This window comes from Pseudomonas sp. BIOMIG1BAC (assembly GCF_001705995.2).
Classification (GTDB): domain Bacteria; phylum Pseudomonadota; class Gammaproteobacteria; order Pseudomonadales; family Pseudomonadaceae; genus Aquipseudomonas; species Aquipseudomonas sessilinigenes.
Genome location: NZ_CP049045.1, coordinates 4,639,045 through 4,696,715 on the forward strand (window position 1 = coordinate 4,639,045; position 57,671 = coordinate 4,696,715).

At 59.5% G+C, this 57,671-nt stretch carries 50 protein-coding genes and 1 pseudogene (2 of these 51 only partly in view); 13 read left to right on the forward strand and 38 right to left on the reverse strand.

Going from position 1 to position 57,671, the window contains the following annotated elements:
* A protein-coding gene (locus ATY02_RS21550; protein WP_020300800.1) for an NAD(P)/FAD-dependent oxidoreductase crosses the window boundary here: on the forward strand, window positions 1-300 show its end. 936 nt of this gene lie to the left of the window's left edge; 300 of the gene's 1,236 nt are visible here — the last part of the coding sequence; its start codon lies off the left edge, out of view; it ends in the stop codon at window positions 298-300.
* 85 nt (window positions 301-385) lie between these two features.
* Window positions 386-1,219 (forward strand): oxidoreductase, encoded by an 834-nt coding sequence (locus tag ATY02_RS21555; RefSeq protein ID WP_020300801.1) that lies wholly within the window; start codon window positions 386-388, stop codon window positions 1,217-1,219.
* A 43-nt stretch (window positions 1,220-1,262) separates the two neighbouring features.
* On the opposite strand, the gene ATY02_RS21560 is transcribed toward ATY02_RS21555, so the two are convergent.
* The 5 genes from ATY02_RS21560 to ATY02_RS21580 all read right to left on the reverse strand — a co-directional run bounded on the left by ATY02_RS21560 (window position 1,263) and on the right by ATY02_RS21580 (window position 6,286).
* Window positions 1,263-1,613 (reverse strand): nuclear transport factor 2 family protein, encoded by a 351-nt coding sequence (locus ATY02_RS21560; RefSeq protein ID WP_020300802.1) that lies wholly within the window; start codon window positions 1,611-1,613, stop codon window positions 1,263-1,265.
* A 23-nt stretch (window positions 1,614-1,636) separates the two neighbouring features.
* Window positions 1,637-2,938 (reverse strand): MFS transporter, encoded by a 1,302-nt coding sequence (locus ATY02_RS21565; protein ID WP_020300803.1) that lies wholly within the window; start codon window positions 2,936-2,938, stop codon window positions 1,637-1,639.
* A 32-nt stretch (window positions 2,939-2,970) separates the two neighbouring features.
* Complete coding sequence (locus ATY02_RS21570) at window positions 2,971-3,759, reverse strand: SDR family NAD(P)-dependent oxidoreductase (protein WP_020300804.1); 789 nt, start codon at window positions 3,757-3,759, stop codon at window positions 2,971-2,973.
* Between the two features lie 166 nt (window positions 3,760-3,925).
* On the reverse strand, window positions 3,926-4,957 hold the full coding sequence (locus ATY02_RS21575; protein ID WP_020300805.1) for a hypothetical protein: 1,032 nt from the start codon (window positions 4,955-4,957) through the stop codon (window positions 3,926-3,928).
* Between the two features lie 51 nt (window positions 4,958-5,008).
* On the reverse strand, window positions 5,009-6,286 hold the full coding sequence (locus ATY02_RS21580; RefSeq protein WP_020300806.1) for a cytochrome P450: 1,278 nt from the start codon (window positions 6,284-6,286) through the stop codon (window positions 5,009-5,011).
* 182 nt (window positions 6,287-6,468) lie between these two features.
* Here ATY02_RS21580 and ATY02_RS21585 point away from each other — a divergent pair, with 182 nt between their 5' ends.
* The gene (locus ATY02_RS21585; RefSeq protein WP_020300807.1) at window positions 6,469-7,134 is read left to right on the forward strand and encodes a TetR/AcrR family transcriptional regulator; all 666 of its coding nucleotides are present in this window, start codon (window positions 6,469-6,471) and stop codon (window positions 7,132-7,134) included.
* A 100-nt stretch (window positions 7,135-7,234) separates the two neighbouring features.
* Here the strand turns inward: ATY02_RS21585 and ATY02_RS21590 are convergent, their stop codons facing one another.
* The 8 genes from ATY02_RS21590 to ATY02_RS21625 form a co-directional block, all read right to left on the reverse strand.
* Window positions 7,235-8,839, reverse strand: a complete 1,605-nt coding sequence (locus ATY02_RS21590; protein ID WP_020300808.1) for a phytoene desaturase family protein — start codon at window positions 8,837-8,839, stop codon at window positions 7,235-7,237.
* 97 nt (window positions 8,840-8,936) lie between these two features.
* Window positions 8,937-9,758, reverse strand: a complete 822-nt coding sequence (locus tag ATY02_RS21595; protein ID WP_032904481.1) for an SDR family NAD(P)-dependent oxidoreductase — start codon at window positions 9,756-9,758, stop codon at window positions 8,937-8,939.
* Window positions 9,759-9,788: 30 nt separating this feature from the next.
* On the reverse strand, window positions 9,789-10,607 hold the full coding sequence (locus ATY02_RS21600; protein WP_020300810.1) for an enoyl-CoA hydratase/isomerase family protein: 819 nt from the start codon (window positions 10,605-10,607) through the stop codon (window positions 9,789-9,791).
* Window positions 10,604-11,575, reverse strand: a complete 972-nt coding sequence (locus ATY02_RS21605) for a hypothetical protein (RefSeq protein WP_020300811.1) — start codon at window positions 11,573-11,575, stop codon at window positions 10,604-10,606. The genes ATY02_RS21600 and ATY02_RS21605 overlap by 4 nt, the downstream gene beginning before the upstream one ends.
* A gap of 46 nt (window positions 11,576-11,621) precedes the next feature.
* Window positions 11,622-14,153: an efflux RND transporter permease subunit gene (locus ATY02_RS21610; protein ID WP_020300812.1), complete on the reverse strand. Its 2,532-nt coding sequence runs from the start codon at window positions 14,151-14,153 to the stop codon at window positions 11,622-11,624.
* Between the two features lie 35 nt (window positions 14,154-14,188).
* The gene (locus tag ATY02_RS21615; RefSeq protein WP_020300813.1) at window positions 14,189-15,319 is read right to left on the reverse strand and encodes a WD40/YVTN/BNR-like repeat-containing protein; all 1,131 of its coding nucleotides are present in this window, start codon (window positions 15,317-15,319) and stop codon (window positions 14,189-14,191) included.
* A gap of 95 nt (window positions 15,320-15,414) precedes the next feature.
* On the reverse strand, window positions 15,415-16,782 hold the full coding sequence (locus ATY02_RS21620) for a DUF1329 domain-containing protein (RefSeq protein WP_020300814.1): 1,368 nt from the start codon (window positions 16,780-16,782) through the stop codon (window positions 15,415-15,417).
* 30 nt (window positions 16,783-16,812) lie between these two features.
* Window positions 16,813-18,474: a DUF1302 domain-containing protein gene (locus tag ATY02_RS21625; RefSeq protein WP_020300815.1), complete on the reverse strand. Its 1,662-nt coding sequence runs from the start codon at window positions 18,472-18,474 to the stop codon at window positions 16,813-16,815.
* Between the two features lie 419 nt (window positions 18,475-18,893).
* Here ATY02_RS21625 and ATY02_RS21630 point away from each other — a divergent pair, with 419 nt between their 5' ends.
* Both ATY02_RS21630 and ATY02_RS21635 read left to right on the forward strand, forming a co-directional pair.
* Entirely contained in the window at window positions 18,894-19,739 is an 846-nt protein-coding gene (locus ATY02_RS21630) for an SDR family oxidoreductase (RefSeq protein ID WP_020300816.1), read from the forward strand.
* A gap of 64 nt (window positions 19,740-19,803) precedes the next feature.
* A complete protein-coding gene (locus tag ATY02_RS21635; RefSeq protein ID WP_020300817.1) occupies window positions 19,804-20,688 on the forward strand; it encodes a DMT family transporter in 885 nt (294 codons plus the stop codon).
* On the opposite strand, the gene ATY02_RS21640 is transcribed toward ATY02_RS21635, so the two are convergent.
* The 9 genes and pseudogenes from ATY02_RS21640 to ATY02_RS21675 all read right to left on the reverse strand — a co-directional run bounded on the left by ATY02_RS21640 (window position 20,685) and on the right by ATY02_RS21675 (window position 30,435).
* Entirely contained in the window at window positions 20,685-21,470 is a 786-nt protein-coding gene (locus tag ATY02_RS21640) for a tyrosine-protein phosphatase (RefSeq protein ID WP_020300818.1), read from the reverse strand. The genes ATY02_RS21635 and ATY02_RS21640 overlap by 4 nt on opposite strands.
* Window positions 21,471-21,472: 2 nt before the next feature.
* Window positions 21,473-22,660 (reverse strand): phosphotransferase, encoded by a 1,188-nt coding sequence (locus ATY02_RS21645; protein WP_082643858.1) that lies wholly within the window; start codon window positions 22,658-22,660, stop codon window positions 21,473-21,475.
* Window positions 22,657-23,694 carry an amidohydrolase family protein gene (locus tag ATY02_RS21650; RefSeq protein ID WP_020300820.1) on the reverse strand — a complete coding sequence of 346 codons (1,038 nt, stop codon included), beginning with the start codon at window positions 23,692-23,694 and terminating at the stop codon, window positions 22,657-22,659. The genes ATY02_RS21645 and ATY02_RS21650 overlap by 4 nt, the downstream gene beginning before the upstream one ends.
* Before the next feature lie 209 nt (window positions 23,695-23,903).
* Window positions 23,904-25,265: a DUF1329 domain-containing protein gene (locus ATY02_RS21655; RefSeq protein WP_020300821.1), complete on the reverse strand. Its 1,362-nt coding sequence runs from the start codon at window positions 25,263-25,265 to the stop codon at window positions 23,904-23,906.
* Window positions 25,266-25,292: 27 nt separating this feature from the next.
* Entirely contained in the window at window positions 25,293-26,960 is a 1,668-nt protein-coding gene (locus ATY02_RS21660; protein WP_020300822.1) for a DUF1302 domain-containing protein, read from the reverse strand.
* A gap of 64 nt (window positions 26,961-27,024) precedes the next feature.
* Window positions 27,025-28,515, reverse strand: coding sequence for an aldehyde dehydrogenase family protein (locus tag ATY02_RS21665; protein ID WP_020300823.1), 1,491 nt, complete (start codon window positions 28,513-28,515; stop codon window positions 27,025-27,027).
* Window positions 28,512-29,237, reverse strand: coding sequence for a GMC family oxidoreductase (locus ATY02_RS36185; RefSeq protein ID WP_318533078.1), 726 nt, complete (start codon window positions 29,235-29,237; stop codon window positions 28,512-28,514). Before ATY02_RS36185 ends, ATY02_RS21665 begins: the two co-directional genes overlap by 4 nt.
* Window positions 29,238-29,252: 15 nt before the next feature.
* Window positions 29,253-30,131 (reverse strand): annotated as a pseudogene (locus ATY02_RS36190) (GMC family oxidoreductase); the annotation flags it as partial.
* A 52-nt stretch (window positions 30,132-30,183) separates the two neighbouring features.
* Complete coding sequence (locus tag ATY02_RS21675; RefSeq protein ID WP_154220403.1) at window positions 30,184-30,435, reverse strand: ferredoxin; 252 nt, start codon at window positions 30,433-30,435, stop codon at window positions 30,184-30,186.
* Window positions 30,436-30,789: 354 nt separating this feature from the next.
* Between ATY02_RS21675 and ATY02_RS21680 the strand changes: the two genes are divergently transcribed.
* Complete coding sequence (locus tag ATY02_RS21680; RefSeq protein WP_228022214.1) at window positions 30,790-31,353, forward strand: TetR/AcrR family transcriptional regulator; 564 nt, start codon at window positions 30,790-30,792, stop codon at window positions 31,351-31,353.
* Window positions 31,354-31,358: 5 nt separating this feature from the next.
* Here the strand turns inward: ATY02_RS21680 and ATY02_RS21685 are convergent, their stop codons facing one another.
* Window positions 31,359-32,270 (reverse strand): LysR family transcriptional regulator, encoded by a 912-nt coding sequence (locus ATY02_RS21685; RefSeq protein ID WP_020300825.1) that lies wholly within the window; start codon window positions 32,268-32,270, stop codon window positions 31,359-31,361.
* A 142-nt stretch (window positions 32,271-32,412) separates the two neighbouring features.
* On the opposite strand from ATY02_RS21685, the gene ATY02_RS21690 reads away from it, so the two are divergent.
* On the forward strand, window positions 32,413-33,318 hold the full coding sequence (locus ATY02_RS21690) for a helix-turn-helix domain-containing protein (protein ID WP_020300826.1): 906 nt from the start codon (window positions 32,413-32,415) through the stop codon (window positions 33,316-33,318).
* A 39-nt stretch (window positions 33,319-33,357) separates the two neighbouring features.
* Here the strand turns inward: ATY02_RS21690 and ATY02_RS21695 are convergent, their stop codons facing one another.
* The 8 genes from ATY02_RS21695 to ATY02_RS21730 form a co-directional block, all read right to left on the reverse strand.
* Entirely contained in the window at window positions 33,358-34,284 is a 927-nt protein-coding gene (locus ATY02_RS21695) for a quinone oxidoreductase family protein (protein WP_020300827.1), read from the reverse strand.
* A 94-nt stretch (window positions 34,285-34,378) separates the two neighbouring features.
* Window positions 34,379-35,626 (reverse strand): MFS transporter, encoded by a 1,248-nt coding sequence (locus ATY02_RS21700; protein WP_020300828.1) that lies wholly within the window; start codon window positions 35,624-35,626, stop codon window positions 34,379-34,381.
* Between the two features lie 11 nt (window positions 35,627-35,637).
* Complete coding sequence (locus ATY02_RS21705; protein ID WP_020300829.1) at window positions 35,638-36,459, reverse strand: SDR family NAD(P)-dependent oxidoreductase; 822 nt, start codon at window positions 36,457-36,459, stop codon at window positions 35,638-35,640.
* Between the two features lie 59 nt (window positions 36,460-36,518).
* The gene (locus ATY02_RS21710; RefSeq protein WP_020300830.1) at window positions 36,519-37,883 is read right to left on the reverse strand and encodes a phosphotransferase family protein; all 1,365 of its coding nucleotides are present in this window, start codon (window positions 37,881-37,883) and stop codon (window positions 36,519-36,521) included.
* Between the two features lie 38 nt (window positions 37,884-37,921).
* Window positions 37,922-38,371: a nuclear transport factor 2 family protein gene (locus ATY02_RS21715; protein WP_020300831.1), complete on the reverse strand. Its 450-nt coding sequence runs from the start codon at window positions 38,369-38,371 to the stop codon at window positions 37,922-37,924.
* 33 nt (window positions 38,372-38,404) lie between these two features.
* Window positions 38,405-39,223 (reverse strand): SDR family NAD(P)-dependent oxidoreductase, encoded by an 819-nt coding sequence (locus tag ATY02_RS21720; RefSeq protein ID WP_020300832.1) that lies wholly within the window; start codon window positions 39,221-39,223, stop codon window positions 38,405-38,407.
* Between the two features lie 64 nt (window positions 39,224-39,287).
* A complete protein-coding gene (locus tag ATY02_RS21725) occupies window positions 39,288-40,640 on the reverse strand; it encodes a DUF1329 domain-containing protein (protein ID WP_020300833.1) in 1,353 nt (450 codons plus the stop codon).
* Window positions 40,641-40,705: 65 nt separating this feature from the next.
* Window positions 40,706-42,376, reverse strand: coding sequence for a DUF1302 domain-containing protein (locus tag ATY02_RS21730; protein ID WP_032904486.1), 1,671 nt, complete (start codon window positions 42,374-42,376; stop codon window positions 40,706-40,708).
* A gap of 231 nt (window positions 42,377-42,607) precedes the next feature.
* Here ATY02_RS21730 and ATY02_RS21735 point away from each other — a divergent pair, with 231 nt between their 5' ends.
* From ATY02_RS21735 to folE, 5 genes are all read left to right on the forward strand, one after another.
* Entirely contained in the window at window positions 42,608-43,057 is a 450-nt protein-coding gene (locus ATY02_RS21735; RefSeq protein WP_076961360.1) for a hypothetical protein, read from the forward strand.
* Window positions 43,058-43,253: 196 nt separating this feature from the next.
* Entirely contained in the window at window positions 43,254-46,817 is a 3,564-nt protein-coding gene (locus ATY02_RS21740) for an indolepyruvate ferredoxin oxidoreductase family protein (protein WP_020300835.1), read from the forward strand.
* Window positions 46,818-46,887: 70 nt separating this feature from the next.
* Window positions 46,888-48,069, forward strand: coding sequence for an acetyl-CoA C-acetyltransferase (locus ATY02_RS21745; protein ID WP_020300836.1), 1,182 nt, complete (start codon window positions 46,888-46,890; stop codon window positions 48,067-48,069).
* On the forward strand, window positions 48,066-48,695 hold the full coding sequence (locus ATY02_RS21750) for a TetR/AcrR family transcriptional regulator (RefSeq protein WP_020300837.1): 630 nt from the start codon (window positions 48,066-48,068) through the stop codon (window positions 48,693-48,695). The genes ATY02_RS21745 and ATY02_RS21750 overlap by 4 nt, the downstream gene beginning before the upstream one ends.
* A gap of 36 nt (window positions 48,696-48,731) precedes the next feature.
* Window positions 48,732-49,289 (forward strand): GTP cyclohydrolase I FolE, encoded by a 558-nt coding sequence (gene folE / locus ATY02_RS21755; protein WP_020300838.1) that lies wholly within the window; start codon window positions 48,732-48,734, stop codon window positions 49,287-49,289.
* A 28-nt stretch (window positions 49,290-49,317) separates the two neighbouring features.
* On the opposite strand, the gene ATY02_RS21760 is transcribed toward folE, so the two are convergent.
* From ATY02_RS21760 to ATY02_RS21780, 5 genes are read right to left on the reverse strand one after another with little or no spacing between them, the layout of a single operon-like run.
* The gene (locus tag ATY02_RS21760; RefSeq protein WP_020300839.1) at window positions 49,318-50,073 is read right to left on the reverse strand and encodes an SDR family NAD(P)-dependent oxidoreductase; all 756 of its coding nucleotides are present in this window, start codon (window positions 50,071-50,073) and stop codon (window positions 49,318-49,320) included.
* A gap of 17 nt (window positions 50,074-50,090) precedes the next feature.
* Window positions 50,091-51,143, reverse strand: coding sequence for a phosphotransferase family protein (locus ATY02_RS21765; protein WP_020300840.1), 1,053 nt, complete (start codon window positions 51,141-51,143; stop codon window positions 50,091-50,093).
* Window positions 51,140-52,435, reverse strand: a complete 1,296-nt coding sequence (locus ATY02_RS21770) for an acyl-CoA dehydrogenase family protein (RefSeq protein WP_020300841.1) — start codon at window positions 52,433-52,435, stop codon at window positions 51,140-51,142. The genes ATY02_RS21765 and ATY02_RS21770 overlap by 4 nt, the downstream gene beginning before the upstream one ends.
* A gap of 24 nt (window positions 52,436-52,459) precedes the next feature.
* A complete protein-coding gene (locus tag ATY02_RS21775) occupies window positions 52,460-53,197 on the reverse strand; it encodes an SDR family NAD(P)-dependent oxidoreductase (protein ID WP_020300842.1) in 738 nt (245 codons plus the stop codon).
* A gap of 50 nt (window positions 53,198-53,247) precedes the next feature.
* Entirely contained in the window at window positions 53,248-55,485 is a 2,238-nt protein-coding gene (locus tag ATY02_RS21780; RefSeq protein ID WP_020300843.1) for a CoA transferase, read from the reverse strand.
* 192 nt (window positions 55,486-55,677) lie between these two features.
* Here ATY02_RS21780 and ATY02_RS21785 point away from each other — a divergent pair, with 192 nt between their 5' ends.
* A complete protein-coding gene (locus tag ATY02_RS21785; protein ID WP_020300844.1) occupies window positions 55,678-56,085 on the forward strand; it encodes a VOC family protein in 408 nt (135 codons plus the stop codon).
* On the opposite strand, the gene ATY02_RS21790 is transcribed toward ATY02_RS21785, so the two are convergent.
* Together ATY02_RS21790 and ATY02_RS21795 are read right to left on the reverse strand one after the other, a co-directional pair.
* Window positions 56,082-56,861 carry an SDR family oxidoreductase gene (locus tag ATY02_RS21790; RefSeq protein WP_020300845.1) on the reverse strand — a complete coding sequence of 260 codons (780 nt, stop codon included), beginning with the start codon at window positions 56,859-56,861 and terminating at the stop codon, window positions 56,082-56,084. The genes ATY02_RS21785 and ATY02_RS21790 overlap by 4 nt on opposite strands.
* Before the next feature lie 24 nt (window positions 56,862-56,885).
* Window positions 56,886-57,671: the 3' portion of an aromatic ring-hydroxylating dioxygenase subunit alpha gene (locus ATY02_RS21795; protein WP_020300846.1), read on the reverse strand. 246 nt of this gene lie beyond the right edge of the window; only the last 786 of its 1,032 coding nucleotides appear in the window; its start codon lies beyond the right edge, outside the window — the gene reads right to left on this strand; its stop codon occupies window positions 56,886-56,888.

Genomic DNA, 57,671 nt, shown 5'->3' on the forward strand with positions numbered 1-57,671 from the left:
AAACCGGCACCTTATAGCGCCCTGCCCTGGTTCTGGACCGATCAAGGCAACTTGAAACTGCAGATCGCCGGACTCTCGCATGGCTATGACAGTACCGTCGTGCTCGGTTCAGTCGAAGAACATCAAGCGTCTGTGCTGTGTTTCCGCAATGACCGTCTGGTGGCCGTGGAGTCCTGCAATCGCATGGGCGATCACATGGCGGCGCGCAAGATTCTTGCTCGCGCGCCCAAGCTGACGGCAGTTGAGGCCGCCACTGACGGGTTCGATCTGAAAGCTTGGGAAGCGGCCAACCGCGACTGAACGTCGTACTGATCTTTCACACCCGCTGCCGCGCCCGCCTTAAAGCTGACGCGGCATTTTTTTGCACAACGACTGGAGCGATGCAATGAACAAAGTCTGGTTTATTACCGGTGCGGCCCGAGGCTTGGGTGCTGCCATTGCCAAAGCCGCATTGGCTGATGGTGACAGCGTGGTGGTCAGCGCCCGGCGTATCGAACCGCTGGAAATTGTCTTTGCCGAGTACGGCGAACGCGTGCTGGCAGTGGCCCTGGATGTGACCGACGAAGCCCAGGCACTGGCTGCCGTAGAAACTGCCGTGGCGCGTTTTGGCCGAATCGATGTGCTGGTCAACAACGCCGGTTATGGACAACTGGCGCCGTTTGAAGACAATTTCGCCAGCGACGCCGACCAGCAGTTCGCGACCAATGTGTTCGGTGTGTTCAACGTCTGCCGCGCCGTGCTGCCTGTCATGCGTCAGCAACGCAGTGGCCGGGTGTTCAACGTGTCTTCAATGGGTGGCATGGTCGGGATGGGTGGTGCGGCGCTGTACTGCGCGTCTAAATTTGCTGTGGAAGGTTTTTCCGAATCCCTGGCCCAGGAAGTGGCGCAGTTCGGGATCAAGGTCACGCTGGTGGAGCCCGGGGTTTTCCGTACCGACTTTCTCGACCCCAGCTCCGCGGTCTTCGGTACACGCGGGTTGGAGGATTACGCTGCATTCACCGCCAAGGTCAAAGGCGCTTCGGCCGCCTACAACCATCAGCAAACCGGCAACCCGGCTAAACTGGGCGATGCGCTGGTGCTCCTGGCCAACAGCGAACATCCACCGTTGCGTTACCTGGCGGGTTCAGACGCTTATCAGCAGGTCAGCGACAAGCTCAACAGGATGCTCGCGGAAATCGAGCAATGGCAGCAGCTGTCCCATTCCACCGATGGCGTCTAGGCGACGACGCGCACAGCCTTTCTGACAAGGCTGTGCGCAACGATTACTGGTTGATGAAGTAACGTACGGACAACTTTCCTTCTTCAAACCGATACAACTCGATCGTCTCGATACCGCCTTCCTGCTCGCGAAAGGCGTTCAGGTGATGGCACGCCGCTTCATTGCCATTGACGATGCACTGGCGCACTTCAACGCGAATCTTCGGTTGCTGCTGCGCCCACATGCCTTCCAGTACCTGCCAGGCATCGGCCTGGGGCTTGCCGACGTATTCGATACTCAAGCCGTTGGCCGAGACGCTGCGGTAGTGAGCGAAAAAGCCGTCTTTGTCGCCCCGGTTCCAGCAGTCGATCTGCCCGTGCAGAAAGTGCTCGATGGTGTGTTTGTCCATGCTCATTTCACGTTCATCCTCAAGTGGGTTCAGGCATGTGGTCGTAGCTGGAGGTTTTGCTGACGGGCGAGGAATTTTGGCTCCATTCTCAACCACAGCAGAATGGTCGGGCCGACAATGGCGCAGCAGAAACAGCACACCAGCACAGCGGAATAGCTGCCGTACAGGTCATAGAGATGGCCGAACAGCATGGGTACCAGACCGGAGACAATGGTGATCAGGCACAGGTGCAGACCAAATATCCGCGCGTAGTCTTTCAAGCCGAAATAGCGCGCCATCAGGAATGCCGCCAGATCGAACTCAGCTCCGGCACTGGCGCCGATGCACAGGGTCGCCAGCACCAGCAACGGTGTGTTTTGCGCCCCGCCAAAGAGAAAGATCGCGCAGCCCAATGCGGGTAGCGCCAGGCTCACGGCGGCCACTACTGAAGGTGAATAGCGGTCCAGCAGATAACCCACCAACAAGCGCCCGCCGATGATGGAAATACCAAAGGTACTGAAGATCTGACTGGCTTGCTGCGCACTCAGGCCCTTGCTTTGCAGCATCGGCACCATGTTGGTGACCATGCCGACGGTCAACGACACCGACAATATCAATGCAACGTTAAAGCCCCAGTACATCCCTGAGCGCACTGCTTGTTTGAAGGACATGCCGGACAGCTCCGGAAGTTCCTTCTGCGTTGTCGCGTCAGGACTGGCGAGCAGCGCCGGCATGCGCAGCCACATCAATGACAAGGGCAACGTAAACAACAAAGGCATCGCCCCCAGCGCAATAAACCCGGCTTGCCAACCGTAGGCGGCAATCAGCCGCGACAACAGCGGTGGCAGAATCATCGCCATCAGCCCGGTGCCACACAGAATCACGGCCAGCGCCAAACCACGGTTACGCTCGAACCAGAGGTTGACCAGTTGCGTCCAGGTGATCGCAATGGTTCCGGCACAAATGATCGGCATGCTGAAAAACGCCAGGTACAACCAGCCGATCGAACCCTCAATCCGCGTGATCGCAAAGTAACCGACGATCTGCAGCACGATCGAAACAATCGCTACCCGGCGCAGCCCGAACCGACGGTACAGCCAGCCGACCAGTTGCGTGGAAATCGCCACACCGGCGAACAGAAAGGTGATGGAGGCCTGCAAGTCGCCCCGGCTCCAGCCGAACGCCTGTTCCAGCGGAATCACCAGGGTGCCGAAGGCGTACAGCAACGCAGCGGTAATACTGGTGCAGATGCCAAACAGGCCCACGACAACCACGCGCCAGCCGCGCTTGAACTCGGAAAAATCATTGCCGGCGTGGGCCGTGGTGTTGCTACTGCGTGTATCCGATGTCATGACCTGACTCCCATCGCGGACGTGCGGGTTGATTAATGGCCCTTGAGGATTTCTTCGACCTTGGGCAGCGCGATCATGGTGGCGCCGCCATCCACCAGCAGCGAAGTGCCAGTGATATAGGAAGCCTCGTTGGAGGTCAGAAACAGCACGGCGTTGGCAATGTCGGCGGACTCGCCCAGACGCCCTACCGGGAAATGTGCAGCGAGTTTATGCGGCAGTTCATTGCCCAGGGTTTCGAGCATGTGATCAGTGCCGATCAGTCCGGGCTCGACGACGTTGACCAGAATATTCATGGCACCGAATTCCACCGCCAGGCCGCGGGCGAAGGCATTCATGAAGGCTTTGCTGGAACCATAGGCAATCAGGCGAGGGGTGTATTTGCGGTTGGCTTCGCCGGACGAGATGAAAATCAGCCGGCCTTTGTCGGCTGCTTTCGACAGATAAGGTGCGCAGTCCTTGGCCAACCAGAACAACGATTGAATATTGCTGCGAACGATGTGATCAAACGTATCATCGGCCATTTCGGCGATCAGCCCGTGACTGGTATCGGCAGCGCAATGCACCACGATGTCCAGGCCACCAAAGTGCTCTACACCATCTTGCACCATTGACTTGATCGCCTCGCGGTCGGCGATGTCGCCACCGACCAGGCAGGCTTGCGCGCCCAGGGCCTTGATCTGTGCGATCGTTTCTTCACCGTATCGAGCGGTGCGTGCCGACACCACCACCTTGGCGCCTTCTCGGGCATAGGCCAGGGCAATGGCGCGACCCATGCCTCGACCTGCACCGGTGACCAGCACGACTTTGTCGCGGAATTTCATCGTGATTCCTCATTGTTGTTATTGGTGGAGGCTACTGATACAACGCGTACGCTCCCCTGTAGGAGCTGCCGAAGGCTGCGATCTTTTGATCTTGCCTTCAAAAGTCAAAGTCAAAAGATCGCAGCCTTCGGCAGCTCCTACAGGGGTAAAGGTTTCGGTCAACTGTTTACAGGTCTTTGCCTGGCACATTGCGGGCCGAGCCATTACGCCGGTCCGATTCACCCCAGCCCAGCCAGTGTGAAGGCTCACGGGTATCGCCAACCCGACGCCAACGGCCTTCCTGCTGCGCAGTGATCGGGAAGCCACCGACGAAGTCGATCATCTCGCCCTTCTCATCAGGCAAAAACTCCCACTCTTCCTTGCCTTCCAGCACGATTTTCGCGGATTTGAGGAAGTAGCTTCCGTCCTTGTGTTCGGTGTTTCCTTCGATATCGGTGGTGACCCGAACCTCGCCTTTTTCATTGTTGAAAATGGCGTAGCCCAAGTGGTCGTGACCGACCATGAAAGAGCCGGTATCCCAGGTGCCATCTTTATAAACGGTGACGAAGGACCACCAGATCACATGCTTGTTGTTGTTCACCACCAAGTCTTTCTTGAAGTGAATGGCGCCGCCTTCGGCCATGTAGAACTGGTCCAGCGCCATGGCGCCTTTCACCGGACGCCCCTCGCAGACACCGGCGATATCCCACAACTGCGAAACATAAAAGGTGCCCCATTCCACGCCTGGCAGGTACCACTGCAAACCTGGGCCAAGCAGTCGGCCTTCGAGGTGAAACAGGCCTTCTTCCTTCCAGGTCAGGCGTTCGCTGCTGGCGGTGATCTCCCAAGAGTTGCCGGGTTCGCCCGGGTGGCTGGCCCAACGTGCGACATCGCCTTCCAGGCTGTGTACCGGCAGTGGTGTCAGCGCCTGGCGGGCCATTTTTTCGTGGTCCATGCGCAGGTTGACGTTATCGACGTGATTGTTCAGGTAGAAGAACTTGGTTGGGTTGGGGGTGCCATTGGGCGCCATCAGCGACCGTACGAATGAGTAAATGTTGCCTTGCTCATCGCGCACAGAACCGAACGGCGAACTTTTGCTCAGGTGCAGGCCGAAGAAGCCGCGTTCGGCTGACATCGAAGCGCCGGTGACCTTGTGCGGCCCAACCAGTTGTTGAAAGCCGAAATCACCGCGTTCTGGAATGGTTTTAAACGTTCTCATGATGCCCTCTGTTGTTTTTGTTGAGGCAGGGAAACGGGATTACAGCGTGATTCAGTCCCAGATCACCGGGAGCGTGGACACGCCTCGCAATTGCGCTCCGCCGATCTGCGGGACGGGTTGGCTCGGGTCGAGTCGCAAGTTGGGAAAGAGGTCGAGGATGGCGTTGACAGCGCAGCTGATTTCCACTTTGGCGACGAACTGACCGATACACATGTGCGGGCCGAAGCCAAAACCAAAGGAGGGTTTTGGCTTGCGATCAATGTCGAATACCTCAGGGTTTTCAAACGCATCTTCGTCGCGGTTGGCGGACACCACCATGCACTGGACGAACGAACCCTTGGGGATTTTCACGCCGTGAAATTCCACTTCCCGGGCGGTTTCGCGCACCTTGAAAGTGGCCACGGGTTCAAAGCGCGTGGTTTCGTCCATCAGCTTGCCGATCAATGAGCGGTCGGCCTTGACGCGTTCCAGCAAGCCGGGCGTGGTCAAGAGCAAAGTCATTACCGAGCCAAACATGCGCGTGGTGGTTTCGCCCGCGGCTGGCAAAAGCGAGCGAGTGAAGGTGATCACCTCGTGGTCATCCAGCGTGCGCCCTTCGTACTCCGCGCGCAGCAAACGCCCGACCACATCATCGCCCTGGCTGCCCTCGGCACGACGTTGCACCACCACCTCGGCAAGCGCGTCGTACAGACCTTTGACAGCGATGCCGGCCTGACGTCGCGCTTCAACCATTTTGCTCGGGTCAATCTGGTTGCCGCCGACAATGGCCAAGGCCCACGCGGCGTATTGCTTGTACTTGGAGGGCTCATCCGAGGGGAAGCCCATCAAAGCGTACATGACGCGAATCGGCAGCTCGAGGCCGAACTTCATCAAGTCGGCCTTCTTTGCCGGCAACATCGGCTGGATGTACTCCTCGCGAATCACTTGATCGATCTGCGGGCGCCACTTGTTCACGGTCTCCGGCATAAAGGCCGGTTGCAGCAAGGCGCGCACCTTACGGTGCTCGTCACCGTCCATGGCAAGAATGATCAAACCATCGAAAAACGCGCCAAGACCTTCGGCAATAAAACCGCTGGTATAGGTCGCACCATCGCGCAGGACAGTCATTACATCCTGGTATTTGAACAAGGCGAAGGTCGGGCGAGTGCCCTGCTGGGTGCCGGCATTCGTCGGCACGCCAAACTGGGTGATGAAGTCGCCTTCATAGATGGGCGATTTCAGCCGTTGCTCGCGGCACACCGCGTGAATATCCAGGTCGGTGCCCCGATACATTTCCGACACAGCGGAGTATGCGGTTGCCAGGTCCAGTGCTGCGCTTTCGTTGCTCATCAGGAGCTCCTGTCTTGTTTTTATTCTTCTTGCACACCAAGATTGTCCGGCTGCCGACCCATGGTATGTGGTTGTGTCTGCGCCGGTAGTCCGCTTCGTTTGACTTGGGGTCAAACGAAGGCCCCCGGGGAAATGCTTCAAGGTGTGAATAACCTGGCCAAAACTGGCATGAGGAGGACGAGGTGGCGGTAAAGGCAGGAGAAGGTGGCGAACAGGGCAAACGCAATACGATGAATCGCCTGCTCGCGGCAGCGCGCGTGGAGTTCGCCAGAAAAGGCCTGGCCGGTGCGCGCGTGGAAGAAATTGCCCGGGAAGCCGGCGTTACCAAACAGCTGGTCTACCACTACTACAACTCCAAGGAAGGCCTGTTTGTAGCGGTACTGGATGAGTCTTCGGACAACATCATGTCCGAGCTGGTCAACCTCAATGTCGAAGAGCTTTCACCGCCAGTGGCGATGCGCGCCGTGCTCAACCATTTTTTTGACCAGTACCGTCTGGACCCCTTCCTCGGCAGCCTGGCGCTGGAAGGCATTCGCTACCATGACACCCACGAAACACCTCGCAACCATTTTCTGGAAATGGCACCGAAGCTGATCGCCAAGCTCGACGCGATTTTGTTGCGGGGTGCGGCCAGTGGTGATTTTCGCGCAGACATCAACCCGCGCCTGTTGTTGGCCAGCGCTTCGCTGGTGACTACTGGCTGGTTCACCAACCGCTATTCGATGTCGGCACTTGCCGGGCTGGATACGGACTCGGAGCAAGGCATGGCCACCTGGCGTCAGTACTCGGCGGATTTTGTGCTGGCGAGTATTTCGCTGGGCGCAGAAAAAAACGTCGACGGCGTTTAAGCACCGTTCACACACTCTCGCCCAATGAGCTTTCCCTGTGGAAGCAGGCTTGTTCCCACAGGGGGGGGGTTGCTTAGGGGCTTGGAATCAGCGACCCGCTTCAGTCAGCCTTTTTACGCAAATACTTGCTCACCCGCTTGGCCGCCAACCGCCCGGCCATGCCGTTTACCCCACCGCCCGGATGAATGCCGGCACTCCCTAAATACAGTCCCGCCACCGGCAAGGTATCGCCTCCCAAACCGTACGCCGGGCGCATGGTGCTCGAGCGCATCGAGGTGGTGTCGATATGCACCACGCAGCCATTCACCGTGTTCAAGCGCGCAGTAAAATCCGGAGCAGCCTCGATATGTCGGCCAATCACCTGCCCCTCGATCCCATCGATGTAGTCATACAGCTGTTCCTGCACCTGGTCGGCCACCCGCTCACGCAGCGCGTCCCAACCTTCATTGGGATTCACCGGCATCACCGGCGGATAGATGTACAACACATCCTGCCCGGTTGGCGCTTGTGAAGGGTCGGCCGCACTGGGTGCGGCCACGGTGATATAGGGCAACTTCGGTACTTCACCACGGGCGCAGGCGGCGAAGTTTTCCAGCACGGCTTCTTCGGTGCCGATCAGCATGACGGTTTTACGCAAATCCACGCCATCGCCGCGAATGGCAGCAAAACGCGGCAAAGAAATCTGCCCACGCAGGGCAACATCCACCTTCAATGGTCCCGACCCTCTGCCGTTAGCAGGTGCCATGGCGATACGGGTCAGCAGGTGTTGAGGGATTTCACCACGGGTAACCATGTCCAACGCCGGCTTGGGGTGGCAGCCGGCAATGACCGCACGTGCGGTGAACTGACGACCATCAGCCAGTTTCACGCCTTTGATCAGACCGTCCCTGGCAACGATTTCACTGACGCTGGCCGACACCAGCACTTGCCCGCCCAGCTCTTCCAGTCGAGTCTGCATGGCATTGCTCAACTGCTGCATGCCACCCAATACCCGGCCCACGCCAAAACGATGAAGGAAACCGAGCAAGGCGTAATAGATGCCACCGCCATCGGCGCTGATATCCCCTGCCAGCCCAGTGAGTGCACACATCGCGGAAATGGTCACCGGATGCTCGAAGCGCTCACGTGCCGCCTGCAACGCGGAGCCTGTCATCAGCGCCATCAGCTCGGGTTTCAGCGCTTTGTGTTTGATGGCGGTGCCAAGCATTTTCAGCTTCACGCCGAGGTTTGTTTTGGCCGGGTCGACACGCATCATCGGCAGCGCGATATCGAGGAACATGTCGATGACTTTCATGAACTGCAGAAACGCCTCGGCATCCTTGCTGCTGAACCGGCGGATCTCGGCGGCGGTTTTCTCGCGATCGCGCCAGAAGATCAGAGATTGGCCATCCGGATGCAAGTACACATACCCCGGCGCAAGCTCTATCGATTTGAAACCGTGTCGATCAAGTCCCAGCTCCGCTGGCACATGGGAATGCACGCGCATCGACATCATGTCCAGGGCACAGGGATGAACCAGATGCTGCGGCGCTTCGGGTATCAGGTAACCCGAGGAGGCCATCCCGCCGACCTTGTCCAATGCCTCCAGAACCAGCACCTTCTTGCCTTCCAGGCCCAGGTAGCAGCCAGCCGAAAGGCCATTGGTGCCACCGCCGACGATGATCACATCAAAATCCGTAGTGCTCGCATTTTGGTTCTGGTTCATCAATTAATTCCAAGTCGAGTTCAACCACAGCGGCGCGCGGCGGCTATGGCGGCAAAGATCAGCCGCGGCGCACCGCACGGGATGCGCCGGGCAAGGGTTACATGCCGGTGCGGCCCATCTGCGCAAACAGCGCGCGCATCGCCACCAGGGAGGGGGTGTGGCTGCTGAAACCACCATCAGCGACCAGCGTGGTGCCCGTGACAAATGAGGATTCGTCACTGGCCAGGAACGCCACCACATCGGCAATCTGCCGAGGCGTGCCCAGCTCGGCAGTGCAGTGGTTGTCGCGCAGGATGTCGAGCAAGGGTTCAGGCATGGCGTGTTCCGAAGGCGCCAGGCCGATCTGCACGGCGTTGCCGCGAATGCCTTGTTTGCCGTATTGCGAGGCGACCATGCGCGGCAGCATCATCAGCCCCGCCTTGGAGGTGGCGTAGCCGGTCAGGGACATATCGCCCTGCATGCCCAGACCCGAGGTGGCGAAGATAATCGAGCCCTTGCCGTTCTCCAGCATGACCGGAATCACATGCTTGGTGCACAGCACCGCGCCACGCAGGTTGACGGCGATGGCGCGGTCCCAGGCCTGCATGTCGAGGTTGACGAAATCGCGGTCTAGCTGACGTTGCTCGGCGTTCAGGATCGCCGCGTTGTTGTGCAGAATGTCGATACGGCCGAAATGCTGTTTAACCTGAGCAACCATCGCGCGCACGGCGTCTTCCGAGGAGACGTCGGTGGCGATCGCCAAGGCTTGATGCCCCTCGGCGAGGAGTGACTGGGCCACAGCTGTGGCCCCCTCGAAATTGATATCGACCACCGCAATACTTGCACCATGCGACGCCAGCACCCGTGCGCACTCAGCGCCCAGGCCGCCACCGGAGCCGGTAATAATGGCCACTCGTCCTGCCAGTTTTCCTGTGCTCATGCTCTGTTCCTTATTGTTTTGAGTGGCGCTTTACTCGCCGGTAAATCGCGGTTCGCGCCGTTCACTGAACGCCTGGGCCGCCTCGCGGGCATCCTTGGTCGGGGCCAGCAAGGCGAACAGATCAAGCTCCAGGTCCAGGCCACGTTTGAGGTTCATGTCCAGCGCCGCCCGTGCTGCCTGTTTGACAAACGCCGACGCGGTGGGTGGTTTGACGGCGATGCGCTGAGCAAAGGCCCGTACTTCGTCCAGCAGGCTGGCGTTGTCGCTGGCCAGGCGGCTGACCAGACCAATGCGCTGCGCTTGTTCGGCGCCCACCCGGTCACCGGTGAGCAACATGTCCAATGCCTGACCCGGCGCCACCACTCGGGACAGTCGTTGCGTACCGCCGCCGCCGGGAATCAGCCCCAGGCCGGTTTCCGGCAGGGCGAACACGGCATCGGGCGCGGCGAAGCGGATGTCACACGCCAGCACCAGTTCCAACCCACCGCCCATGCAATAACCATGAATGGCAGCGATCACCGGTTTGCTGATGCCATCCAGCGCTTCGATCCAGCGCACCTGTTCCATGCGCTGCCGCACTTGCAGGCTCGATTCCGGGCCACGACGCTCCTTGATATCAGCACCCGCACAAAAGCCTCGCTCACCTTCCCCGCGAATCACGATCACGCGAATGTCCGGGTCTTGCTGCAACAGCGCCAGTGCTTGCGGCACGCCCTGACGAATATCGTCGTTGATGGCGTTGATCTGCCGGGGCCGGGTCAGTACCACCCAACCCACCATGGCATCACGCTCAAGGCGCACCGCATCGTTGATCAAAACGGGAGACTGCGGTTCTTGCGCTGTGCTCATACAGGGCACTCCTCGAACTCGAAGACCTGGCCATTGAGTTCTTGTGGGTCGATCTTGATCAACGCACGGCCGCCGACGGCCTCGGAGGATTCGATCCACTGGAACCGCGTGCCGCGTGACCGCAGATCCTCGGCCTTGGCAGCCAGATCGTTGACACCGATGCGGATGTAGTACGGACCCGGCCCCCAGTTATTGACGTAGTGGCCGGCGTCGGTGTTCCAGTAGGTCGCCTCGAGGACATCGAGGGTGGCACTGTTCGGCACGGTGAAACCCATACGCGCACGGCGGTAACCTTCGCTGCCGATGCTCTCGACCGGCCCGCTCGGTTCCCAATCGAGGTTGGTCGAGACCTTACGCAGGGTTTCATCGAGGTCGCGTACCAGGAAGCCACGGGCGGTGACGCGGACCATGTCGCCGGGCTTGAGATCACGCGGCTGCATCGGTGGCAACTGATACGTTTCCGGCGGCATCTGCAAAGGCTCGGTCGGCATGATCTCAATGCACAAACCGCCATCCACCGTGGGCTGGTAATACGGTTGCTCGGGAGTGGCACCCAGCCATAAGCGGTCGAAGGGCATTTCCGGGGTGCGCTGCGCCATGCGGAAAGGCAAGCGACGACGCATCAGTTTGTCTACCAGCGCGTCGAACTTGTCCCCGTGCAGGGCCAGCACGATGGAGTGCGTGATCATCGGCCGATGATGCCCCTGGAAATCCTTCAGGCTTTCCAGAAAGTCATGGAACAACGGATCACCGGGGTTCGGCCGATCCAGGTGCCACTGCGGTTCGATGCGCGTAGGCGACACCGCGAGGGATTTGTGTACCCGCAGGAAATGCGCAATATACGGGTGATTATCGAACGCCTGGCGCCAGCGTTCGTGTTTGTAGATGCCGAGCTTGTCGACCAACATTTCCGTCATGCCGTCCGGGTCCGGAACCATCATGTCGGCACTCATCAATAACTCGAACATTGTTCTCTCCTTGCAGTTGCCAGCCAGGTCTGTGCCCGGCTATTAGTCAGCGGACACGCCGGGGTAAGGCGAGCTCGGTCAATTGGGGTGCAGGTGCGCTGGCCGCGGGTTTGCGCGGTTCCTGTTGGGCGCGCGCGTCCTCCAGATCGAGGGTCACGCCGGCCTTGGAGTTGCCTTTCGGGTTGAGCAGGTAATGCGAGAGGGCCGGGATCAGCACCAGCGCACCGAGCATGTTCCACAGGAACATGAAGGTCAGCAGAATGCCCATGTCCGCCTGGAACTTGATCGGCGACCAGGCCCAGGTAATCACCCCGGCGGCCATGGTCAGGCCAACGAGCGCCACGACCCGACCGGTGAAATCCAGCGAGCGGCGATACGCAACCGCCAGGCTTCCACCGCGTTCCTGCACCGCCAGTTGCACACTGAGCAGATACAGCGCGTAGTCCACGCCGACACCGACACCCACGGCGATTACCGGCAAGGTGGCTACTTTCAGGCCGATCCCCAACCAGACCATCAGCGCCTTGCAGATGATCGTAGTCATCAGCAAAGGAATCAGCGCCACCAGGGTTGCGCGCCAACTGCGGAAGGTCAGCAGGCAGAGCAAGGCCGTAGCGCCATACACGGCCAGGTACATGGTGATGATGCCCTTCTCTACCTCAATGTTAGTGGCGGCCTCGATCCCGGCATTACCCGCAGCCAGGAGGAATTCCACAGGCTGCTCGGCGCCAGCGGGTGTGTTGTTTTCCTTGGCGAACTCTTCAGAAACTTTCAACACCCGGCTCAGTGTGTCGGCTTTGTGATCAGCCAGGTAGGCGATCAATGGAGTGACCGAGCACTGCTGGTTGGTGATGCCCGGTGCAGAAATCATCGCGGCATCCACCGCCGAGTTGGTGATCGCCTGGTCGCGGCTGATGCTCAACCATTTCGGGCTGCCTTCAGCCATGCCGGAGCTGATCATGCGCACGGTTTCGGCCAGCGACTGGGTGGTTTGTACACCAGGCGTCTGGCGCAGGCGCCAGGCCAGTTTGTCCATGCTTTGCAGCGACTGGTACAGACGGCAGCTGTCTTCGTTGGTCTTCATGATGACCACGAACTGGTCACTGGAAAGTCCGTAGTGGCTGGTGATGTAGGCGTTATCGCGGTTATAGCGCGAATCCGCACGCAACTCCGGTGCACCGGGATCCAGATCACCGACCTTGAGGTGCATCATCACCACGCTGCCAATCAGCGTCACCACCAGCGATACGGCAATCACCGCCGTGGCCATCGGCCGTTCGGTGAAGCGATCCAGGCCGCTCCACAGACGCCCGAGAAAACCGCGGTTTTCTGCGCCGGCCTGATCTTTGGCGATGGCGATACGCGCGGCTTTCTTACTGACGCCCAGGTACGACAACGCCACCGGAATCAGCAGCAACTTGGTGAAAATCAGCACGGCGACACCAATGCTGGTGGTCAGTGCCAGGTCGCGAATCACCGGAATATCAATGATCACCAGCACGGCAAAACCAACGATATTGGTCAGGAGCGCAGTCAAGCCAGTGAGAAACAAGCGGCGGAAGGTATAGCGCGCAGCAATGTATTTATGGGTGCCACGGCCAATGTCCTGAAGAATGCCGTTCATTTTTTGCGTGCCGTGGGAGATCCCGATGGCAAAAATCAGGAACGGCACCAGGATGGAGTAAGGGTCCAGTTCGTAGCCGAGGAGTTGCATCAAACCCAGCAACCACACCACCCCCGCCACTGCCACGCTCACCAGCAGCAAGGTACTGCGCAGGCAGCGTGTATAGAAATAGACGAACAACCCGGCGATCAGTACCGATGCGCCAAAGAACAGCATGACCGAATACAGGCCGTCGATCAGGTCGCCCACCAGCTTGCTGAAACCCACAATGTGGATGCCCACTTTGTCACTTTCCAGCGAGCGAATCTGCGCTTCCAGTTGCTTGGAAAAATCACCGTAATCCAGGGGTTGTCCGGTCTGCGGATTGGTATCGAGCAGCGGCGCGACAATCATGCTCGACCGGCCGTCGTTCGCCACCAGGTTGCCAATGATCCCGGAACGCATAATGTTGCGGCGCAAGGCCGTGATCGATTTGTCACTGCCGTCGTAATCCGATGGCATGACCGCACCGCCATCAATGCCCTCCTCCGTCACTTCTTTCCAGCGAACGATGGGCATCCACAGCGATTTCATCCAGGAGCGGTCGATGCCTGGAATCAGGTACAGGGTGTCGTTGACCTTTTGCAGCGCCAGCAGATAGTCGGCGTCGTAGATATCACCGGATTTGTTTTCCACCACGACGCGAATGCTGTTGCCCAGGCCTGGCAACTGGTTTTTATACGCCAGGTAATTCTTGATGTAAGGGCTGGAGCTGGGAATCATTTTTTCGAAGCTGGCATTGACTTGCAGCCGTGTAGCGAAGAAGCCCAGCACCACAGTGGCGAGCAAGCAGGCAACGACGACCACCATGCGATGACGGAATATGACCCGTTCAAACCAGCCACCGGAGTTTTTGTCAAAGTCCTCCAGGTTGGCAATCACTGGCATCCCGCTGTTGAATTTTTGCTCGACCATTTTTTCTTTCTCGTAGGGGAATCGTGCCGGGGGCTTTAGTTGGCCTGGGCGATATCGATGACCTTGGCGCCGCTGAAGCGCGTGACAAGCAGGCTCCCAGCCTGTTTGGTGGCACTGGCTGCATACACCTCGCCTACCCGCGCATCTGCCAGCGGGGTGACCTGCAAACTCTGCCGGTCAACGCTGACCAGTTGCCCACCCTGGCTCACGACGATCAAGGCATCACCCTGCTCGACAATGCTGACCAGGCTGCTATTGAGATTGGTTGCCACAGGCTGCCATTGCTGGCCGTCATCACGGCTGGCAAACAGGTTGCCGCGCAGCCCGTACGCCAGCAGCAGACCGTCGAAGGCGCGGACGCCGAAGTAAGTGCCGGTGTAGGGCGTATCGATTTTCACGAAACGTTGTTGCGGACCATCCAGACGCAGCAGCAAACCCTGCTCCCCGCCGATGTAAAAAGTGCCCGCTTGTTCCGCCAGTCCATACAGGTGCATGCGCCGATCGTTATCACTGCGCTCGGTCCACGGCTGCCAGTTCTGGCCGTCATCCGTGCTGTGCAACAACATGCCGAAGGCACCCACGGCAAATCCGTTGCCGTGCTCATCGAACATCACATCGAGAAAGGGTGCGGCCAACACGTCCGGCGTCGCCGAGGTACTGGCGGCCATAGCCACTTCCTTAAGCATCTGGGCTGCGGCTTCATCACCTTGTTCGGCCCGTGGGCCGTAGTAAGCGTTGAGCAAGGTCAACAAGCGGCGCCCGTCGAGCTGCACTTGCCAGCTTTGACCGCCATCGGTGGTGTGCATGACCACCGCATCGTGACCGACGATCCAGCCATGACGCTCGTCGCGAAACCGCACTTGCACAAGATCGCTGGACACCGGGCTATCGACCTGTTGCCAGGTGCGGCCCTCATCGATGGAGCGCTGGATCAACCCGTGCAGGCCGACGCCAATCATCGCGTCGCCCGCTGTGGCGACCGACAGCAAGGGTGCGGGCAGGTGTTCATCGATCCGCTGCGCCGGCACGTCGAGCGAATCGGCCGACAACGCGACGGCGCTGTAGGCAGGCGTCGTCAGCAATGAGCTCGCGCCGACCGCAAACGCGACTGCCAGGAGCAGACGCGAAGTGCAGAGAAGAAAAGAAGCAGGGCAAGGGCTAGTCATTATTTTTATTCCTTAACCATCCCGCGTGGCAAACACACCTGTTCTGCCTGCCCGGCTTGATGCGCAAACCGGCAGGCAGGACAGGCGAAATCACATCAGCGCTGGGTGACCCGAGCCACAATGGCTTCAGGATTCATGTCACGCTCGGAGAGTGGTTTGTCGATGAACTTGTAGCCGCCCTTCAAACCATCGTTGAGCAACGCGTACATGCCTTTGTTGAAGTCATACACGACGTTTTTCACGTTATAGGGAATGTTTTTGTCGTAGAGCTGGACGCCGCTGAGGAAGATCGAGCGATACAACGCGCCGCTCTTGTCCCAGGCGTCATACAGGCCGACGCCGAAAGTATCTTCATCCAGGTAGTAGGTGCGTTTGCTGTAGACGTGGCGCATACCCGGCTTCAACGTGGCTTCCACGACCCACACCCGATGCAGCTCCCAACGCTCGTTCGCCGGGTTGGCGTGGTGCGGCATGAACTGGTCTTCCTGCTTGCCGACGCCGAAGTAGAATTTGTAGGCGTTGTACGGGATGTACATTTCCTTGCGACCGACCAGCTTGTAGTCAAAGCGGTCCTGGCTCCCGGAAAACATTTGCAGTTCGTCGAACAGCGTCACGCCACCCTGGCTGGCAACGGGTGTATCAAAGGCAAATTCCGGTGCGAGTTTTACCCGGCGCTGGCCTGGGGAATAACTGAACGAACGACGGGCCTTCGCCAATGGATCGAGGAAGTCAGTGAGCACCACCACTTCACCGGAGCGCCGCGCCGGATAGTCGTTGCGCGAGAACACTCGTGCGTACATCAGTGGATCGCGATCCGCCTGAGTCACCTGGTAGTACGGGGTTTCTTCGAATGTCGCCTGTTCAGCGGTCTTGGTGATCGAGCCGTTGGCGTCGACTACCCAGCTGTTGGACGAAGTCGTGGTCGAGTAGCCGGTGCCGATTTTGTAGCGCACCTGCTGGTTCCACATCACTTCATTGCCGGTCTTCGGAATCGGGAACGGCAGGCCGCCACGGCAAGATGGATCAACGGCCAGGCCATCTTTCTGGATCGCGCAGCTGCTGGCGTTTCGCACGGTGGCATCGAGTACCGCTTTGGGATAGGCAGTCGTGCGATGGCTTGGGTAAATGTCGATGTAGTAAGTCGGGTATTTCTTGATCAGGGTTTTCTGCCCCTCACTGAGCTTGTCCGCATACTTGTCGACGTTTTTGGCGTCAATGCGAAACAGTGGCTTTTCATCTTTGAACGGATCAACCCAAAACCCGCTGTCGGGCTTGAAACCCGCCGGAGCGGTGGTAAGGCCGCCCTCGTAAGCGGGGATCGTGCCATCGGCGTTACCGGCCTGAATCGCTCCGAACTGCGTCAGGCTCTTACCCAGGTCCGAGGCGTCGCCAGCAGCGGCGGCTGTGAGGCTACAGGTCGCAAAACTCATCAGGACGGCAGTTAATGCAAGTGGACGTTTCATGAACACGTTCTCCGATTCTTGTTTGATTTATCAGAAGGAGGTCTTGAAGGTAAAAGCCAGCCAGCCGCGGTCTTCACCGCCTACGTTGCCGTTACCGGCGACGGTGCCATTGGCCAGGTTCTTCGGTTGGGCCGCTGTGTCGGCATAACGCAGGCCGAACTCATACAGCTGGGCATAAGTGAGTTTGACGCCGACGGAGTAAGCCAGCGCGCCTTCGCTGCCGCCACCGGCTGTTGGTGCGTTGCCATGCAGGCCGTAGTTGACGGTGAGAGGTACATCCATGTCCCAGGAGGGGAAGATCGAGATGTATTGCGGAGTGTAGTTGACCGCGACCGCATAATAATCTTTCGAGGAGCAGCCATCCGACTCGCTGCCGGACCCGGCGATACCTGGCGTTCTGGCATTGGTACAAGCGGCTTTTCCGACACCTTTATAGAGCTCTTCGTGTTCAGTCACGCGATCCAGGTGGCTGTAGGCGAACTCACCCACTAGGGTCGCGTTGTTCGAAATGAAGTTACGCGGCACGCCGTAAACGGCGTTGGCAATAAAGTGAATGGTGTCGCCGCGCGGGCCTTCGTCGTCCAGCGCGCTGACGCCAGTGGCATTCAAGGCACCGTTCATGCGGTAGGACAGTTCAGAGCCGACCGCAACCGTGTTGAAAACCCGAGCAAAACTGACGCCTGCCAGCTTCACGCCACGCGGGTAAACAACCCGGTACGAACCCAGCGCTGCCTTGACCTGTGGGGCCAGCCAAGGCTGGTAGTCGTCGAACTGGCGATAGTAGGCGCCGAACGTCGATTCGACTTCTTCAACGTTGAGTTTGGCCATCACGCCCCAGTTTTTGCCATCGCGACCGAAGCGCGAATCCTGACGCTGCAACGTCGCTCCGTTAGGCGCTACCGGCAGTTGGTCCGGACCTTCGAACAAAGGGTCGGCCGCGCCGAAATAGGTACCCCCATAAGGAATGCGCGTGGGCTCCCATTCGTAGAAGTATTGACCGGCAACCGAAAGGTGATCAGTGACCTGGGCCTTGGCCGAGATCTGCCCCACCGGCAGAAACACTTCCTTGGTTTCGATACCCGGGCTGGTCGAGGCTTTCACGCCATCGCTGGGGGCCTGGGAGTAGGACACGGCGTGAGCGCCGAACAACAGGCTTTCACCCCAATAGTTGGTGTGACGACCGACTTTCACGTTGACCGGTGTGTCGCCGATGTTGAAGTTGCGCCAGACAAAGGCATCGAGAATCTCTCCCGACGGGCCGTTCATGTAGCGCTTCACTTCGTCGCTGTAACGATTGTTGCGATAGCTGGTGGCGTAGCCGGGAACGTTACTTTTCACATCGTGATCGTTATAGGCCTGGTCAAACCAGCCGGCACCACTGAGGCGTCCACCCCACTCGTTGAGGTAGGAAAAGTCGAGTTCGCTCAACACATCGAGACGATTTGTAACAATGTCGCCTTTATCGAACTTGCCGTCGGACTCGTCGAAGTTCGGCGTGTTCATGATGCGACTGTCCTGACTGTCAGTCCGCATGCCCAGGTTGTAGCGGACCGTGTTGTCCCAACGCAGGCGATAATCAGGGTTCGGCAGATCGAAAGAGAGCGCCATGACGCCTTGAGAGCCGCCAACCATCATCAGCGTAAGCGCACCTTGAGCCAGTACCAGCCGACTCTGCTTGGTCTTATGATTCATACACACTACCTTTTATTGTTATTTTCAGTCGCTATGTGCGTTCAAACGGTCGCTCCAGCGATATGCGCTACCCCACAATATCGTTGAATGTCTCGCCTGGACAGTCCGCTGAAGAGGTCTGGCACGCATCCAGACCCACTTTCCTCCTCAGTTGAAAGTCACCGTAACGGATCACAAAATAAAATTCCACATAAAGATTTGCATTCTCCATATAGAATTTCACACCCGTCAAGGTGAAGAATCGTTCCAGCAAAGGCGTTTCGCCGGTAAATACTGCACACAAAACAGATAAACGTTCAAATAAACTTTGACGCTTTTGTGCTTTGGGCTTTCAATAGCCCCTGCCATCCCACAGAACGCCTGGCGTTGCGCGGGTAAAACGGCAGTGAACCGCCAGAAGAAAAACAAGAGGAGCCACCATGAATATTGATTTGAGTGCCAAACGCGTGATCATCACGGGCGCTTCGCGGGGCATTGGTCTGGCCATCGCCCGGGCATTCGCAGCTGAAGGGGCGCGGGTAGCGATATGCGCCCGTAGTGCGTCAGACGTCCGGGAAGTCGGCGCGCAACTTGCGGAACACGCCCAGGCGGTGATTGCCCGGGCTGTCGACGTGACGGACAGTGAGGGGGTCAAGGCGTTTGTTGCTGAAGTTGCACACGCGTGGGGCGGGGTCGATGTGTTGGTGAACAACGCCGGTCAAGGCCGTGGCGGCAACCTCGACACCCTCACTCCGGAAGTCATCCTCGAACATGCCAACATTCTGCAGATGGGGCATTTCCGATTCGTGCAGGCGGTGGTGCCGTTCATGCGTGAACAGCGCTGGGGACGGATCATCGAAATCAACGCCTTGGCCGGGGTGATTCCGACGCCCGACGGAATTCCCTCAGTAATCAATCGCGCATCGTGCATCGCCCTCTCCCGCTCATTGGGCATGTCACTGCCCAAAGACAATATCCTGGTCAACAGCCTGAACATGGGTTGGATCGATACCGGTCAATGGGATCGTCACTACAAGGAAATGGGACCTGGCGTCAGTCGCGAGGAGTTCGACGCCATGGTGATGAAGGTGGTACCGCTCGGGCGTTATGGCAAACCTGAAGACGTTGCCGGTATGGCGCTGTTCCTGGCCAGTGAATATGCCAGCTTCATCAGCGCCGCCTCGATTGACATTGCCGGCGGCATGGGTGGGCAGATTGCCTACTTTCCAACCCTCAAACGCGATTTTGCCGCGACGATTGCGGCACGTAACGCTGCCAGCGAATAACACCAAAACATATCGACAAACTCTCCGGTGCGTAGTGCGCACCCTCAACGTTGGCGCCCCCGTGATGAACTTGCTGTTCCCTGTTCTTGCCACGCTGATCTGGGCCGCCAGTACCGTGGTCAATCGCCTTTCGGTTGGGGTGATTGACCCCGCAGCCATTTCCTTTTACCGCTGGCTGGTCGCGTTGCTGGTGTTGTCACCGGTGATGTTGCCCAAGGTCTGGCGGTTGCGGCAGCAGATTCGGCCGCACCTGCCCAAGTTGTGGCTGCTGGGCTTGCTCGGCATGTCGCTGTACCAGTCGCTGGCCTATTTCGCCGCGCACACTGTCAGCGCCACTTCCATGGGCCTGATCCTGGCGACCATGCCCCTGCTCACCGTGCTGCTCGCCTTTCCCCTGCTCAATACCCAACCGACCGCGACGTTATTGGTCGGTGCTCTGGTGTCGTTTGCCGGGCTGACGTGGTTGCTGGCCGCAGGCGACCTGCCCTCGCTCTGGGCACACGGGGTTGGCCAAGGGGAATTGATGATGTTGCTGGCCTCGCTGTCGTACGCGTTGTACTGCGTGCTGGTCAAGCGCTGGCAGATTCCCCTGCCGACCTGGGAAAGCCTTTACGTGCAAATAATCTGCGGCACCCTGCTGTTGGTGCCGCCCTTTGTGCTGGCCCCTTCGATAGCCCTGACAACCGCAAATGTCCCGCTGGTGTTGTTCGCGGGTCTGTTTGCCTCAGCGCTGGCGCCCGGCTTGTGGATGCGTGGTTTGCAAACCCTGGGGCCAGAAAAAACCGCCGTGCTGATGAACCTGGTCCCGTTATTTACCGCGGTGTTGGCGATTGTGTTGCTGGGGGAAACATTGCACCTGTACCACGCGGTCGGAGGCGGATTGATTTTACTGGGAATTGGATTGGCGCAATGGAAACCCGCGCGGGTAGTGACCGAAGTCGTGACCTAGGCGACCAGCAAGGTATCGCGCAATGTCTGCAAGCCTTTCTGGCTCAAACCACTGAAGCGCTGCAGGTAAAGATCCAGTCCACCGTACTCGGCGTCGATCACTGCATACGCAGCATTCAAGTACTCGGGACGGGCATCCAGCACTGCATCAATGGCCGCCTCGCTGACCGCTTGGCCGACCAGGTGGCTCACCGTGGTGCTCATGGCCTGCTGACGCGCCACCTCCAGCTGACTGAAGCGACGTGCCGAGAGCACATAGTCGGCCATGATGTGCTCCGGTGCGACGCCCAGTGCGTGCAGCAGCAACATCACCGCGACCCCGGTGCGGTCCTTACCCGCCGTGCAATGAATGAGCACCGATGCATTGCGGGTAGAGAACAGCTCGAACAGCGCTGGCAACAACGGCGCCAACAGGTGCGGAAGTTGCCGGTAGACCTCCAACATCATGTTTCGCGCGCCCTGAGTCTCTGGATTATCAGCGAGCATGGCGGCAATCCGTGGGTCGGCACGAACATCACCAAGCACCTCCAGGTGGAGTTGCGCGATAGCCGAATCGGGTACGCCGCTCGGGTAACGCTCACGCTCTGCGGCGCTGCGTAAATCGCAGACGGTTGTCAGGCCGATCCGCCGCAAGGTCTGCCAGTCTTCAGCGGTCAGTCGATCCAGCTGTTCTGCCCGTAACAGGTAATGGTCGCCGATACGACGACCACAACCGGTGGGAATACCTTTGAGGCTGCGAAAGTTATCCGCACCCTGCAAGCGCAACTCTTCCTGCCCGACCATTCTCAATCCTCCAGTAGATGTTGATAGGCCTGCGTTAACGGACGCGCGCCCTGCCCCAGTGTCGGCGTACGGCGAGGCTTACGCCCATGTGTGAGCAAACGCACGGTATCAAAATCTTCTGCAGCGGCGAAGAAACGTTCCACCATCGGCAAACCGTCCTGCCCCCAGTCATCCATATTCGACATCCAGGTCTGCATCCCCCAAACCGGCCAACGGCGAAACTGTTCCCAGGCAGCGTCCTGGTCAAGCACGCCTTCGGCACCGAGGCTGATCAGTTTTTCGCGGTACACCCGCAGCAGGCGTTGCGCATCGGCGCGCCGTTCCTCGACGGTTAAGGCCCCCAGCATAAAATAGGCGATATCGCGCCATGGCCGGCCACGCCTCGACAGTTGCCAATCCAGCCAGATACGTTGGCCGTCGCTGCGTAAAAAACTGTTGCCCTGATGCGAATCACCATGGATCAGGCAGCTGGGTGACGACTGTTCGCGCTCGAAAGCTGCCAATTCATCAAACGCATGGCTGAACAACTCCGGTGTCTCATACATCCATTTCGGCAACAGGCGTTGGTACTCCGGTTTGCGCAGATTGACCTTGATGTAGTTGTACATACGCAGCAGGCCGTCGCAGTCCACCGGGTTGGCCATCGACACCGGCAGCCAGCCCTGGCCCCGTAGCTGCGGACTGTTCCAGGTGGCAGCATGCAACGTCGCCAGTGACTCCAGCCCCCGAGCGACGCCATCCACGCCCAGGTGATCGGTGCTATGGCCAAATTTCCCGGCGGCCAGACCAAGGTCTTCCATCATCACCACGCCTCGACCGCCGCCATCGGCGTCCCAGTCGGTGAGATAGGTGTCTGGCAGTGGCGCATCGGACCAGCCGTGCGCCAAATGATAAAAGCGCGCTTCCAGCTCACAGATATCGCCGCTCTCGAAACCCTCGGACCAATTCGACTTCAGGCACACGTGCGCAGGAATACCCGCGTGCTGACCGACCTCATTCAACTCAAGCCTGACGCGGAATTTGGTGGTGTGACCGTTTCGAACTTCCACTGCCGTTAACGCCAGCACCTCGACGCCCGGATAACGCGGCTGCAATAGCTGAGTTAGCCAGGCTGCGGTAATTTCGCTCAGGTGCCGTGGCAACCGTCCGCTGCGCTGCGGGTAGGGCCGCCCCAGCGAGCTATCCGTCACGGCGTCAGCACCCGACCAGCGTTGGCCGGCACCTTCAGCTTGAGCAGTTCGATCGCGTTACCGCTGCGAATCCGCTCGCGGTCTTCAGCGGACAAGCCGATGCCTTCGGTCAGATCGCCATGGTCGTAGGCCCCGCCAAAGTTAGTGCCGTACAACAGGCGCTCCGCCCCCACCACCTCGGCAACGCCACGACGCAAGCCCGGCGCATGAACGTCAAGGTCGAAGTAAAAGTTCTGCAGGTAATCCATCAACGGACGCTGATTGCGCGAGTCCGGTGCCATGGCCCGGTTCAGTTCGCTCAGGCGCCCCAACTGGAAAACCGCCATGCCACCGGCATGGGTGATGTAGGTTTTCAAGGTCGGGAAAACATCCAGCGCGCCACCGCAGATCAGGTACCAGAAGAACAGTGTTTCATCGACGCAGTCACCGACGATGGAGGTGGTTTCAAACTTGTCGTCCGTGTGTTTTTCGCCCCAGTAAATCGACTGATTGAAGCCATGCACCATGATCGGTACATCCAGCTGGGTGAGTTTTTCCCAGACGGGGAACAGGCGTTCGTCGTGAGCCTCCAGGCCATTGAAGTTGGCCCCGCCGACGCACACACCCTTGGCGCCCAACTGAGTCACTGCGCGTTCAATTTCCTTGGCCGCATTCAGCGGATCCGCGAGGTTGGCGTGGCACCAGAAATCGAAGTGGTCGGGATCAGCCCGACAAAATGCCGACAACTCGTCATTGCAGATGCGCGCGTATTCGTTAGCGAAATCTCCCGCCCAATACATAAAGCAATGAGACGGCGTGGACATCACCAGTTTGTCGACACCCCGCTCGGCCATCAGCTGGCGACGGCTGGCGTGGCTCATGCGCGCGAGGATATTGGCCTGCGCTTCGGCATCCGTCGCGGCTTTGACCGGTTGCTTGGTGCCGAGGGAAAAATGCCCCACGGTCAGCCCCTGCACTTTCATGAATGGCCCCCAGAACTCGTGACGGTTCAGCATGCCCTCAGTCAGCAAGTGGGCGTGGACATCAATCAGCATGGCGTTCTCCTTGTTGTAATTAGCCAGCAGACCGAACGACCCGCTCGCAGGGCATCCGGATCAATTTAAGGGATAACTGCACCCTCAATAATATAAACACATTTCTAATATGTGTTCATTTAAATATGAGTCGCAGGGCTACCTTTTATAAAATCCGCACAAAAAAAAGCGGCCCTCTCAGGCCGCAAATGCGTGTTCAACCGATGAAATCAGCGTTGGGTCTCCTGGGAAACAATCGACTCAGGCTTCATGTCACGCTCCGATAACGGCGTGTCGTGCACCCGATATCCGCCCTTGAGGCCATCGTTGAGCAAAGACCACATGCCTTTGTTGAAGTCATAGCTGACGTTTTTTACCGTGTACGGCAGGTTTTTGTCGTACAGCTGCACGCCACTCTGGAACAGCGCGCGATACAGCACCCCGCCCTGGTCCCAGGCGTCATACAGGCCGGCACCAAACGTGTCTTCGTCGAGGTAGTAGGTGCGCTTGCTGTAGACGTGGCGTTTGCCCGGTTTCAGAGTCGCTTCCACCACCCACACCCGGTGCAGTTCCCAGCGCTCGCAAGCCGGGTTGGCATGATGCGGCTTGAACTGTTCTTCCTGGCCGCAACTGAAGTAGAACTTGTAGGCGTTGTACGGGATATACATCTCCTTGCGGCCCACCAGTTTGTAGTCGAAACGGTCCTGGCTACCGGAGAACATCTGCAATTCGTCGAACAGGTTCACACCGCCCTGGTTGGGCACCGGCGTGTCGTAGGCGAACTCCGGCGCCAACTTGATGCGGCGCATGCCTGGGGTGTAGCTCCAGGCACGCCGTGGCTGGCTTTGCGGGTCGAGGTAGTCAGCGAGGATGATCAGTTGCCCGGCGCTGCGGGCCGGATAACTGTCCAGTGCCCAGGCGCGGTAGTACAACTGCGGATCGCGATCGGTCTGTTGAGTCTGGTAGTACGGCGCCTCCTCCATGGTCGCGGACTCGGCGGTCTTGGTCACCGAACCCTGAGAATCCACTACCCAACTGTTGGACGAAGCCGTGGTGGTGTAACCCGTTCCCTTGTAGCGCAGTTGTTGATTCCAGATGACTTCATTGCCGTTCTGCGGAAGCGGGAACGGCAGCCCGCCTCGGCATGCCGGATCGACTGCGAGGTTGTCCTTGGTCGTGCGGCAGTTACTGGCGTTGCGCACAGAGGCATCGAGCAACGCTTGCGGGTACGCCGCGGTCCGGTGGGTCGGGTAAATATCCAGGTAGTAGTCGGGAAATTTACTCAGCAGCATTTTTTGCCCGCCGCTCAAGCGGTCGGCGTATTGCTCCATGTTTTTCGAGTTGATCCGCAGCAGCGGTTTTTCATCCTCGAAGGGGTCGGCCCAGAAGCCGCTGTCGGGCTTGAAGCCTGGCGGGCTCTGCGTCAGGCCGCCGGTATAGGGAGGAATGCTGCCATCGGCATTGCCCGCGATAATTGCGCCGAACGGCGTCAGGGTTTTTCCGATCTGTGCAACCTGGTCGGCCGGTGCCGCAGCCAGGCTGGCGGTGGCGATGCTCAACAGCGCCACCGCCCATGCAAATTGTCCTTTCATAAACAGATACTCCGCTTCTTGGCTTTTTTAGATGGAGGTTTTGAAGGTGAAGGCCAGCCAGCCACGGTCGGTTCCGCCCACGGCGCCGTTGCCCCCGACGGTGTCCCCGGGAATGTTCTTCGTTTGAGCGTCTGTATCGGAATAACGCAAACCAAATTCATAACGCTGGGCATACGTCATCTGCACGCCGGCAGACCAGGTCAGCGCGCCTTCGTTACCACCGCCGGCACTGGCTGCGTTGCCCGACAGGCCATAATTGACGGTCAACGGTACGGTCATGTCCCAGGACGGGAGTACCGACAGGTATTGCGGTGTGTAATTGACGGCGATGGCCGCGTAATCCCGGGTCGAACAACCGTCGCGCTTGTCCCCTGAACCGGGTGTGCCGACGCGGGGGTCAACGCAGTTATTGTTGTTTTCACCCAGATAAAGCTCTTCGTGCTCGGTCACTTTGCGCAGGTGGCTGTAGGCGAACTCGCCGATCAGCGTGGCGTTGTTGGCGATAAAGTTACGCGGCACGCCATACACAGCGTTGGCGACGAAGTGGTACGTATCGCCACGCGGTCCTTCGTTGTCGGAAGGATCAACGCCGACCGCGTTCAACGCACCGCCCTTGCGATAGGAGATCTCGCTGCCGATCGACACCGTGTCGAGCACGGTCGAAAGACTCAGGCCGACCAGTTTGACGCTGCGCGGGTACACCAGGCGGTAGCTGCCGGTAGCGGCCGAAACTTCTGGCGCCAACCAGGGTTGGTAGTCATCGAACTGGCGGTAGTAAGCGCCCACCGTCGATTGAATCGCCTCGACGTCGTATTTGGCCATTACGCCCCAGTTGGCGGAGTCACGACCGTATTTGGACTTCTCCCGGTTAAAGGAAAAACCAGGTGCTACAGGCAAACGGTCCGGGCCTTCGAAGAACGGGTCCGCTGCGCCGAAGTAGGTGCCGCCGTACGGAATGCGCGTGTAGTCCCATTCGTAGAAATATTGAGCGGCCAGTGTCAGGTTGTCGGTGGCCTGAGCTTTGACGGATATCTGCCCGATGGGCAAGAACACTTCCTTGGTTTCAATGCCAGGACTGGTCACTGCCTTGGCACCATCCAGAGGCGCTTGCGAGTAGGAAATCGCATGGGCACCGAACAGTAGCCCCTCGCCCCAGTAATTGGTATGCCGGCCGATCTTGACGTTCACCGAAGCATCGCCCAGGCGCAGGTTTTTCCAGACGAAGGCATCGAGGATTTCCCCTGAAGGGCCTTCGACGTAACGCTTCACTTCAGAGCTGTAGTGGTCGTTGTCGTAGCTGGTCTGGTACCCGGCAACATGACTGCGCACCGTGTCATTGTGGTACGCCTGGTCGTACCAGCCGGCGGCGCTGAGGCGTGCCCCCCAGTCTTTACGGTAGGCAAAATCGAGTTCAGTGAGCAAGTCGATGCGGTTGGTGACGATGTCACCCTTGTCGAACTTGCCGTCCGATTCATCGTAGTTAGGGTTGTTCATGATGCGCCGGTCTTGCCCCTCCGTTCGCATCCCCAGGTTGTAGCGCAGGGTGTTATCCCAACGCAGATGAAAGTCTGGATTAGCCAGTTCGATCGGCGCAGCCATCACCGCTCCACCGTAACCAAACGCCATTTTCCCTACCGCCAGCAGTACCATGGCCCGCTGGGCTCGCATGCGTCCCTGTTTGCTCATCTTTTTCATGCAAACCACCTTTTGTTTTTATTGTCAGTCGTTTTGTCTGCTCCCCGCTCGCGGGGTGTCATGGCTAGCGGCCGATGGGGTAGATGATGGATTTCTCCTGGGTGAATTCTTTAAGCCAGTTCGGCCCGAACTCACGGCCCAGTCCTGAACGTTTGAAGCCGCCGATGGGCGCATAAGGCAAGCTGCCGCTACCCCCATTGAGGTACACACTGCCGGCACGAATTCGTCGAGCCATGGCATAGGCGGTGGCGGCATCTGCAGAGGAAACAGCGGCGTTGAGGCCAAACCGCGAATCGTTGGCAATGGCAACCGCCTCGTCATCACTGTCGAAACCGATCACCACCCCCACCGGCCCGAAGATTTCCTCCTGGGCGATGAGCATGTCGTTGCTTACGTCATCGAACAGGGTGATGTCGCTGAAGAAGCCCTGGCGCAGATGCGCAGGTCGTCCACCACCGCAGACCAGCGTGGCCCCGGCGTCGCGGCCGCTGGCGATGAAATGCTCGACCTTGGCGCGCTGCGACTCGCGGATCAGCGGGCCCATCATCACGCTCGGGTCCGCCGGGTCACCGACCTTCCACTGCCCGGCAATGGCTTTGGCGCACTGCACGAATTGCTCGCGTACCGAGTGATGCACAACGAAGCGGGTGAGCAATGCACAGCCCTGCCCCGCGTTGACCGCCAGCCCGGCGACAGCTCCCAGCGCGGTGGCCTGAATGTCGGCATCGGCGCGCACGATCAACGCCGATTTGCCGCCCAGTTCCAGATGCACGCGCTTCAGGGTCGGCGCCGCCTGACTCATGATGCTCATGCCGACCGTTTCCGAACCGGTGAACGAGACCATGTCCACCCGCGGGTCGCTGCTCAACAAGCCGCCCACTTCAATACCGCCGGTGACAATGTTGAGTACGCCCTGGGGCAGGCCGATTTCTTCAGCGATCTGACCGAACAACAGCGCCGAGTACGGGGTAAATGGCGAAGGCTTGAGCACCAGGGTGTTGCCGGCCAGCAAGGCCGGAAACACCTTGGCCAGGTTAAGAAGAAACGGAAAGTTATAGCCGGTGATGCCGGCCACCACGCCGATGGCCTCACGCTCCACCGTGCCGCTGCCGAGAATCATCGGCCCTGCCGGGTTGAACGGATTGGGATTGGCCTGCACCGGAATCTGCAAGCTGTCGCTGTGCACAGACTGCTCGATCGCGGTCAGCACATGGCCCAGCGGCATGTCCACCTGCATGGCATAAGTCACGCCTTGGGAACAGCCGACCTCAGCGATAATCAGCGCGGCAATTTCCTCCCTTTTTGCCACCAAAGCTGCGTGCATCCGCCGCATGTACCCGGCCCGTTCGGCCATGCTCAACCAGGGCCAAGGGCCGTTATCAAAGGCGTTGCGTGCGGCGGCGATGGCTGCGTCGGCGCTCTGCAGATCACCATTCGGTGCATGACCGATGACCGCTTCGGTGGCCGGGTTGAGCACTGCTTCGCGCGGACCGTCAACATCCACCCACGCGCCATCGATGTACAGCTTGTCCAGCTGGGTAAAGGGAACACTCATGGTGTTGGATCTCCTGAGACTTTGCCGGTGATAATTTCTGCAGCGCGCATGGCAATGGCCATGGCCGGGGCATTGGTGTTACCGGAAACCAGGCACGGCATCACCGAAGTGTCGACCACACGCAGGCCCTCGACGCCGCGCACACGCAGTTGCGGATCGAGCACCGACGCGCTGTCGGCACCCATGCGACAGGTCCCGGAAACGTGATAGGCGGTCTGGCCGAAGCGGCGGAACGCAGCAAGAATTTGCGCGTCGCTTTCTACCTCCGGTCCCGGTGTCAGCTCGCCGACAATGAATGGCTTGAGCACCGGCTGTGCAGCCAGACGGCGGAACCAGCGAAACAAGGCAATTGCGGAAGTGCGATCGATCTCGGCGCTCAAATAATTGGCGTTGATCCGGGGTGGAACCGTGGCGTCCGCCGATTGAATGCGCACCTCACCCTGGCTCTGCGGACGCAGGAAATAGCCACCGATGGTCAGGCCGGGCTCCTTGTCGATTTCGACCTTGTTACCGTCGCCATCCATGGAATAGAGGCTGACGCCGATTTGCGCGTCCGGACGATCCAGCTCCGGGCGCGTCTTGATGAAACCACCGGCCTCGTGAGCGGCGTGGGTCATCGGTCCTTTCTTGCGCAAAAAGTATTGGGCCACTGCACCGAGTAACCCAATCCCATGGAAGCAGTGATTGAAGCTGCCACGGGTGACCCGATACTGCATGGCCATGTACACGTGCTCACGCAGGTTACGCCCGACCTCGGGGGCGTCGTGCAGCACACTGATACCCAGCGAGTTCAACAGTGCGGCCGGGCCGATGCCAGACAGTTGCAACAGCTTCGGCGATTCAATGGCACCGGCGCACAACAACACCTCGCGGCGCACTTCGAAGCGTTCCTTGCCGGCGCTGTTGTTGACCTGCACGTCACAGGCACGGTGATTGCTGAACTCGATGCGTTGAACATCCGTGCCGGTCATTAACGTCAAATTCGGACGTGCGCGCACCGGATCGAGAAAGGCCTTGGCGGCACTGAATCACTGGCCTTTCCAGGTGGTTTGCGGCTGATAGCCGAAGCCACCCTGAGTGACCGAGTCGATATGATTGGTGTCTTCAGTGCGCGCCACACCCAGCTCACCGGCCGCGCTGATGACGGCATCGCACAGGGCGTGGCCCGATGGGTGCACCGTGACTTTGAGCGGGCCACCGACTCCGCGCCATTGGCTCTTGCCCAACTGGTGGTCTTCGAGGGCGACAAACTGCCGGCCCATGTCTTTCCAGCCCCAGCCCGCGCAGCCTTGCGCTTCCCAATGATCATAATCAGCGGGTGCTCCCCGTACATAGACCATGCCGTTGACCGAACTGGAGCCGCCAATCGTTTTGCCTTTGAGCCATTGCTCATCGCTCATACCCTCACCGCGTGCAGCCTTGTAGCTCCACACATGCGGATTGCCGGGGCTGAGCAGTTTGCCAATGCCACGGGGCATGGCAATCAACGGACTGGTGTGATCCGGTCCGCTCTCGATCAGCAGCACCGAAACGTTCGTGTCGGCAGACAAGCGATTGGCCAGGACGCAGCCGGATGACCCCGCACCGATGATGATGTAGTCGTAGGTTTTGCTCATTGTTGTTCTTCTTTTGCGGGTTGCTGAAAGTCTTCCATTACCAAGGCGGCACTCACCGGTGTTCGTCGGATGTATCGCGAACCTCGATGACCCGTTCCGGGCAGGCACGGGCACCGCGGGTTGCCAGCCGCTCTTGCCCAATCGGCACACTTAAGCCGTTGCTGGCGATGTAGCCGTTGTTATCGAGTGGATAGAGCGCGGGCGCGACGTTGTTGCAGCGGGCATGACCTACGCAGCCGGATTGGTTGATAGGCGTTTTCGCCGTGGGCGGTGAGCTCTGCCCATAGATCGAAATCGCGGGCAAGGTGCTTGGGAATGTGCGCAGGAACAGGTGCAGGCGTTTCAGGAGCGTTATTCATTATTGTTCTCCAGGTCTCTATCGGACTGGAGAAACGGTAAGGCCGCAGACGCAAAGCCACAACGAACAGAAGCGCAAATCTGTACGGCATAGACGGAATTAATTAACACTTTCGCCGAATATGTTCTAAAAATAATCCTGCTGGTGCAAAAAATCCTCTGTCATTGTGTTCTGATCACCGCCGGGAAGCTCTTGTACCCGCCGTCATGAAACCAATAAAAAGCGCTGCCGAGGTTAAGAATGTCTCACCTAGCTTCCGTGCAAACAGCCGATAAAAATCACGCCAGTCAACGCCACGCCTTGCGTTCCCAACGCACCCGGGAATTGTTGCTGGACCACATGTATCGCCTGGCGCTGGAAAAGGGCTACGAAGGAATTACGGTCCAGCAATTACTGGACAGTACAGGGGTCGCGCGCTCCACCTTCTACGCGCACTTTCGCGACAAGGAGGACCTGATCGTCGCCGGGTACGAAGCCATTGGCGTTCCCTCGACCAAGGTCACCGAAGTTGATGGCGACCGCCGTGTCCTGCTGGATGTTTCGGCCTGGCTGTTCAGCGCCACCGAACGTCATGCGGCACTGACAACGGCGTTCTTCAGCGGCCCGGGACAGAACGTGATTCTCGCGCACCTGGAAAATATCCTGATCATCCAGGTCCGGGAACACTACCGGAAACAGGGCCTGTACCAAATCGATCAACTGCGTGGCGAGGCCGCCGTGCGCTGTTTCGTCGGTGCCCTGGTGGGGCTGTGGTTGTGGTGGGTGCGCCACGACTATCCGAACCCGGCGCGGGAAATGACCGAAACCTTCGACAGCCTGATGAACAACGGCACCTGGCCGCCTGACAACAACGTGCGCCAGTAGCGGGATCAAGAGGCGCAGGCCATGATCAGAAACTGTCGGAATGCCTGGGTCGGTGCCGACAAACAGTTATCCGGCAGCCAGATCAGCCCCAGTTCCATGGGTGGAATCACATCCACCAGCGGCCGGATTTCAATCTTCTTGCCTTCCAGAGACCAGGCCCGGTACAGCATGTCCGAGAGAATGGTCACACCGAAACCATGCCCCACCAGCCCGCGCAATGCCTCCATGGATGAGGTACGAAAAGCCACCTTGGGTGCCAGTCCGCGGGATTCCCAATAGCGCATGGTCGAGGTCTCCCCCTCATCGACCGTGGCCAGGATATAGGCATGCTCGGCGACGTCTTCGAGATTGATCGAGGTGGCAGACATCAATGGGTGCTGACTTGCCAGCCAGAGTTGGCGGCGCGAACGAATTAGCACATGGTGAGCGAAACCGTGCAAGTTCGGCGTATTGGAGACAATTGCCAGGCCCAAGTCGAGGTCGCCATTGCTCAGGGCCGCTTCAATGCTCTGGCGGTCCATGTCGATCAGGTCGATCTCTACCTGAGGGTAGCTACGTTTGAAGCGTGCCAGCAGCGCTGGCAGAAAGTAACCGAGCACCGTGTAGGAGGCACCCACACGCACGGTTCCTTGCATCGCATGGCCGAGAAACAGCGGTTCACTGAGAGCGTCCTGCAGCGTGTCGAGAATGTGCCGCGCATGCTGGGAAAACTTGTTGCCTTCAGCGGTCAGCGCCACGCCATGGGGCAAGCGGTCGAACAAGCTGACGCCCAAGGACTGTTCCAGATGCAACACCGCCGCAGTAATCGCCGACTGCGATACATGCGCCTTCAGCGCCGCCTGGGAAAACTGGCCGGCGTCGGCGGCGGCAACGAAATAGCGCAGTTGGCGCATGGAAATATCTTTGCCTTTCGTCATCTGATTTTCTGATACCTGCCGCCTGAATATATGAAACAGCTCGGTCCACGGGCTGGTTACACTCGAGACCGGGTAGCTGCCCTGACGTATCGTTATCCTTCGAATTTCAGCGCCAATAATAAAAATGGCTGAAGGTTGAAAAATGAACGCGATCCACTACAGCGAGTACGACTGTGAAGCGTCAGGTAATTTCCTGACCGAAGCTTCATTGGCCAGGCAAGGCTTCGACATCCGGGTTGAACACGCGCAATGGTCCAACACTGGCACTGCCTTGATAGAAACCGGCGACAGTTGCCTGTTGCGCTTGATGCTGCCGGCCAGCTCGCAGATCAAGCCTAACTGCGGCGGTTTTTCCAGCCACGGTGCGCCTCAATTCCAACCCCTGGGCAAGCTGTTGTTCATTCCCCATGGCACCGAGTTCCACCTGCGTCACGATGCCGGAGAGCAAAAGGCCCTTGTGTGTCTATTCGACCCCTCCTCACTCGGCGTCCTGGGCAGCTATCGCTGGAACTGGCAGGACAACGTCAGCGCAGCCATGCTCAACCTGCAAAGCGGCTACTTGCACGCCTCGTTGCAACGGCTGGCCGAAGAAGTCGCCAACCCCGGCTTCGCCAGCGAGCTGCACACCGAGTGCCTGCTCACCAGCATTGCCCTGGACCTGCGCCGCGAATTTATCGACGCGCCCGACGATGCCACTTGTTCCTCACACTGCGCTGAAAAACTCAGCCATCGTCAACTCAACATCCTGCGTGAATTGCTCGACAGCGCCAGTGACGAAGGCCGCTCACTGGGCCACTTGGCGCGGGCCTGCGAACTGCCGTTGCGGACCCTGTCCAGTCGCTGCAAAAACACCACCGGCATGACCTTGCGCCAGTACGCCGCGCAAACCCGTTTGCAAAAAGCCGTGGCGCTGTTGGCTGACCCACGGTTGCTGATCAAACAAGTGGCCTATCAGGCCGGCTTCAACAACGCCGCCGCTTTCAGCGCGGCCTTCCGTAAAGAGCTCGGTGTCACACCCGAGGAATTTCGCCACCAGCGCCAGCGCTGAAAGGCACCCGGACAAGGGCGCCTTCCAGCAATACGGGCTTTAACGACGAATCGTGGCGGTGATTTTGGCGTGTGGCCCATTGACCTGCGCGGCCCAGGCTTCAGCCGCCTGATCGAGGGTAAAATCCAGGTAATCCACCTGAATCTGCTGCTCTTTGGCGATCTTCAGCAGACGCAGCCAGATCTGTTCACGGTCTGCGGGCGGGCGCTGGCCAGTGCCGATGCACGACAGATTGCGAAACAACAGATCGGCAATATCCAGATTGAGCTGGCGGCCGGCTCCCGTGCCAATGGTCATGATCCGTGCGCCCCAGTTGGTGGCCTTCAGCGACGTCAACATCGGTTGACCGCACACGAGGTCGAGCACCACATCAAATCCGCCATCGGCCGCATCCTTGAGCGCCGCGACGTCATCGCTGCCACCCAGGGTCACCACTTCATCGGCAAGGCCTCGCGACTTCAACCGCCCCAGTGCTTCAGCGGACCGGGCAGCACCGACCACTTTGCCTGCACCCAGACCGCGCGCCAGTTGCAGGGCGATCTGGCCGAGCGTGCCGGTGGCGCCCAGGATCAGCACCTTCTCACCCTTCTGAATCGCGGCTTTTTCCAGGGGCACGATGGCGCCGGTCGCAGCGATGCCCATGCTGATCGCGGTTTTATCGTCCACGTCGTCCGGCACATTCCATACTTCGGCTTGCGGCACCAGGGTGCGCTCTGCCCAGGCACCAAACGGCAACACCGAGCGCTCGCCGAAATACACCCGGCGGCCATCCGGCGCACGGCCAACGCCTTCTCCGCGAATGACACAGGGATATTCAACACCCAGACGGTAGGCGCCGAGTACATCCCAGCCACCAAGGCCAGCGGTATCGACATCGATCAGCACCGAGCCGTCTAGCGGCTGCGGATCACGAAACTCGCCCACTACCGGCGGCGCATTGCGCTCGGAAATGATTGCTGCACGCATGGCATTCTCCTTGTCTGTTTTATTGTCAGGCTGCACTCGAGGCAATAATTGAACATTATTCTGTTATTTGTCTATATTTACTTCGGCAGCTTCTCTAACTGGCAACTAATGGCTCGGACTGATATCGCGGATACCCACCCAATGTCAGCAGCAGCAATGGGCCGACGACAAAGCAGATAAAACTGAACAGCAGCATGGCCGAGTAGCCACCGGTGAGCTTGAACAACCCGGCGAACAGTAACGGCGAGATCGCCGCACCTGCGGTAATCAAGCCCAGGTGCGCGCCAAACAAGCGGCCGTAGTCGCGCATGCCGAAGTAACGGGCGATCAGGAAAGCAGCGATATCGAACTCGGCACCGGCACCCACGCCGACCAGCAACGTGGCGAGGGTGTACATCGCAATACTGGAATCCCCATAGGCAAAAATGCCGCAGGCAAATGCCGGCATCAGCAGCGCGACAGAGGCAACACCGGGCGCCCACAACCGGTCAATCAGGTAGCCCACCAATAGTCGGCCAAGGATCAGCGACACGCCGAAGCTGGCGAAAATCTGACTGGCCTGCAGGGCGCTCAGGCCACGGTCCTGCAGCAACGGCACAATGTTGGTGACCATGCCCACCACGCACGACACCACCAACGTCATCGACAGGTTGCACACCCAGAAACGCCAGGAGCGCATCGCCTCGCGCAGCAGTAGACCGCCGGTTTGTTCGCTGGTGGCGGGGAGTTGCGTCGAGTTGTGGCTGACATTGGTGGTCGGCAACAACCAGCGTAAGGCCAAGGGCAACGCCAGCAGCACCGGCAATACACCCAGCGCGAGGAATCCCGCCTGCCAATTCCACCGGCTGATCGCCCAGGCGGTGATCAGCGGAAGCATGATGGCCGCCAGTCCGGAGCCACTGAGGATGATCGCCAGCGCCAGACCACGGTTTTCCTCGAACCACAAGTTCACCAGGTGCGACCAGGTCACCTGCAACGTACCCAGCCCGGCTAGCGGCACCAGGAAAAAGCCAAGGTAGAGGGTCCAGATCGAGCCATTGATACAGGTCAGGGTGAAGACACTCAGGGACAACGCGAGCAGCGACAGCAACGTGACCCGGCGCAAGCCGTAGCGCGAGTTGAGCCAGCCGGCCAATTGCGACGCGACGATGGTGCCCAGCGATAACGCGGTGATCGCCGCCTGCAACTCCGCCCTGCCCCAGCCCATGGCCTGTTCCAGCGGAATCACCATGGAGCTGAAGCTGTACAGCAGCAACGAACTGGAACTGGTGGCAACGCCCACCAGCGCCAGAATCAGCACCCGCCAGCCGCGTTTGAATTCTGCGTTATCAAAGCCTTTCATGGTGTGTGACCTCAGTCGTTGCCAATAAACACAGCCGCTTGCGCGCTCTTGCTCAGTACCTGGGCACGACGTGCCGGGCCAGGTGCGGTCTCGACCTGAACAAGGGTGTCTTCGGGGTGAATCAGCGTCGGGCCATTACCCAGTTGCTCAAGCGCCAGAAGCGCCAAGTCATCTGCTTTGGGCAAGGTCATGGTCAGGGCGTCGGCAATGTTCAGTTTGACCATGGCATCGCGCATGGTGGGTGTGTCGACAGTGCCGATGACCAAATTGAGCACGTCGACGCCACGGTCTTTCCACTCCGCCCATAACGATTCGCCGAGGTTCAGCGCAAACCCTTTGGTGGCGGTGTACATCGCCAGTTTGCGAATACCCCCCAATGCAGCCTGGGAACCCACCAACAGCAAGCCGCCCTGCCCGCGCTCCAGCATCGCGGCACCAAAGGCATGGCTGCATTGCATCACGGTCAAGCAATTGAGGCGCAGCAACGCGCCCCAGTCCTCGGTCGAGGTATCGAGGAAGCGCGTGATGTAGGGATCGCCACCCGCGTTGTAGATAAACAGACCAACTTGACGTTCACCGACAGCCGCGAGCAATCGCTCACAGGCATCGGGCTGAGAAAGGTCCTGGATTACCACCAGCACTTCGATGGCGTAACGTTGCTCCAATTCGCCTTTCAATTGCGCCAGGGCGTCGCCACGGCGCGCCACCAGGACGCAGTTGAGGCTACGCTCGGCGAGGGCACGGGCAAACGCCGCGCCCACACCATGGGAGGCACCGGCAATCACCGCCCACGGACCATACCGATGCAGGAAGGCATTATCAGGAACAGACATAAACACTCCGAATACGAAGGCCCGGCGACCAGCCACCGGGCGAGAAAGGTTTCACCCTGTCAGGCCACGGGTGGCAGGTCGATGTGGCGGGCGGAGGCGCCAATGGCGGTGCTGCCGTAGACCAGGACGCGCCGCTCGATGTGCGCCATGAACAGGCGCAGCAAAGGCCCGTCGTATTCAGGCCCGGCGCTTTTGACAAAGGCTTCCAGCGCTGCATCAATCTCGCTGTAGTCACTGAAGGTGCGGTCCAGCAGGACTTGCGCCTCCTGTTGTTCCAGCTCGCGCAAGTGCAATTCCATGGCATCGCCACGGCCCAGGTACTCCACCAGTTTGCTCACGGCGCGCAGCTTGGTTTTCTGGAAGTCACTGCCGACTTCCACCTGCGCCAGGGCATCGGCGAGCATGGTCAGCAACTGGGCATTCGGGCCGCTGCTGACCATGTCCAGTTTCGGCGTTTGCAGAGGCACACCCATGGCTTCGGCCAGCGCATGCACCACCACCCGGCGCAGGGCGATGTCAAACTCGGTGTAGGTGTCATGTGGGTCGCCCGGTTGTGGCGTGGCCACCGACGCCGAGAACTGCATCGTGCTGACGGTGGCAAACAGTGCCGTGTGGTAACGCACCACATCGGGCTCCGCCGGTTCGCCGGTTACTTGCTGGTAGTAGCGATACAGGGCGGCGAAGCTGTCCCCGAGCGGCTCGTAATTGTCACGCATGCGCGCCGACGCCAGGTCGGCCAAGGGATCGCCGATCATGGCAAATTCGAAATCGTAGAGACCCTGTACCTGTCCGCTCTCGAACAGATATTGCCCTGAATCGTACTGCACGAAAGCAGGCCGGATACGGTGCTGCGGCACATTGCGGCGCAACCAGCCGAGGGCGAATTCAACCAGCGGCTGAGGCCTGGTTTTATTGCGTGCATACAGCGGGTAGTAAGCTTCCAGACCTGCGAGGGTAATGTCCTCGGCACTGGTCGGCAGGTGAATGCCCTGCTCAATGAAGGGTTGCAACGGCAATTGGTGCATGCGCGCCATGGCGTCGACCCACTGGCGTGCGACAGCATGGCGCTCGGCATCACTGATCGCCGTGCTGATATCACGACTGCCCGGCACTAACTCCATCACGATGGCTTGCGGGTCTTCGCAGAAGCCGTAGATACGCGGCACCGGCACACCTTGCTGGCCGAGCAAGGTGAGAATATCCGCCTCCCGGCGCAGATCCGGGAATGGGCTGACATCACCACCTCGCTCGCCACGAATATGCAATTGAAGGGTTTCGCCATCGCGTTGCAGTTCAAGGTTCCACGCCGGACGCCAGCGCAGCAGGCGTTGCATGGCCGTGATGTTTCCGCCCAGCAGCCCTTCGACAAAGGTGCGCAGCTTTTCTTCGACCGGATCAACAGTCGTATTTATTGTTGTTGGCATACGGGGTCTTCCTCAGGCGCTGATGTCCAGCGCCGCTCTCAATGGGTGCTGGTGCTACCAGCGTTCGGCCCGCCTACCTGCTCCAGCGGCACGCCCTTTTTCTTCGCCAGGTCGGCGGTGTCCAGGTACTCGCGCCAGGCACAGATCAGTCCGTGTTCGTCCAGCTCATACACCGCCACCATCGAGTGCGGCATGGGGACGCCGTTGCTGACGCAGTAATCGTCGCGTTCGGTCATCACCACGCGCTCCGAAGAGACGATGTGGCGCGTGGTGCAACGGTTATGCGTGACATAACTCATCTGTCGCTCTATCTCCCGGCGTAACGCATCGCGCCCCCGGATCACGGGACCACCGGGCACCCACAGTTGCCAGACGGCGTCGTCGGCGAAGGTGGCCATGATGCGTTCGATATCGGGGCGGCTGCCGTCGCTGCCATCGCCCCAGGCGGCCAGCATGTCGAGGATGAAGCGTTCCTGTTCGAGTGCCATGAAACGGGCTCCAGTGCAGTGAATGGATCGGGATCAGACCGAGGTTTGAGGCAGCAGGAAGTTGCGCACCACCGGCACCATCGGTGTGCCGCAACTCATACCGCCGTCCACGCGCATCAGCGTCCCGTTGACATAGGCGGCGTCGTCGCTGGCGAGGAAAGCGGCCATGGCGGCGATGTCTTCCGGCTCGCCCAGTTGCGGTACGTTTTGCAGGTCGAGAAAGGCCGACTTCATCGCCTCGTTGGCCCAACTTTCCATGGCTGGCGTGCGAATCACTCCCGGCAGGATGCCGTTGCAACGAATGCCGCGTTTGCCAAAGGTGGCGGCAATGCTTTGCACGTACCAGTTGAGCGCGGCCTTGGAGGCGCCGTAGCTGAACTGAGAAATTTCGCCGGCAATCGAGCTGGTGGACGAGGTGAACAGAATCGAACCGCTGCCCTGGGCGAGCATGTGCGGCAAGGCGTATTTGCACGCCAACACGCCACCCAACACGTTGACCCGCATGCAGTTGTGGAACAGCTCGGTGTTGAAGTTGATGAAGTCGATATCGCGGGTGGTGGCCGGGTTTCTGTACACGGCGTTATTGAACAACACGTCGATACGACCGAAGGTCTCGACAGTCTGCTCGACCATCTCCCGCAAGGCGCCTTCCTCACCAACATCCACTTGCATGGCCATTGCCTTGGCACCTATTTCAGCTGCCACGGCCTGCGCCGATTCGGCGAAAAGGTCGGTGACCACTACCGTGGCGCCCTCCCGGGCAAAACGCAGTGCCGAGGCGCGGCCGATGCCACTGCCGGCGCCTGTGATGACGCAGACCTTGCCGTCTAAACGTTGCACAATCTCGCTCATAAAAGGGTCTCGGGACGGATAAAAAAATCGGCGCCTGTGACAAGCGCCGAAAAGGAGCATGAGGTCAGCGGGTCTGGCCACCGGCAATGGTCTGCGGATTGGCTTCACGCTCGGCGACCGGTTCCTGGCGGTAGCGCGTCGGGCCGTTGCCGAACATGCCGTACTGGTCACGGGTGAAGTCGTACAACGAGTAGGAATCCTGTTGCGGGTTATTGGGAATGCCATACGCCTCGATGTTGTATTGCGAGCCGGTACGGAACAGCGCGCCGCTGTCGTCCCAGGCGTCGTAGACCGCAGCACCAAAGGTGTCCTCGTCGATGTAGTAGCGACGTTTTTTCTGCGCGTGGCGGACGCCGTCCTTGCGGGTCGCTTCCACCACCCAGACACGGTGCAGCTCCCAGCGTTCACAGGCGGGGTTGATGTGTTTGGGCATGAGTTTCTTGTCCATGTCGCAACCCCACTTCAGCGTGTAGTTGCTGTAGGGAATGAACATTTCCTTCTTGCCCACCAGCTTCCAGTCGAAACGGTCCATCTTTCCGGAGAACAGGAAGATTTCGTCGTAGAACGCGACCCCGCCGAACGCCGAGTTGGGGGTGTCGTAGTTGAATTCCGGAGCCTTGCGCACGCGGCGCTGGCCGGTGCTGTAGCTCCAGGCATATCGAGAGTCAGCGACCGGGTCGAGGTAATCCCAATACCCGGATGCCTGCCCGGCCGTACGGGCCGGCGCAACGATGCGCGACCATATACGTTGGGCGATTTTCGGATCACGCCCGGGAACGTCCATCTGGTAGAAGGGTTTTTCGCCGGTGGACCGGTTGGTATTGGTCAACGTCGCATGACCCTCATTGACGACATAGGCACTGTGGTTCCAGTCCCAGCCATTCACACCCTGGTAGTTCAGGATGTAGTTCCACATCAGTTCCCGGCCATCTCGCGGCAGTGGGAACGGCAGACCGCCCCGGCAGCCTTCGCTGATCGACAGACCGTCGTTCTCGGTCTTGCAGTCCTTGCGGCCAGCATTGCGCTGGGTGGCAGCAAGAAAATTCGCCGGAAAGGTTGCTGTCCGGTGGGTGGGGTACACCTCAAGGTAATAGGTGTCGGGGTTCTGCTTGAGCAATTGCAGTTGTCCGGCTGCCAGTTGGTCGGCGTACTGATCGGCGTTGGCTGCGGTAATGCGCAAGCGTGGCTTTTCATCGGCAAACGGGTTGGGCCAGTTGCCGTCGCCTGGGACCAGCCCGGCCGGGACTTTTAAACCACCGTCGTAGGCCGGAATGGTGCCAGCGGCATTGCCCGCGACAATCGCCCCGAACGGCGTGAGTCTGCCGCCCAGATCGGCTGCGGTAGAGGTGTCATCAGCGACTGTCGCCCCCGTCAGAGCAATGGCCACCAGGCCTATCGCATAAGAATTGACCGTCATTACGTTCTCCATTCAGATGGGTGATCGCCGAGTCCGGTGATCACTGCAGTGCAGTTCAGGGCGGTTCAGAACGCGGTACTGACCGTCAGCGAGACCCAATTGCGGTCGGTCAGGCCAACGTCGCCGGTTCCCCCGACGACTGTTTTGCCGACACCGGCAATATCGCCATATTTGCGTTCGCTGCCGTACCCGATGTACGACAGGGTCACGTCAGTACGCTCGTCGTAGGTGCCCTTGACCCCGGCTTTCCAGGTGTATTTGCCTTCGTTGCCCCCGCCCGTTGCGGCATTGCCGCTGACGCCGTAATCCACGCTCATCGGGGTGGAAATGTTCCAGCCGGGGAACACCCCCAGCCATTGCGGTGCAAAGCTCACGGCCAGGCCGACATAATTTTTGGTGGCGCAGCCGTAGTGCTTGTCCTGCCCCTCCGGGCAGCCGCCATAGCCCTCGCCTTTGAACAGTTCCTCGTGCTTGGTCACCCGTTGCACATGACTGAACGCCATTTCGGTGATCAGGCTGCCGGTGTCGAAGTAATCAGTGCGCGGCAGCAACCACAGGCCGTTGACCACCATGTGCCAGGTGTCACCGCGAGCGCCCTGGTTGTCGGCAGTGCTGATGTTGCTGGAGACCAACGAGGTGTTCTGGCGATACGACAGGTCTACGCCAAGGGAGCCGCCACCCAGCACCGGACCTGCGGAGTAACCCAGGCCATAGAGCTTGACGTTCTCGGCGTACACGTAACGGGCGAAAGTCGGCGCCACTTGCAGGCCCCACGGGTTGTAGTCATCGAATTCGCGATAGAACGCGCTGACCTCCGAATGCAGGAAGTCGAAGCTATAGGTGCCCATCACGCCCCAGTTGCCCCTGTCCTTGGGTTTGACCGGGTCAATCAACGGCCGCGAAACACCGCTGAACAACGGCAAACGGTCCGGCCCTTCCAGGGCGACGTCGGCGGAAGCCAGATAGGTACCGCCTTCAGGTGCGCGCGTGGTGTCCCATTCGAAGAAGTATTGCGCTGCCAGCGACAACTTGTCGGTGACCTGAGCCTGGGTTGAAATCTGCGTCAACGGCAGGAAGATTTCACGGGTCTCGGTTCCTGGGTTGCTTACCGCTTTGCGCCCATCCAACGGTGCTTGCGAGTAGGACACCGCATGCCCGGCAATCAGCAGGCCGTTGCCCCAGTACACGGTATGCCGGCCGGCACGCACGCTGACCGGAATCTCGCCGAGATCGAAGCGGGTAAACGCAAAGGCGTCCAGTAACTCGCCGCTAGGGCCACGGTGATAGCGCTTGGTGAAGCTGGAGTATTTACCGTTGTTGTAGCTCGGCGTGCTCGTACCGGGAAACGCACCGGGGTAGTAGACATTGCCGGGGCTGGTTTCGACGTCGGTGTTTTCGTAAGCCTGGTCGTACCAGCCCGCGCCGCTGATGCGAAAACCGTTGTACTGCTTGTACGCGACCTCCATTTCGCTCATCACATCGACCCGATTGGTCACCACATCGCCCCGATCAAACTTGGCGTCGGACTCGTCGTAGCTGGCGTTATTGGCCAACGCGGAGTCGCGCCCCTCGGCCCGTATGCCCAGGTTGTAACGCACGGTGTTGTCCCAGCGCGCGGTCCAGTCCGGATTGCCGGTATCAAACTCGGCGGCCTGCACAGCGCCAACAGTCAAGGCACACCCGGTCACGCTGAACCAGACAGCCAGGCTTAACGGCTTTAGCTTTGCGTCGATCATCAACACTCCCATTACTTTTTTATTGTTGTTGGCAGCCGAAGCGTTGGGCCGTCTGGACCGCACCAATGAGCGCTGATCCGTGGGCTTTCGGTATGGACTGAAGTAGACGGGACGGGGAGGTTTGAGACAACGATTGGGAGTATTGCTGAAATGCATTTTGGTATTGGTCAAATACTCCCGACCTATACTCAAAGGCCCTGGATTGTGCTTTTTTGAGTACAGGAGGTGACCATGAAATCGGGAACCCAGACAGCGGCACTCCTAGCCGCTGCGATAATCGTCGGCTGTACGAATTCATCAAGCCAGACAGTGACTGTTCCCTTGAACGCTACACCACGCAACGGCGGTCAGATCGCCAATACAACGCTGGCCGTTCAGGGCAATGAGACAGCGTTTTCCTTTGTCGTCAGTGGAGTTCCAAGCGGCACTCTTCGGCCCTTGAATCTCTACACGTTTATCAACAAAGGCAGCTGCGAGCGGCCCGGGTCTGTCGCCTATGCAATGAATGACCGGATCAATACCAATCGCATTTCTGCAACGCGCGGCTGGACCTATTCACGAAGTGCGCCAGTGGCGCTGTCAGAGCTGCTTTCTGGTGGATATTACTTAGTGGTAAGGACCACACCGGCCGATGGCAACGTGGATATTTTCTGTGGGGATATCAAGCCAGAAACAAGGTGAAAATGACACCAGACCGGTAACCGGCTTTATCTACAACAGCGTGAAGAACAGTGTGCATACCGGTATTTGAATAACCGATACCGCCCCATTGTTTTTGTGATTTTACGATGGCAAAACCGCTCCCTAGACTCCAGCCAATAACTAGGCAACGCCGCTCTCCTGGCGCCGCCATGACAATAAAGCCTGGAGGATGAACATGAGTGTGCCCCCATCTCTGGATGACAAATACGTCCAGCACACTGGAAAAATCTTGCTCACCGGCATTCAGGCGCTGGTGCGTCTGCCACTGATGCAGCGCCAACGCGATCTGGCCAATGGTCTGAACACCGCCGGGTTTATTTCCGGATACCGTGGCTCGCCGCTGGGTGGTTTTGACCAGGCATTGTGGAAGGCGCGCGACTACCTCAAGGAACACCACACGGTGTTCCATCCAGGCATGAACGAAGACCTCGCTGCTACCTCAATCTGGGGTACGCAACAGGTCAATCTCTTCGAAGGCGCCACCTACGATGGCGTGTTTGGCATGTGGTACGGCAAGGGGCCGGGCGTCGACCGCTGCGGCGATGTGTTCCGCCACGCCAACGCCGCCGGCACCTCGCAATTTGGCGGTGTGCTGGCCATTGCCGGAGATGACCATGGCGCGCGCTCCTCCTCACTACCGCACCAGACCGAGCACATTTTCAAAGCGGTGATGATGCCGGTGCTGGCGCCATCGGGGGTGCAGGAATACCTCGACTACGGCATGCATGGCTGGGCCATGTCGCGCTATTCCGGCTGCTGGGTCGCCCTCAAAGCGGTGGCCGACACCGTAGAGAGCGCGGCCGTCGTCGACATCGACATTCATCGCGTACAACCGATCATTCCCGATATCCCGCTGCCCGAAGGTGGCTTGAATATCCGTTGGCCAGACCCGCCCCTGGCACAGGAACAGCGCCTGCTGGAACACAAGCTATATGCTGCCCTCGCCTATGCCCGGGCCAACCGCCTCGACCGTGTCGTGATGGACTCAGCGAAAGCGCGCATCGGCATCATCACGTCAGGCAAATCGTACCTCGACGTTTGCCAGGCACTGAAAATCCTCGGCATCGACGAAACACTCGCCCAGCAGATTGGCCTGCGGGTCTACAAGGTCGGCATGGTTTGGCCGCTGGAGGCTGAAGGCGTCCGGCAGTTTGCCGAGGGCCTGGAAGAAATCGTGGTGGTGGAAGAAAAACGCCACATGATCGAATACCAGTTGAAAGAAGAACTCTACAACTGGCGCGAGGACGTACGCCCGCGCATCGTCGGCAAGTTTGACGACAAGGGTGAGTGGAGCCTGCCGCACACGGGTTGGTTGCTACCAGCCATCAACGACCTGACCCCGGCGATGATCGCCCGTGCGCTGGCCAAGCGTATTCTGCGTCTGCACCAAAGTGGCCCGCTGCAAGTGCGCCTGGCCGTGCTGGATGCGCAACTGGCTAGCAAAGACCAATTCAGTAACCTGATGGAACGCGTGCCCCACTACTGTTCCGGTTGCCCGCATAATACATCGACCAAAGTCCCGCAGGGCAGTCGCGCACTGGCGGGCATTGGCTGCCATTACATGGCCGCCTGGATCTACCCGCAAACCCAGACTTTCAGTCAGATGGGCGGCGAAGGCGTGACGTGGATCGGCCAGGCACCGTTCACCACTACTCAACATGTGTTCGCCAACCTCGGTGACGGAACCTATTTCCACTCCGGCATTCTCGCGATTCGGGCTGCCATCGCGGCCAAGGTGCAGATCACCTACAAGATTCTCTACAACGACGCCGTGGCCATGACCGGCGGCCAACCGGTGGACGGCAGCCTCAGCGTGGCGCAAATCAGCCGGCAACTCGTTGCCGAAGGCGTGCAGCGTGTGGTGGTGGTCAGCGAAGATGTCGAGAAATATCAGCACATCCATGAACTGGCAGACGGCGTGCCGGTGCTGCGTCGCGACCAGATGGACGAAGTGCAGGAACAGCTGCGCCAGTTCCAAGGCGTATCCGCAATCATCTATGACCAGACCTGCGCTGCGGAAAAACGTCGGCGTCGCAAGCGCGGCAAGTTCCCGGACCCGGCACGCCGGGTTGTGATCAACGAAGCGGTGTGTGAAGGCTGTGGCGATTGCAGCAGCAAATCCAACTGCATGTCGGTGGTGGCGGTGGAAACCGAGTTCGGCCGCAAACGGGAAATCGACCAGTCCTCGTGCAACAAAGATTTCACCTGCCTTAACGGCTTTTGCCCGAGTTTCGTCACGGTCGAAGGGGGCTCGTTGCGCAAACCCAAAGCGCTGGCAGCCAAAGCGGATGAATTATGGGCATTGCCCACGCCATCAACCGTTACGCTGGATGAGCCCTACAGCATTCTGGTGACCGGCGTGGGTGGCACCGGCGTGGTGACCATCGGCGCCTTGCTAGGAATGGCAGCGTTTATCGAAGGCAAAGGCACGCTCAATCTGGACATGGCCGGCATGGCGCAAAAAGGCGGCGCGGTGTGGTCGCACATCCGCATTGCCGCGCACCAGGATCAATTGTTCGCACCCCGTATTGCCGAAGGTGAAGCAGCCTTGCTGTTAGGCTGCGATCTGGTGGTCAGTGCCAATACCGAAACCTTGTCCAAGCTGCGTCAAGGCGTTACCCATGCGCTGATCAACAGTGAAGAAACCATCACCAGCGCATTCGTGCGGACCTTCGCCCAACAGGCGGAAAGCGGAGATTTGCTGAAGCACCCGGACCCGAAATTCCACACCCACAACATGTCGGCACAAATCGCCGAAGCGGTTGGCCATGCCCAGGCGGACTTTGTCGACGCGAGCAAAATCGCCACGGCATTGACGGGCGATTCGATTGCCACCAACACCTTCATGCTCGGCTACGCCTACCAGAAAGGCTGGTTACCGGTGGGCGAAGCCGCGCTGCTGCAGGCTATCGAACTGAATGGCACTGCGGTGCCCTTCAACCTCGCCGCCTTTGCCTGGGGCCGGCGCAGTGCCGAAGACTTGCCACGGGTCTTGCGCAAACTGGAAGCAGGTAAAGTGCAGAACACAGATCGCTTGCTGTCGCAAAGCCTGGAAGAAACACTGGCACGACGCATGGCATTTCTCACGGCGTACCAGAATAAGGCTTATGCCCAACGTTACCGGCAACGAGTCGAGCAATTCATGAAAGCGGAAACGGCGCTGCTCGGGCAACCGGGCAAACTGTCGGCAAGCGTCGCCCGTTATTACTTCAAAGTGCTGGCCATCAAGGATGAATACGAAGTGGCACGCCTGTTTACCGATGGCCAGTTCCTGGAAAAAATCCAGGCTGGCTTCGAGGGCGACTACCGCCTGCGTTTCCACCTGGCGCCACCGCTGCTGAATGATAACGGCAGCGGCCGTGAGCCGAAAAAGCGCAGCTTCGGCCCGTGGATGCTGCAAGGCTTCAAGCTGCTGGCTAGGTTCCGGTTCCTGCGCAACACCTGGGCCGATCCGTTTGGCCACACTCACGAACGCAAGGTGGAACGTGACTGGCTGGCCAATTATGAACGTGTCCTCGACGAAGTCTTGATGGATTTGACCGCCGACAACCTGACCCTGGCCCAGGACCTGGCACAGCTGCCAGACAGCGTGCGCGGTTATGGCCCGGTCAAGGAGCGCTACCTCGTTCACGCCCAACAGCGTCAGGCGCAATTGCTTGAACGGTGGCGCGATGGCTCGAACGCGCAGTTCCACGATGCCAGTCAGGCCGGCAGCAAAATAGCCGTTACCCAACTGTAAGCCCGAGTGTGGCAGGCGTCGGTTGCCTGAAAAGGCACCACGCCGTATCCACCGAAAACTGGAGCACAGCATGCATGAAGTCGTGATAGTCGCCGCCACCCGCACCGCCATCGGTACCTTCCAAGGCGCATTGGCCACCACCAGTGCCGTGGAATTGGGCAGCGTGGTGGTCCAGGCGTTGCTGAAAAAAACCGGGATTGACGTCGACCTGGTCGATGAGTTGATTTTCGGCCAGGTGCTCACGGCCGGGTGTGGGCAAAACCCGGCACGCCAAGTGGCGCTGAAAGCAGGCCTGCCCCATAGCGTATCGGCCATGACCCTGAACAAGCTCTGCGGCTCCGGGTTGAAATCCGTGATGCTGGCGGCTCAGGCGATTCGCTGTGGCGATGCCGAGGTGGTGATTGCCGGCGGCATGGAAAACATGAGCTTGGCTCCCTACACGCTGGCCAAAGCGCGCACCGGCTTGCGCATGGGTAACGCGCAACTGGCCGACTCGCTGCTGCAGGACGGCCTGATCGACGCCTTCCACGACTACCACATGGGCATCACTGCGGAAAATCTGGTCGACGCTCACAGCCTGACCCGTAAGCAGCAGGACGCTTATGCCCTGCGTTCGCAGCAACTTGCCAGCGCAGCCATTGAGGCCGGCCGTTTTGTCGCGGAGATCACCCCGGTGCCGATTGCGCAGCGCAAAGGCGAGCCGCTGCTGTTTGCCGTGGATGAGCAACCTCGCGCGCAAACCACTGCTGTCAGCCTGGCCGGGCTCAAACCAGCCTTCAGAAAAGACGGCAGCGTCACCGCCGGCAACGCCTCGACAATCAATGACGGCGCCGCTGCAGTGCTGTTGATGAGCGAAGACAAGGCCAGGGAGTTGGGCTTGCCCGTTCTGGCAAAGATCAAGGCGGGTGCGTGTACTGGCGTAGACCCGGCGATCATGGGCATCGGGCCGGTGTCGGCAAGTCGCAAGTGTCTGGCAAAAGCCGGTTGGAGCCTGGCTGAACTCGATCTCATCGAGGCCAACGAAGCGTTCGCTGCCCAGTCGTTGGCGGTGGGTAAAGAGCTGGGTTGGGATTTTGACAAAGTGAACGTCAACGGCGGCGCCATTGCCCTCGGTCACCCGATTGGCGCTTCGGGTTGTCGTGTGCTGGTCACGCTGCTGCACGAAATGTTCAAGCGCGACGCGAAAAAAGGCCTGGCGACCTTATGCATTGGCGGCGGCCAGGGCGTCGCCCTGTTGCTGGAACGTCCATGATTGGCGCCCGCCCCGCAACGGCCGCCGGCCCTCAGCCGCGCTGGCATGGGCAGCCGGATGGCGATGTCGGAACCCACGAATTGCTGTACCACACGGCGCTCAGATTATTTGCCGAGCATGGATTCGAAAGTGTCAGCCTGCGCCAATTGGCAGCCGCAATGCATTTGCAGCCGGGATCGCTGTACAACCACATTGAAAGCAAGCAGGCGCTGCTGTTCGAACTGATCGAGACGCATGAAAGCGATCTTCTGGCGTTACTGCAAACCAAGGTCGCGCGTCATGCTGAGGGTCGGCTGCAACTGCAACGTTTTGTACGTGTGCACCTGCAGTTCAACAGCTTGCACGATCAGCGCCACACGCTGACGCGCATGGAATTTCGCAGCCTCAGCCTGGAGCAGCGCGAACGCGTCGAGCAACTGCGCGACACCCGCACCCGGGACCTGGAAAACATCCTCAGCCGTTGTGGATTGCCGGCCGGCCAGCGCGCACCGATGGCGCTGGGCATGCAAGCATTGCTCGATGGCGTGGTAGCCGGTTACCCGCAGGATGCGCGGCCTCCTCTGGAAAGTCTGACGAGTCTGTTTACCAGCATGGTGCTGACCGGTTTGAGCAGGCCGCTGGCTTAGCTGCTCCCCTTACATCACTAACAATAAGGTCGATCGATGAACGAAGAAATGACGAAAAATTATCGGGAAATTCTCCAGCACGTCGGTGAAGACCCACAGCGTGAAGGCCTGCTCAAGACTCCGGAACGTGCAGCGAAAGCCATGCGTTATCTTTGCCATGGCTACCGGCAAACGCTGGAAGAGATCGTCAACGGAGCACTGTTCGAGTCGGATAACGATGAGATGGTCATCGTTCGTGAAATCGAATTGTATTCGCTGTGTGAACATCATCTCTTGCCATTTATTGGCAAGGCTCATGTTGCCTACATACCGACAGGCAAAGTGCTCGGATTGTCGAAGGTCGCGCGAATTATCGACATGTTTGCCCGCCGCCTGCAGATCCAGGAAAACCTCACCCGGCAGATTGCCGATGCAATCGCCCAGGTCACCAATGCCGCCGGGGTGGCCGTGGTGATCGAGGCGAAACACATGTGCATGATGATGCGAGGTGTGGAGAAGCAGAACTCGGTGATGAGTACTTCAGTGATGCTTGGCGCCTTCCGCGAGTCGTACAACACCCGTCAGGAATTTTTGCAGCTGATCCGCAGCCGCTAGGCGAGGCGCCAGGCGCCCCACCTTCAACTCAACTGAGCATCAGCATCCCGCCGTCAATCATCAGCGTCTGCCCGGTGACAAATCGAGAACCTTCTCCGGCAAGAAATACCAGCACTGGCGCCAGATCCCGGGCCGGTTCACCCAGTTGTCCGCCGATGGGCACTTGCCCTGCCATGTACGCATCGTGCTGCTGCAGTTGTTCGGCGCTCATGCTCGCGCGAGTCGCCTCGTACATCGGCGTCCACATCGCCGGGGCGATAGCGTTGACGGTAATGCCCAATGGGCCCCACTCCCGCGCCACCGTGCGCGTCCACGCCAGCACGGCCCCCTTGCTGGCCGCGTAATGGGCTTTGCCGGGCTGTCCGATGACGCCTGCCCCAGAGGCGAAGTTGATGATCCGCCCACCGCTGCCCTTCAGCAGCTCATAGGCCGCGCGGTTGGTCAGGAATGTGCCACGGGTATTCACCGCAAAGACTTTTTCCCACTCGTCCAGCGTGATGCTGTCGGCACTGGCATTCGGCGCGATACCCGCAGCATGTACCAGCACATCCAGACCATTGAGCCGTTCGTTGGCCCAGGCGAAAGCGGCGTCCACGGATTGGCTGTCAGCGATATCGCAGACTCGTGTATGCGCCCACCCGCCACCGTCCCCCGTCATCGAGGCGGCTTCGCCCAGGTCGAGGCTGACGACATAGGCTCCCTCCTCCACAAATGCTTTGACCACTGCCGCGCCAATACCCCTGGCGCCCCCCGTGACGATGATGCGTTTACCGGCCAGCTGCATGGGCTGTTCCTCTGATATCAGACTGTTTGATCGATGCGCTGCAACGCCGTAGCGAACAGACGCAACGCTGAGGCGTGGTGTTTTTCACCCGAGACCATCGAGGCTTTGCCCGCACACGCACGGGCGTAACTGACTTCGAGAAAGATGCCGAGCTTGAAGCCGGCCAACACCAGGTACCAGGTGAAGTCCGCCAACGAGCGCGAGCTGCCGGCGCGGTAATGGGCGACCAGTTCGTCGCTGCTGCAAAAGCCTTCCCAGGGGCGAACTTCAATGGTGCCGGCACCACGACCATCAGCACCGGGCCAGGTGACTACCAGCCAGGCAAGGTCGAGCAACGGATCGCCGATGGTCGCCAGCTCCCAATCGACAACTGCGGCCAGTTCCGCGCTGTCGTGGCGAAACATGACGTTGGACAAGTGAAAGTCACCATGCTGGATACCGGTCTGGAACTGCGTCGGGTAATGCTCGCTCAACCAGTTGGCCAACCGGGCAAGTCCCGGCAGACCGCTCGCGCCCGGCCAACCGGGGTAGTCTTTGACGCTGTCCAGTTGCGCCAGCCAACGTGAGACCTGGCGTTGATGAAAACCTTCGGGCCGCCCAAAATCCCCCAGGCCCACCGCCTGATAGTCGATTTCTCCCAGACGCAATAACGCGTCCACCATGGCCAGCCCCATACGTCGGCGCATTGCTGGCTGCTGCGCGTGCGGCGTCGGCAAACCTGCCGCGCAGTTGGGATTGAAGCCCTGTACTGGTTCCATCAAATAGAAACTGGCGCCCAGAACGTCTTGGTCGGCGCAGTCGGCTATCAGGCCGGCATGGGGCACCGGCGATCCGGCCAACGCTTTGAGCAACCGTGCTTCACGGGCAATGGTTTTACTGCCGACTTCGCGCAACTCCCTGGAAGGCCGACGCAATACGAATTCGCGCGTGCCACGCCGAAAGCGCAGCAACAGATTCTGAGTGCCTCCGGTTAATCGCAGTGGGGCCTCGATGGAGCCACTTTCCAGACCCTTTGAGTCCATCCATAGAGCCAGGCGCTCGAGTTCGACCAGATCCTGCCAGTCGTTCATGCGTCGTACTCGCCCAGACTGGCCAATGCATCGGCGTATTTTTCCCGGGCTCGGGCCGCCGCGGTGGGCCGGTGGTAATCGGGGAACAGTTCGTCGCAGGGTTGATAATCGCGTAGCAGTTGTTTGGCGACCGTGATTTTGTGCACTTCGGTGGGCCCGTCGGCCAGCCCCATCTGGAAGGAGCGGACGATGTACCCGGTAAACGGCATTTCTTCGCTTACCCCTAACGAGCCATGTACATGCAGGGCGCGCGCGGCGATGTCATGCAGCACCTTGGGCATGGCGGCTTTCACCGCAGCGATGTCTTTGCGTACCCGTTTGTAGTCCTGATACTGGTCGATGCGCCATGCCGTGCGCATGACCAGCAAACGAAATTGTTCGAGCTCGATCCACGAGTCGGCAATTTTTTCCTGGACCATCTGCTTGTCCGCCAGGCGGCTGCCCTGGGTACTACGCGACAGGGATCGTTCACAGAGTGCATCCAGGGCTTTCTGCGCTTGGCCAATCACCCGCATCGCATGGTGCACGCGGCCGCCACCCAGTCGTACCTGGGCCACGACAAACGCCTGACCGGGCGCGCCGAGCATGTCGCCAGCAGGCACTCGCACCTTGTCGAACGACAGGTAGGCATGGGTTGCGGCCGGGTCATCGGCGATACCGACGTTGCGGATAATGCTCACCCCCGGAGCATCGGCGGCAACAATAAACATCGACATGCCTTCATACACCGACACGTTTTTATCGGTGACCGCCATCACGATATAGAACGCGGCGTAGCGGGCATTGGAGGCAAACCATTTTTCGCCGCTCAGCAGCCAGTCATCACCCTCACGCACCGCTTCGGTGGTGAACACCGCAGGGTCCGCGCCGCCTTGGGGTTCGGTCATGGCGAAGCAGGACACGATATCGCCGTCGAGCAAGGGTTGCAGGTAGCGCTGCTTCTGCGCCGGCGTGCCGTAATGGGCGAGGATTTCACCGTTACCGGAGTCCGGTGCCTGACAACCAAACACAATCGGTCCGAACAGCGAGCGGCCGAGAATTTCATTGATCAACGCAAGGCGCACCTGGCCATACCCTGCCCCGCCCAGTTCCGGGCCCAGGTGACAAGCCCACAAGTTGCGCGCCTTCACCTGCGCTTGCAACGGTTTGACCAGTTGCTTGAACAGCGGGTCGTGGATATTCCACGGGCTGCCCAACACGTGGTCGAGAGGCTCGACTTCCTCACGCACGAACTGCTCGATCCAATCCAGTTCCACTTGAATCTCGGGGTCGGTCTGAAAGTCCCAGGCCATGGTGTTTCTCCTAGCAAATAGCGATCAGGCCAGCAGCATGCCGCCGTCGACCAATAGGGTTTGGCCGAGCACATAGCTGGCCAGCGGCGAGGCGAGAAACAGAGCCACATTAGCCATGTCCTGAGGCGTGCCGAGGCGCCCTTGAGGAATGGCGCGCAGCGCACCTTCCAGGCGTTTCGGGTTGCTGGTGGTCACCCGTGTCAGCTTGGTTTCCACCAGCCCCGGGGCAATGCCATTCACCCGGATACCATCACGAGCCCAGGCTTCGGCCAAGGTGCGAGTCAGCCCGAAAGCGCCGGTTTTCGAGGCGTTGTAGGCAGGGTTGCCACGGGTAGAATGGAACGCTGCTGCCGAACTGACCGTGATCATCGAACCCTTGGCTTCCATCAGCAGCGGGTGAAATTTCTGCGCGCAGACCATCAGGCTGGTGAGGTTGATGTCGAGCACGCGCTTGAAGCCCTCAGCGAGGAATTCCTGACGGTCGTAGAGCACCGTGCCTTGCGCTTGCACCAACACATCCAGACGGGTGAATGGCACACAGACCGCTTCGATCAACGCTGCATCCGCGACGTCGACCTGCGCGTAATGCAAGCCTTCAAGGTTAGAGTCGGGTGAGTCGTGATAGGCCGCCGCCGAGGCACGCGTACCCCAGACATGCACTTCGGCACCGCGCTGGCGAAAGTTCTGCGCAATGCCATTGCCGATGCCACTGGACCCGCCGACTACCAGCACGGTTTTACCGCTGAAATCCAACTCGTACATGGGTATTCCTTGTGCTTGTCGAAAAATGCTGCCGGGCAATAGGCCCACCGTTACAGCGCCACCAGGCCAGCCGAGGCCAATCGTTCGAGCTCGCTGCCGGTAAAGCCGAGGCCTTCCAGAACTTGCCGGGTATGTTGGCCGAGGGCGGGCGGTGGGCGCTGCAGCGATAACGGCAAGTTGCCGAAATCCCAGAACGCGCCGATCTGTTGCAAGTCGCCGTAAACAGCATGTGAGTAATGCGCGTGCAGACCCGCGGCGGCGTGTTCGGGGCTGTCGAGAAAGGCATCCATCTGCGCCTCCAGGACGGCCTGCGCAGGAACTTGCACTTCAGCCAATGCTGCGAGCGCCGCTTGCCGGGTAAGACCTGCAAACCAGGTTTCGGGCTGATCACCCATGAGCGCCTTGAAACGCTGCACCTCATCCGGTTGCAGCGCTGCCACCACCAGCCAGGCATCGCTACATAGATACAAACGGTGTGCGTCACTCACACCAGTCTGTTGCGCATCCATATGTTCGATTGGGGTCAGGCTGCCGTCTTCAAGCACCACCGCTTCGCTCATCGATAGCAACGTAGCGCCCAACAATGACGAGCTGACCATTTGCCCGACGCCACTGCGGTTGCGCTCGTACAATCCCAGCAGCAAGGCATAGAGCGAGGATAAACCGGCAAAGAAATCGCCCACGCCAAAACGCAGCCACATCGGCGCCTGCCCCTCCCCGCCCTGCTCCCTCTCCCAGCCGCAGGAAGCCTGCATCAATTGGTCAAAACCCGGCCAATCCGCGCGCGGTCCGGTCGGTCCGTAGGCACTGACATGGCAATACACCAGCTGCGGGTTGAGCACTTTGAGGCTCTCGTAGTCGACCTTGAGTTTGCGTGCGGCCGGCAGCCGCATGTTGTGGTGAACAACATCGGCCCAACGGGCCAACGCTTCTACGGCGGGCTCGGTTTGCTGATCGCCCAACTGCAGCGCTACCCCCAACTTGCCACGCTGGGTGCCGCTGAAAATCCGCTCCAGGCGGCGCATGGCATCGCCTTTGGGCGCTTCGACTTTAATGACTTCGGCGCCGAGGTCCGCCAGAAGCATGCAAGCAAACGGCCCGGCCAGGTAGGCGCCCAGATCCAGTACTTTCAGACCGTGCAGCGGAGGCAAGGGCGCCGGGCTCGACCTGGGCACTTGCGAAGGGATCACAGCATCGGCGCCTGACAGTCCGGCGTTCCCCTCACCTGCCAGAGGTGCGCTACCGCCAACTCGTGCGGGTGGCTGCACCTGCCAGGCAGGGCCTGGTTGCAGGGTCTTGCCCAATTGCACATCGTCGACTTCAACCACATAACCATTCAGGCGTGCTTGCTCGTCGAAGTAGATATCGCCAAAGGGAGCGGCAATTTGCGCGGCCACGTCGTGCTGCCAGAAATGCTCGACCCAGTCCTGTGCCGGCCGTGTGGCAATGATCGCCTTGTTGGCGCCGAAGTTTGGCGCCACATGGCTCGATGGCCACAGCGCGTTCAAGCGAGCCACTTCGGTTTCGCCGAGCTCACTGAGTGCCGCGGCCATCCACGGGGATTTGTCCGGCGAATAATGCACATGCAACCAGCGGCCATCAGCGCATTGGTGCAACGGAATAGGAATGTGTTTATCCAGGCCTTTGGCAAAGGCCTGCGTCGGCGTTTGCGCGCGGTTCCAATGCATGGTCATTGGCACCAAGGCTGCCTGAGCCAAACTCGTATGAGCGATACCGCCGCAGCCGTCACGTTCGCGTGCAAGCAACCGCGCCATCACCCCAACCACGCACAACCAGCTGGCCAGCCAATTGGCAAAGGGCATGCGCACGAATACCGGGCCGGGGCGATGCGCCGGTTGCTCGTCCAACAGGCCAAGGCGCGCCAGGATCAAAGTTTCCCAGGGGATGGCATTCGCCAGTGCATGCCGTTGGGGCCAGCCGCTAATTGCCGAGATAATCAAGCGAGGAAAGTCTGCAGCGAGTTGCGCGTCGGCCAGACCATGGGCCTGCGCTACCGAAGGTGTGAAGTCGTGTAGCAGCACATCGGCGCTCGCGAGCAGAGAGTTTAGTTGCTGACGATCTTGGGGATTTTCCAGACTGAGGATGACACTGCGCTTGCCACGGTTAAGCACAGCAAACAGCGCCTGTTTCTCTCTGGCGGGGTTGGCGGGTGGCTCGATCATCACCACTTCGGCACCCGCTTCGCAAAGATGCATGCCAGCGGCAGAGCCGGCAATGCCGGAACACAGACTGATGACGCGAATTCCTTCGAGGATTGCCTGGCTCATTCAGCACCTGTCTTCTTCTGCGCTTAGCGTTTTGCAGCAGAGCTGCAGAACGAATCCATGGCGTTACCCTAAGCGATCAATGATAAATTCCATAGATAGATTAGTATTCCGAATATAGAATCATAAGCAGGAATATGAACAGCAAATAACAATTCGTCTAAATATCACTAAAAGCCGATCAGGGGCGTTGCGATGATCCTGCGCATGGACCACTTCACCATCGTCACCAACCAACTGGAGGCGACACGGGATTTCTACGTGGAGGTACTGGGTCTGGTCGACGGGCCACGCCCGCCCTTCCCGGTTCCCGGCTTCTGGCTGTACGCCCGGCAACAGCCCGTACTGCATGTGGTGGGCGTATCACAAATGCCGGAGCCGCGACGTGGCGTGCTCGACCATATGGCGTTTCATGCCCAGGGCTTGCAGAAAATGTGGACGCACCTGGATGAGCACGGCGTGCGATTCAAGGTGATCCGTGCTCCCGGCGCCGATCGCACGTGGCAGCTGTTCATGCAGGACCCCAATGGGGTTGAAGTGGAGTTGGATTTCGACGCCAGCGAAGTGCTGCCCGCCGACTGGAAGGAACGCCGGGGAAGCTAAATCAATCCAGCATAACTGCCGCCGTCGATCTGCAAATTTTGCCCGGTGATATAGCCGGCTTGCGCCGAACAGAGAAATGCGCAGGCGGCTGCCAATTCGCTCGGCTGGCCAAATCGTCGCGCCGCTATCGGCTTGAGCATTTCCACCCGTGCTTGCTCAAAACTGAGCTGGCGAAGCCCCGCCAGCTGCTCGGTCATAAAGCGCAGACGGTCCGTCTCAATGCGCTCCGGCAGCAGATTGTTGATCGTTACATTGTCCCGTGCCACTTCGACCGACAGAGCTTTGCAAAAAGCGGTCAGCCCGGCACGTGCAGCGGTGGACAAACCCAACGGCAAACGCGGTGACTTGACCATCGCCGAGGTGATATTGACGATGCGGCCGAAACCTCGCGCCCGCATACCGCCGATCACAGCCTGGATAAGCAGAATGCCTGAGAGCATGTTGGCCTCAATGGCCGCCATCCAGGCCGCGTGATCCCAATCCTCCAGACGACCCGGCTCTGGGCCGCCGTTGTTGGTCACCAGAATGTCGACTACCGGGCACGCGGCCAACAATGTCGCACGCCCGGCAGAGGTGGACAGATCCGCCACCACCGTGCGGGGCAGCCGGCCAGTGCCGAGAAAAATGTCCTGCGCGGTTTGCGCCAGGGTCTCGGCATTGCGGCCGTTGATCAGTATCTCGCAACCCTCCTGCGCCAATGCCAGCGCACAGGCTTTGCCAAGCCCTCGTGAAGACGCGCATACCACCGCCATGCGCCCGCCAATGCCCAGATCCATAGCCGTACTCCTTGCGTGATGGGGTCAGTCTTTCATGCCCAACAACGTGCTGATATCGCGTCCGGGTTCAGCATCGCTGCCGTAGGCGAACTGACCGGCGCGCTGGCGTTCGACCAGTTGTTCCATCTGGTAGCGATAACGAGTACCTGGGGTATCGAAACGCGAATGCAGGTCACGTCGCTCATCGGTCTCGAAATAGCGCTGATTTTGCGGACGCACCACCGAGTTGTCCTGGGGCTGGATGATGTAGTTGATGCGCGGCATCACGTAGCGAAACGGTGACGGTGCAGCGGTGGTATTGAACGTGACGTCACAGCGCGAGCGATGCTTGCCCACCGGCAAGAACGGTTGCAAGTTAGGAACGTCATAACCGGGACGAAATCGCGGGTAGGAGATGCACACATTACTGCGCAAATGGATGTGCAGCACCGCGCGAAAATCCTGGTACTTGGCGCGCACCCCGCCGACCCAACGCATGATCGGCGCCACTGATTTTTGTGCGACTGTACGGGTGCGGGTCACCGTTTCAGAGGTCCATTGCACCTCGACCTCGTCCGACTCGCTGATGCCGTCGCCGATGGTATTGGCATGCAGGAAATCGGCGTGGGTCAGGTCAATCAGGTTTTCTACAGAGAGCGCAGAGGTCGCATCGAATCGCACGGTGCGCTGGGTGTAGCCAGGAAGACTGCCGTCTTGCGGCAGGAACGGGATATGCGGCAGCAGCAATGTATCGGCGGCATCCGGGTTGCCGTACCAGACCCAAATGTAGCCGTAACGCTCGACCAGCGGATAAAACCCGCTGCCGCCAGT

Coding starts and splice junctions, on each gene's coding strand:
- ATY02_RS21555 (WP_020300801.1), top strand. CDS start 386: ATGAACAAAGTCTGGTTTATTACCGGTGCGGCCCGAGGCTTGGGTGCT.
- ATY02_RS21560 (WP_020300802.1), bottom strand. CDS start 1,613: ATGAGCATGGACAAACACACCATCGAGCACTTTCTGCACGGGCAGATC.
- ATY02_RS21565 (WP_020300803.1), bottom strand. CDS start 2,938: ATGACATCGGATACACGCAGTAGCAACACCACGGCCCACGCCGGCAAT.
- ATY02_RS21570 (WP_020300804.1), bottom strand. CDS start 3,759: ATGAAATTCCGCGACAAAGTCGTGCTGGTCACCGGTGCAGGTCGAGGC.
- ATY02_RS21575 (WP_020300805.1), bottom strand. CDS start 4,957: ATGAGAACGTTTAAAACCATTCCAGAACGCGGTGATTTCGGCTTTCAA.
- ATY02_RS21580 (WP_020300806.1), bottom strand. CDS start 6,286: ATGAGCAACGAAAGCGCAGCACTGGACCTGGCAACCGCATACTCCGCT.
- ATY02_RS21590 (WP_020300808.1), bottom strand. CDS start 8,839: ATGAACCAGAACCAAAATGCGAGCACTACGGATTTTGATGTGATCATC.
- ATY02_RS21595 (WP_032904481.1), bottom strand. CDS start 9,758: ATGAGCACAGGAAAACTGGCAGGACGAGTGGCCATTATTACCGGCTCC.
- ATY02_RS21600 (WP_020300810.1), bottom strand. CDS start 10,607: ATGAGCACAGCGCAAGAACCGCAGTCTCCCGTTTTGATCAACGATGCG.
- ATY02_RS21605 (WP_020300811.1), bottom strand. CDS start 11,575: ATGTTCGAGTTATTGATGAGTGCCGACATGATGGTTCCGGACCCGGAC.
- ATY02_RS21610 (WP_020300812.1), bottom strand. CDS start 14,153: ATGGTCGAGCAAAAATTCAACAGCGGGATGCCAGTGATTGCCAACCTG.
- ATY02_RS21615 (WP_020300813.1), bottom strand. CDS start 15,319: ATGACTAGCCCTTGCCCTGCTTCTTTTCTTCTCTGCACTTCGCGTCTG.
- ATY02_RS21620 (WP_020300814.1), bottom strand. CDS start 16,782: ATGAAACGTCCACTTGCATTAACTGCCGTCCTGATGAGTTTTGCGACC.
- ATY02_RS21625 (WP_020300815.1), bottom strand. CDS start 18,474: ATGAATCATAAGACCAAGCAGAGTCGGCTGGTACTGGCTCAAGGTGCG.
- ATY02_RS21630 (WP_020300816.1), top strand. CDS start 18,894: ATGAATATTGATTTGAGTGCCAAACGCGTGATCATCACGGGCGCTTCG.
- ATY02_RS21635 (WP_020300817.1), top strand. CDS start 19,804: ATGAACTTGCTGTTCCCTGTTCTTGCCACGCTGATCTGGGCCGCCAGT.
- ATY02_RS21640 (WP_020300818.1), bottom strand. CDS start 21,470: ATGGTCGGGCAGGAAGAGTTGCGCTTGCAGGGTGCGGATAACTTTCGC.
- ATY02_RS21650 (WP_020300820.1), bottom strand. CDS start 23,694: ATGCTGATTGATGTCCACGCCCACTTGCTGACTGAGGGCATGCTGAAC.
- ATY02_RS21655 (WP_020300821.1), bottom strand. CDS start 25,265: ATGAAAGGACAATTTGCATGGGCGGTGGCGCTGTTGAGCATCGCCACC.
- ATY02_RS21660 (WP_020300822.1), bottom strand. CDS start 26,960: ATGAAAAAGATGAGCAAACAGGGACGCATGCGAGCCCAGCGGGCCATG.
- ATY02_RS21665 (WP_020300823.1), bottom strand. CDS start 28,515: ATGAGTGTTCCCTTTACCCAGCTGGACAAGCTGTACATCGATGGCGCG.
- ATY02_RS36185 (WP_318533078.1), bottom strand. CDS start 29,237: ATGGCCATGCAGTATCGGGTCACCCGTGGCAGCTTCAATCACTGCTTC.
- ATY02_RS21685 (WP_020300825.1), bottom strand. CDS start 32,270: ATGACGAAAGGCAAAGATATTTCCATGCGCCAACTGCGCTATTTCGTT.
- ATY02_RS21690 (WP_020300826.1), top strand. CDS start 32,413: ATGAACGCGATCCACTACAGCGAGTACGACTGTGAAGCGTCAGGTAAT.
- ATY02_RS21695 (WP_020300827.1), bottom strand. CDS start 34,284: ATGCGTGCAGCAATCATTTCCGAGCGCAATGCGCCGCCGGTAGTGGGC.
- ATY02_RS21700 (WP_020300828.1), bottom strand. CDS start 35,626: ATGAAAGGCTTTGATAACGCAGAATTCAAACGCGGCTGGCGGGTGCTG.
- ATY02_RS21705 (WP_020300829.1), bottom strand. CDS start 36,459: ATGTCTGTTCCTGATAATGCCTTCCTGCATCGGTATGGTCCGTGGGCG.
- ATY02_RS21710 (WP_020300830.1), bottom strand. CDS start 37,883: ATGCCAACAACAATAAATACGACTGTTGATCCGGTCGAAGAAAAGCTG.
- ATY02_RS21715 (WP_020300831.1), bottom strand. CDS start 38,371: ATGGCACTCGAACAGGAACGCTTCATCCTCGACATGCTGGCCGCCTGG.
- ATY02_RS21720 (WP_020300832.1), bottom strand. CDS start 39,223: ATGAGCGAGATTGTGCAACGTTTAGACGGCAAGGTCTGCGTCATCACA.
- ATY02_RS21725 (WP_020300833.1), bottom strand. CDS start 40,640: ATGACGGTCAATTCTTATGCGATAGGCCTGGTGGCCATTGCTCTGACG.
- ATY02_RS21730 (WP_032904486.1), bottom strand. CDS start 42,376: ATGATCGACGCAAAGCTAAAGCCGTTAAGCCTGGCTGTCTGGTTCAGC.
- ATY02_RS21735 (WP_076961360.1), top strand. CDS start 42,608: ATGAAATCGGGAACCCAGACAGCGGCACTCCTAGCCGCTGCGATAATC.
- ATY02_RS21740 (WP_020300835.1), top strand. CDS start 43,254: ATGAGTGTGCCCCCATCTCTGGATGACAAATACGTCCAGCACACTGGA.
- ATY02_RS21745 (WP_020300836.1), top strand. CDS start 46,888: ATGCATGAAGTCGTGATAGTCGCCGCCACCCGCACCGCCATCGGTACC.
- ATY02_RS21750 (WP_020300837.1), top strand. CDS start 48,066: ATGATTGGCGCCCGCCCCGCAACGGCCGCCGGCCCTCAGCCGCGCTGG.
- folE (WP_020300838.1), top strand. CDS start 48,732: ATGAACGAAGAAATGACGAAAAATTATCGGGAAATTCTCCAGCACGTC.
- ATY02_RS21760 (WP_020300839.1), bottom strand. CDS start 50,073: ATGCAGCTGGCCGGTAAACGCATCATCGTCACGGGGGGCGCCAGGGGT.
- ATY02_RS21765 (WP_020300840.1), bottom strand. CDS start 51,143: ATGAACGACTGGCAGGATCTGGTCGAACTCGAGCGCCTGGCTCTATGG.
- ATY02_RS21770 (WP_020300841.1), bottom strand. CDS start 52,435: ATGGCCTGGGACTTTCAGACCGACCCCGAGATTCAAGTGGAACTGGAT.
- ATY02_RS21775 (WP_020300842.1), bottom strand. CDS start 53,197: ATGTACGAGTTGGATTTCAGCGGTAAAACCGTGCTGGTAGTCGGCGGG.
- ATY02_RS21780 (WP_020300843.1), bottom strand. CDS start 55,485: ATGAGCCAGGCAATCCTCGAAGGAATTCGCGTCATCAGTCTGTGTTCC.
- ATY02_RS21785 (WP_020300844.1), top strand. CDS start 55,678: ATGATCCTGCGCATGGACCACTTCACCATCGTCACCAACCAACTGGAG.
- ATY02_RS21790 (WP_020300845.1), bottom strand. CDS start 56,861: ATGGATCTGGGCATTGGCGGGCGCATGGCGGTGGTATGCGCGTCTTCA.